Annotated in this window: 45 protein-coding genes and 1 tRNA gene (2 of these 46 running past the window's edge); 20 read left to right on the top strand and 26 right to left on the bottom strand. The window is 61.7% G+C overall.

The window, feature by feature from the left end; translation table 11 throughout:
* The 4 genes from GA0061105_RS17110 to GA0061105_RS17095 all read left to right on the top strand — a co-directional run.
* Positions 1-77 carry the end of a DODA-type extradiol aromatic ring-opening family dioxygenase gene (locus GA0061105_RS17110; protein ID WP_092751697.1) on the top strand. 775 nt of this gene lie to the left of the window's left edge, so only the last 77 of its 852 coding nucleotides appear in the window; its start codon lies off the left edge, out of view; it ends in the stop codon at positions 75-77.
* On the top strand, positions 70-1,194 hold the full coding sequence (locus tag GA0061105_RS17105; RefSeq protein ID WP_092751695.1) for an FAD-dependent monooxygenase: 1,125 nt from the start codon (positions 70-72) through the stop codon (positions 1,192-1,194). The genes GA0061105_RS17110 and GA0061105_RS17105 overlap by 8 nt, the downstream gene beginning before the upstream one ends.
* A 3-nt stretch (positions 1,195-1,197) precedes the next feature.
* Entirely contained in the window at positions 1,198-1,974 is a 777-nt protein-coding gene (locus GA0061105_RS17100; RefSeq protein WP_092751693.1) for an alpha/beta fold hydrolase, read from the top strand.
* Between the two features lie 80 nt (positions 1,975-2,054).
* Positions 2,055-3,305 (top strand): MFS transporter, encoded by a 1,251-nt coding sequence (locus GA0061105_RS17095; protein ID WP_167358561.1) that lies wholly within the window; start codon positions 2,055-2,057, stop codon positions 3,303-3,305.
* Between the two features lie 133 nt (positions 3,306-3,438).
* On the opposite strand, the gene GA0061105_RS17090 is transcribed toward GA0061105_RS17095, so the two are convergent.
* The 14 genes from GA0061105_RS17090 to GA0061105_RS17025 all read right to left on the bottom strand — a co-directional run bounded on the left by GA0061105_RS17090 (position 3,439) and on the right by GA0061105_RS17025 (position 27,466).
* Positions 3,439-3,924 (bottom strand): MaoC family dehydratase, encoded by a 486-nt coding sequence (locus GA0061105_RS17090; protein WP_092751849.1) that lies wholly within the window; start codon positions 3,922-3,924, stop codon positions 3,439-3,441.
* Between the two features lie 89 nt (positions 3,925-4,013).
* The gene (glgX, locus tag GA0061105_RS17085) at positions 4,014-5,993 is read right to left on the bottom strand and encodes a glycogen debranching protein GlgX (protein WP_092751689.1); all 1,980 of its coding nucleotides are present in this window, start codon (positions 5,991-5,993) and stop codon (positions 4,014-4,016) included.
* A 13-nt stretch (positions 5,994-6,006) separates the two neighbouring features.
* Positions 6,007-7,638: an alpha-D-glucose phosphate-specific phosphoglucomutase gene (locus GA0061105_RS17080; protein ID WP_092751687.1), complete on the bottom strand. Its 1,632-nt coding sequence runs from the start codon at positions 7,636-7,638 to the stop codon at positions 6,007-6,009.
* A 5-nt stretch (positions 7,639-7,643) separates the two neighbouring features.
* The gene (gene glgA / locus GA0061105_RS17075) at positions 7,644-9,086 is read right to left on the bottom strand and encodes a glycogen synthase GlgA (protein ID WP_092751686.1); all 1,443 of its coding nucleotides are present in this window, start codon (positions 9,084-9,086) and stop codon (positions 7,644-7,646) included.
* A gap of 3 nt (positions 9,087-9,089) precedes the next feature.
* Complete coding sequence (glgC, locus tag GA0061105_RS17070; protein WP_064694307.1) at positions 9,090-10,352, bottom strand: glucose-1-phosphate adenylyltransferase; 1,263 nt, start codon at positions 10,350-10,352, stop codon at positions 9,090-9,092.
* 18 nt (positions 10,353-10,370) lie between these two features.
* The gene (gene glgB, locus GA0061105_RS17065) at positions 10,371-12,578 is read right to left on the bottom strand and encodes a 1,4-alpha-glucan branching protein GlgB (protein ID WP_092751684.1); all 2,208 of its coding nucleotides are present in this window, start codon (positions 12,576-12,578) and stop codon (positions 10,371-10,373) included.
* Positions 12,575-15,037, bottom strand: a complete 2,463-nt coding sequence (locus tag GA0061105_RS17060) for a glycogen/starch/alpha-glucan phosphorylase (RefSeq protein ID WP_092751682.1) — start codon at positions 15,035-15,037, stop codon at positions 12,575-12,577. The genes glgB and GA0061105_RS17060 overlap by 4 nt, the downstream gene beginning before the upstream one ends.
* Before the next feature lie 274 nt (positions 15,038-15,311).
* Complete coding sequence (locus GA0061105_RS17055) at positions 15,312-16,562, bottom strand: pilus assembly protein (RefSeq protein WP_092751680.1); 1,251 nt, start codon at positions 16,560-16,562, stop codon at positions 15,312-15,314.
* A 114-nt stretch (positions 16,563-16,676) separates the two neighbouring features.
* Complete coding sequence (locus GA0061105_RS17050; protein WP_092751678.1) at positions 16,677-17,555, bottom strand: transglutaminase family protein; 879 nt, start codon at positions 17,553-17,555, stop codon at positions 16,677-16,679.
* 4 nt (positions 17,556-17,559) lie between these two features.
* Positions 17,560-19,977 carry a circularly permuted type 2 ATP-grasp protein gene (locus GA0061105_RS17045; protein ID WP_092751676.1) on the bottom strand — a complete coding sequence of 806 codons (2,418 nt, stop codon included), beginning with the start codon at positions 19,975-19,977 and terminating at the stop codon, positions 17,560-17,562.
* Between the two features lie 37 nt (positions 19,978-20,014).
* Positions 20,015-23,338 carry a transglutaminase family protein gene (locus GA0061105_RS17040; RefSeq protein WP_092751674.1) on the bottom strand — a complete coding sequence of 1,108 codons (3,324 nt, stop codon included), beginning with the start codon at positions 23,336-23,338 and terminating at the stop codon, positions 20,015-20,017.
* 110 nt (positions 23,339-23,448) lie between these two features.
* Positions 23,449-24,831: a sensor histidine kinase gene (locus GA0061105_RS17035; RefSeq protein WP_064694314.1), complete on the bottom strand. Its 1,383-nt coding sequence runs from the start codon at positions 24,829-24,831 to the stop codon at positions 23,449-23,451.
* Positions 24,828-25,505, bottom strand: a complete 678-nt coding sequence (locus GA0061105_RS17030) for a response regulator (RefSeq protein ID WP_064694315.1) — start codon at positions 25,503-25,505, stop codon at positions 24,828-24,830. Before GA0061105_RS17030 ends, GA0061105_RS17035 begins: the two co-directional genes overlap by 4 nt.
* A gap of 92 nt (positions 25,506-25,597) precedes the next feature.
* Positions 25,598-27,466, bottom strand: coding sequence for a TPR end-of-group domain-containing protein (locus tag GA0061105_RS17025; protein WP_092751672.1), 1,869 nt, complete (start codon positions 27,464-27,466; stop codon positions 25,598-25,600).
* 333 nt (positions 27,467-27,799) lie between these two features.
* Between GA0061105_RS17025 and GA0061105_RS17020 the strand changes: the two genes are divergently transcribed.
* From GA0061105_RS17020 to GA0061105_RS32865, 5 genes are all read left to right on the top strand, one after another.
* Positions 27,800-28,846 carry an ABC transporter substrate-binding protein gene (locus GA0061105_RS17020; RefSeq protein ID WP_064694317.1) on the top strand — a complete coding sequence of 349 codons (1,047 nt, stop codon included), beginning with the start codon at positions 27,800-27,802 and terminating at the stop codon, positions 28,844-28,846.
* A gap of 329 nt (positions 28,847-29,175) precedes the next feature.
* The gene (locus GA0061105_RS17015) at positions 29,176-30,120 is read left to right on the top strand and encodes a Bug family tripartite tricarboxylate transporter substrate binding protein (protein WP_092751670.1); all 945 of its coding nucleotides are present in this window, start codon (positions 29,176-29,178) and stop codon (positions 30,118-30,120) included.
* Entirely contained in the window at positions 30,117-30,608 is a 492-nt protein-coding gene (locus GA0061105_RS17010; RefSeq protein WP_064694319.1) for a tripartite tricarboxylate transporter TctB family protein, read from the top strand. The genes GA0061105_RS17015 and GA0061105_RS17010 overlap by 4 nt, the downstream gene beginning before the upstream one ends.
* 83 nt (positions 30,609-30,691) lie before the next feature.
* The gene (locus tag GA0061105_RS17005) at positions 30,692-32,209 is read left to right on the top strand and encodes a tripartite tricarboxylate transporter permease (RefSeq protein ID WP_064694320.1); all 1,518 of its coding nucleotides are present in this window, start codon (positions 30,692-30,694) and stop codon (positions 32,207-32,209) included.
* 157 nt (positions 32,210-32,366) lie between these two features.
* Entirely contained in the window at positions 32,367-32,537 is a 171-nt protein-coding gene (locus tag GA0061105_RS32865) for a hypothetical protein (RefSeq protein ID WP_092751668.1), read from the top strand.
* A gap of 118 nt (positions 32,538-32,655) precedes the next feature.
* Here GA0061105_RS32865 and GA0061105_RS16995 read toward each other — a convergent pair whose 3' ends face one another.
* Complete coding sequence (locus GA0061105_RS16995; protein ID WP_064694321.1) at positions 32,656-33,747, bottom strand: DUF475 domain-containing protein; 1,092 nt, start codon at positions 33,745-33,747, stop codon at positions 32,656-32,658.
* A 349-nt stretch (positions 33,748-34,096) separates the two neighbouring features.
* On the opposite strand from GA0061105_RS16995, the gene GA0061105_RS16990 reads away from it, so the two are divergent.
* Together GA0061105_RS16990 and GA0061105_RS16985 are read left to right on the top strand one after the other, a co-directional pair.
* On the top strand, positions 34,097-34,315 hold the full coding sequence (locus GA0061105_RS16990; protein WP_208601661.1) for a hypothetical protein: 219 nt from the start codon (positions 34,097-34,099) through the stop codon (positions 34,313-34,315).
* Between the two features lie 50 nt (positions 34,316-34,365).
* Positions 34,366-34,545, top strand: a complete 180-nt coding sequence (locus GA0061105_RS16985; protein ID WP_092751666.1) for a hypothetical protein — start codon at positions 34,366-34,368, stop codon at positions 34,543-34,545.
* 63 nt (positions 34,546-34,608) lie between these two features.
* Here GA0061105_RS16985 and GA0061105_RS16980 read toward each other — a convergent pair whose 3' ends face one another.
* A complete protein-coding gene (locus GA0061105_RS16980; protein WP_064694480.1) occupies positions 34,609-35,121 on the bottom strand; it encodes an MgtC/SapB family protein in 513 nt (170 codons plus the stop codon).
* A 223-nt stretch (positions 35,122-35,344) separates the two neighbouring features.
* On the opposite strand from GA0061105_RS16980, the gene GA0061105_RS16975 reads away from it, so the two are divergent.
* Entirely contained in the window at positions 35,345-36,061 is a 717-nt protein-coding gene (locus GA0061105_RS16975; RefSeq protein ID WP_092751848.1) for a hypothetical protein, read from the top strand.
* A 6-nt stretch (positions 36,062-36,067) separates the two neighbouring features.
* On the opposite strand, the gene GA0061105_RS16970 is transcribed toward GA0061105_RS16975, so the two are convergent.
* From GA0061105_RS16970 to cpdR1, 5 genes are all read right to left on the bottom strand, one after another.
* Positions 36,068-36,562, bottom strand: coding sequence for a hypothetical protein (locus tag GA0061105_RS16970; protein ID WP_092751846.1), 495 nt, complete (start codon positions 36,560-36,562; stop codon positions 36,068-36,070).
* Between the two features lie 497 nt (positions 36,563-37,059).
* Entirely contained in the window at positions 37,060-38,103 is a 1,044-nt protein-coding gene (locus GA0061105_RS16965) for a porin (protein WP_092751664.1), read from the bottom strand.
* A 486-nt stretch (positions 38,104-38,589) separates the two neighbouring features.
* Entirely contained in the window at positions 38,590-38,784 is a 195-nt protein-coding gene (locus tag GA0061105_RS33920; protein ID WP_092751661.1) for a hypothetical protein, read from the bottom strand.
* 172 nt (positions 38,785-38,956) lie between these two features.
* Positions 38,957-39,031: transfer RNA gene (locus tag GA0061105_RS16955), tRNA-Val, on the bottom strand.
* 84 nt (positions 39,032-39,115) lie between these two features.
* A complete protein-coding gene (gene cpdR1, locus GA0061105_RS16950) occupies positions 39,116-39,478 on the bottom strand; it encodes a response regulator CpdR1 (protein WP_003542883.1) in 363 nt (120 codons plus the stop codon).
* Positions 39,479-39,666: 188 nt separating this feature from the next.
* Between cpdR1 and GA0061105_RS16945 the strand changes: the two genes are divergently transcribed.
* Together GA0061105_RS16945 and hisN are read left to right on the top strand one after the other, a co-directional pair.
* A complete protein-coding gene (locus GA0061105_RS16945) occupies positions 39,667-40,548 on the top strand; it encodes an N-formylglutamate amidohydrolase (RefSeq protein WP_092751659.1) in 882 nt (293 codons plus the stop codon).
* 278 nt (positions 40,549-40,826) lie between these two features.
* A complete protein-coding gene (hisN, locus tag GA0061105_RS16940) occupies positions 40,827-41,600 on the top strand; it encodes a histidinol-phosphatase (protein WP_092751844.1) in 774 nt (257 codons plus the stop codon).
* 26 nt (positions 41,601-41,626) lie between these two features.
* Here hisN and GA0061105_RS16935 read toward each other — a convergent pair whose 3' ends face one another.
* Complete coding sequence (locus GA0061105_RS16935) at positions 41,627-42,601, bottom strand: alpha/beta fold hydrolase (protein ID WP_092751658.1); 975 nt, start codon at positions 42,599-42,601, stop codon at positions 41,627-41,629.
* Between the two features lie 532 nt (positions 42,602-43,133).
* Between GA0061105_RS16935 and GA0061105_RS16930 the strand changes: the two genes are divergently transcribed.
* Complete coding sequence (locus GA0061105_RS16930) at positions 43,134-43,604, top strand: Hsp20 family protein (protein WP_092751656.1); 471 nt, start codon at positions 43,134-43,136, stop codon at positions 43,602-43,604.
* A 184-nt stretch (positions 43,605-43,788) separates the two neighbouring features.
* Here the strand turns inward: GA0061105_RS16930 and GA0061105_RS16925 are convergent, their stop codons facing one another.
* Positions 43,789-44,793, bottom strand: coding sequence for a bile acid:sodium symporter family protein (locus GA0061105_RS16925; RefSeq protein ID WP_092751654.1), 1,005 nt, complete (start codon positions 44,791-44,793; stop codon positions 43,789-43,791).
* An 88-nt stretch (positions 44,794-44,881) separates the two neighbouring features.
* Here GA0061105_RS16925 and GA0061105_RS16920 point away from each other — a divergent pair, with 88 nt between their 5' ends.
* Positions 44,882-45,736 (top strand): LysR family transcriptional regulator, encoded by an 855-nt coding sequence (locus GA0061105_RS16920; RefSeq protein WP_092751653.1) that lies wholly within the window; start codon positions 44,882-44,884, stop codon positions 45,734-45,736.
* Between the two features lie 63 nt (positions 45,737-45,799).
* On the opposite strand, the gene GA0061105_RS16915 is transcribed toward GA0061105_RS16920, so the two are convergent.
* Positions 45,800-46,852: a threonine aldolase family protein gene (locus tag GA0061105_RS16915; RefSeq protein ID WP_092751651.1), complete on the bottom strand. Its 1,053-nt coding sequence runs from the start codon at positions 46,850-46,852 to the stop codon at positions 45,800-45,802.
* Between the two features lie 537 nt (positions 46,853-47,389).
* Between GA0061105_RS16915 and gltB the strand changes: the two genes are divergently transcribed.
* From gltB to GA0061105_RS16900, 3 genes are all read left to right on the top strand, one after another.
* On the top strand, positions 47,390-52,111 hold the full coding sequence (gene gltB, locus GA0061105_RS16910; protein WP_092751649.1) for a glutamate synthase large subunit: 4,722 nt from the start codon (positions 47,390-47,392) through the stop codon (positions 52,109-52,111).
* Positions 52,112-52,335: 224 nt separating this feature from the next.
* The gene (locus GA0061105_RS16905; RefSeq protein WP_064694334.1) at positions 52,336-53,790 is read left to right on the top strand and encodes a glutamate synthase subunit beta; all 1,455 of its coding nucleotides are present in this window, start codon (positions 52,336-52,338) and stop codon (positions 53,788-53,790) included.
* A 284-nt stretch (positions 53,791-54,074) separates the two neighbouring features.
* The gene (locus GA0061105_RS16900) at positions 54,075-54,698 is read left to right on the top strand and encodes a hypothetical protein (RefSeq protein WP_092751647.1); all 624 of its coding nucleotides are present in this window, start codon (positions 54,075-54,077) and stop codon (positions 54,696-54,698) included.
* Positions 54,699-54,713: 15 nt separating this feature from the next.
* On the opposite strand, the gene GA0061105_RS16895 is transcribed toward GA0061105_RS16900, so the two are convergent.
* A complete protein-coding gene (locus GA0061105_RS16895) occupies positions 54,714-55,952 on the bottom strand; it encodes an SGNH/GDSL hydrolase family protein (RefSeq protein ID WP_208601660.1) in 1,239 nt (412 codons plus the stop codon).
* Between the two features lie 61 nt (positions 55,953-56,013).
* Positions 56,014-57,237 (bottom strand): lytic murein transglycosylase, encoded by a 1,224-nt coding sequence (locus tag GA0061105_RS16890; protein ID WP_064694337.1) that lies wholly within the window; start codon positions 57,235-57,237, stop codon positions 56,014-56,016.
* Positions 57,238-57,441: 204 nt separating this feature from the next.
* Between GA0061105_RS16890 and galU the strand changes: the two genes are divergently transcribed.
* A protein-coding gene (gene galU / locus GA0061105_RS16885; RefSeq protein ID WP_064694338.1) for a UTP--glucose-1-phosphate uridylyltransferase GalU crosses the window boundary here: on the top strand, positions 57,442-57,671 show its beginning. It continues 658 nt past the right edge of the window; 230 of the gene's 888 nt are visible here — the first part of the coding sequence; its start codon is at positions 57,442-57,444; its stop codon lies off the right edge, out of view.

Below are 57,671 nucleotides of genomic sequence, written 5' to 3'. Positions count from 1 at the left end.
TCAATGACTGGTATACTGGAATCGGCATCGGCCATTTCGGCAAGAGCGAACTGGCAGCGGCGGTCAGCCATGGGTGACAGGCGCAAGGCTCTCGTCATCGGCGGCGGCATTGCCGGCATGGCAGCCGCCATCTCCCTTCGCGAAGCCGGGCTTGACGTTCATCTCTGCGATCAGGACCCGCAATGGCGGGTCTATGGGGCTGGCATCACCATCACCGGCCCGACGCTTCGCGCCATGGGGCGGCTCGGCATTCTGGAGGCCGTGCTGGAGCGCGGTTATGCTGCCGACGGCATCGATATCTGCTCGGCGGAGGGCAAGCCACTCTTCCAACTCGATACCCGCGGCGAGGCGCTTGGTGCCATACCAAGCGCAGGCGGCATTCTGCGGCCGGTCCTGCACGGCATCATGTCCGAGCGGCTCCTCGCGCTTGCGCCGGAAATCAGGCTCGGGGTGACGGTCGAGGAAATCGACTGGCAGGGCGATCTGGCGCATGTGCACTTCAGTAAGGGTGAGAGCACCGTCTATGATCTCGTCGTCGGGGCCGATGGCATCTACTCGCGTACCCGGCAGCAGATGTTTGCCGAGGCGCCCGCTCCCCGCTACGCAGGCCAGATGTGCTGGCGGCTGATGATGGCGCGACACCCGGAAATCCGGCGCCGCACCTTCTTCCTCGGCGGACCCGCCAAAGTCGGTCTAAACCCGGTCGCGCCGGACCAGATGTACATGTTCTATCTGGAAGCGCAGCCGGAGCCGGTCTGGCGCGAGGAGGCAAACCAGCATGAGGTTCTGCGTGAGCTTCTGCACGACTATGGCGGTGTATTGAAGGAGATCGCGCAAGGGCTAACCGCCGGGTCGAACATCATCTGCCGTCCGCTGGAAACGGTTCTGGCGGGTGAAAGCTGGGTTCGTGCCAATACGGTGCTGATCGGCGATGCGGCCCATGCCACCACGCCGCAGCTCGCTTCGGGTGCCGGCATGGGCATCGAGGACGGGCTTGTGCTGGGCGAGGAAATGGCCCGGAACATGTATGTGCCGACGGCGCTGCAAAGCTTCATGCGTCGCCGGTACGATCGCTGCAAGCTGGTCGTGGATTCCTCGCTCGAAATCAGCCGGCTGGAGCGGGAACGGGCGGCACCGCAGGCGCAGACGGCGATCGTGGAAAAAGCGCTGGCCGCTCTCAGCGAGGAGTTCTGATCCATGTTCCTCAATATCGACGATCATGGTCTGCATGTGGCGCTTTACGGTTCTGAAAAGGACCCGGCGCTGGTTCTGCTGCATTCGCTCGGAACCTCGCACGCAGTGTGGGAGCGCCAGGTCAGGGCCTTCAGCCAGACGCATTTCGTCATCTGTCCCGATTTCCGAGGTCATGGCCTCAGCGAAGTTTCGCGGACGCCGGTGACGGTGGAGGTCCTGGCGGAGGATGTCGTCGCCATGTTGGCGGCGCTTGGTGTGACGACATTCCACCTGGCGGGCATATCGATTGGCGGCCTGGTGGCACAATGCGCGGCGGCGACCTTGCCGGAGCAGGTGCGGTCCCTGACATTGCTGGATTCGAACATTGTCAGCCTCGCTCCACAGATGTGGAAGGATCGTGCCGCTAAAGTGCGCGCCGTGGGCATTGCCGCCATCGAGGAGGCGGTCCTGTCGCGATGGACAACGCCACAAGGCAGGCAAAGCGACGAGGGACGGGGCCTCGCAACCATGCTCGCCCGCACACCATCGGAAGGCTATGCCGCCGGTTGCGATGCACTGGCGGTGGCTGATTGTCGCCACTCCGCGGCAAGCCTCACCATGCCGGTGACGGTTGCAGTGGGAGAGCATGACGAGGCAACGCCGCCGCAGGCCGGCCGGGCCTTGGCCGAGGCAATTGCCGGGGCGCGCTTTGAGATCATCGAGGGCGCCGCCCACATCCCGCTTTTCGAGCGGTCGCAGGCGGTGAACGCACTTCTGCAGCGCTCGGTGACGGGAGGCTGAGCCGCGGATTTCCAATATAGGCCGGCCTGCTGGTCCGGCTTGGTTCATGCATGTATCCATGGTCATCCGGAGGAAATGATATGACCGACAATGCTGTCGCAGCCGCGGCTGATCAAAGGCCGTCCACCATGCTCAACGCATCCAACCGACCCGCGATCGGCGCAACCTTCGCGGCCACGGTAGGGCTGGTTTTCGGGCCAAGCACATTCCTGCTCTTCGTCTTCGGGGTTTTCGTCGAACCCTTGTCTAAGACGTTCGGATGGTCGAAACCTTCCATCCTTTTCGCCGCAACTATCGTCTCGCTGATGATCATGGTCGTTTCGCCCATACAGGGCTATCTGATCGACCGCTTCGGCGCGCGGCCCATAGTTTTGTCGTCCTGCCTCGCCTTTGCGCTTGGTCTCGGCGGCATGTATTTCCTCAGCAGCAATATCAGCAGCTTCTACATCATGTATGGCTTGTTGCCGCTGCTTGCCATAGGTCTTTGGCCGGTTTCCTATCTCCGCGTTGTCTCGACCTGGTTCGAACGGCGGCTGGGGCTTGCGATCGGCGTTGCCAATGGCGGCATTGGGCTTGGCGCCGCCATGTTGCCCCCCATTCTCACCTACATCATCCTGAACGGCTCCGTTCAGTGGGCCTATGTCAGCCTGGGTATCATCGTTCTGCTGATCGTGCTGCCGATCAATGCCCTGTTTCTGTTTGAATCGCCGGACGTCCGTCCTACCCGCGCCGGCGCTGCGTTTGCTCGGCAGAAGAACGAAGAATTCAAGAGCCTGATCAGGACGCAGAGCTTCGTCACCTTGACGGTTGCCTTCTTCCTGCTGGGGTTCGTCAACACCGGTCTTGTCACCAACCAGATCTCGCTTCTGATCGATGGCGGGGCGACACCGCAGCAGGCCGCATTCGTGCAGGCCGTCTTTGGTCTTGCGGTGCTGGTCGGCCGGTTTCTGACGGGCGTTCTCCTGGATTATGTCTCCGCCAAGCGCCTGATGAGTGCCGTCTGCATCGGCGGTGCGGCGGCCTGTCTGCTCTATGCCTTGGGTCCGGCCGGAGCACTCGTCTATCTTTGCGCCATCCTAATTGGTATGGTCTACGGCGCGGAATTCGATGTGCTGAGTTACATCATCAAAAGGAGCTTCGGGCTCACTGCCTTCGGGCGGGTTTATGGCACCATATTCGCGGTATTCCAGTTTGGTGCCGCTCTTGGCGCAACACTGCTTCCCCTCAGCCGTGCCCATTATGAAAGCTACGCGCCGGGTCTGGTTGTCTATGCGGGCGCACTGATCGTAAGTGGTCTACTGTTGCTGATGCCTGGGAAATCAGACCGCTAGACCAGACTAGAACCAGATGAGATTTTCAGGGCCGCAAATGACAGTTGCGGCCCATTTCGTATGGATCTGTGGCATCCATGCTGGATGGGGCGAAGCGTTCATCAGTCGGGGTGGCCAAGGAAGCGGCGCTGGCCTAAGCGTCTTCCGGGCGGTCCTTCGGGTCGAACTGGATGATGGTGATCCATCGTGCCGTCAACGCCGGCTTCTTCTCGTTTTCGATTTCGATCGTCACGTCGTAGGTGGTCATCAGCATGCCGCCGCCACGAAAGCGGGCGTCGGAAAGCAGGAAGCGGCCGCGCACACGGGCTCCGCTCTTGACCGGCGTCATAAAGCGAACGCGATCAAAGCCGTAGTTGATGCCCATTGTCTGCTCGCGCACTTTCGGCAGGCAGTTGTAGTTCATCGCCGACAGCAGAGACAGCGTAAGGAATCCGTGGGCGATGGTGCCGCCGAAGGGGCTTTCCGCCGCGCGCTTGGGATCGACATGAATGAACTGATGGTCGTCGGTCGCCCCCGCAAAGGAGTCGATCATCGTCTGATCGACAGTGATCCAATCCGACAGGCCCGTTTCCATGCCGATCAATCCCCGCACGTCGGCGAGTGAAATTTCCGTGACCATGAATTCCTCGTGAGAAAAGCCGCCGGGCCAAGCCTTATCGTGCATTTATGACGATTGCGACAAGGATTTGCGTGAGTGGAGGGAGGCAGTCATTTTTCTATGAAAAAGGCGACGGAGCGTGGCTCGACGGTCACGCGGGCGCCGGCCTTCTTCGCTCCGTCCGGCGTTAGTTGTCGCCAGGCCGGTTCGCCCTCCGACGGGAGCGTAAAGAGCTGGCGGCTCTCCGAACGATTGAAGAGCACGGCAAGCCGGGTCTTTCTGCCGCGCGAGGCTCGATCTCCTGTGGCGAGCAGCATGCCGAGGGTCGAGAGCGACGGCGTCTCCCATTCCGCAACGGTCATCGGTTCGCCGGAAAGCGAAATCCATTCGACGTCGCCGTTTCCTGACAGAAAGCCCGTTTCGGAAAAGATGGTGAAGCGGCGGCGGAGCCCCGCGACAAAGGCAGTATGGGCGACGAGGTCGTCGTTCAGCGCCTTCCAGTCCAGCCAGGTGATCTCATTGTCTTGGCAATAGGCGTTGTTGTTGCCACGTTGGCTGCGGCCGCCTTCGTCACCCGCTGTCAGCATGATGCTGCCGCGGGTGGCAAAGAGCGTCGATATCAGCGCCATCACGTCGTTTATCCGGCGCTTGCGGATACTGGGATAGAGGGTCTCCCCTTCGACGCCGTTGTTCCAGGAGTGGTTTTCGTTGTGGCCATCCCGATTGTGCTCGCCGTTGGCGTCATTGTGCTTGCCGGCATAGGAGACGAGGTCGATCAGCGTGAAGCCGTCATGGGCGGCGAGGAAATTGACGCTGCGCGTCTCTTTGCCGTCGTTGCGGGAGAAAATATCGGAGGAGCCGGCGAGTGCGGTTGCGAGCGAACCGGTTTTCCGCTGGTCGCCGCGCCAGTAGCAGCGCAGATCGTCGCGCACCCTGTCGTTCCATTCGAGGAAGGGCGGCGGGAAATTGCCGAGCTGGTAGCCACCCGGGCCGATGTCCCAGGGCTCGGCGATCATGATCCGATCGGCAAGCACGTTGTCGGCCAAGATCGCCGCAAGCGTTCCCCCATCGCGCGCGAAGCCGGTCGCGGTGCGGCCGAGCACCGGGGCGAGATCGAAGCGAAAGCCGTCGACTCCGGCGTTGAGCACGAAATGGCGCAGACTGTCGACGATGAGGCGCCTTACCTCCGGGTGGTCACAGGCAAGCGTGTTGCCGGTGCCCGTGTCGTTTATCAGTTCGCCAGGGCTGTTTTGAGCGTGGCGGTAATAATGCAGGTTGTCGAGGCCGCGCAGCGACAGTGTCGCACCATAGCGGTCGCTCTCACCGGTATGGTTGAAGACGAGATCAAGGATGACGGCGATGCCTTCAGCATGGAGAGCGGCGACCGTCCTGCGCAGTTCCGCCATGCCGCCGGGGACAATCCTGGGATCAAGCGCCATCAAGCCGACGGGATTGTACCCCCAGCCGTTGGTGAGGCCGAGTTGCGGCAGGTGGCGCTCATCGATCCAGGCGGTGATCGGCATCAGTTCGACGGCATCGACACCGATCCGCTTCAGATGCGCGATGACGGAGGGATGGGCAAGGGCGGCGACCGTGCCGCGCTCGACCGCCGGCACATCGGGGTGAAGAATGGTGAAGGGCCGCACCGCGACCTCGTAAATGAAGCCGCCCGGTGTGAAGAGCGGCTTGGCGACGGCGGCGCGGGTATCGGCGGTGACGATCGCCTTCGGCATCAGATCCTGGTTGTCTTCGCCGTAGATGCCGAGGCGGGGATCATAGCGGAACGGCCGGTCGATCTCCTTGGCGTAGGGGTCGAGTAGCAGCTTGGAACGATCGAACCAGAGGCCGTTGTCGGGCGCGTAGATACCGTCGGCGCGATAGCCGTAGCGCGCGCCTTGTTTCAGCCGGTCGACGAAGAGGCGATGAATGTGGTTGCCATCACGCGCCATCGGCAGGCGCGCGAATTCCCGATTGCCGTCATCTTCGAAGAGGCAGAGTTCGAGCTGTGCGGCATTTTGCGACCACACGGCAAATTCGACGCCGGTTTCGAAGACGGTCGCGCCGCCTCGAGCCGAACTTTCTCCCCGCATGGTCCCCTCCGGATCAGGTGATCACGGTTGGCTCGTCGCGTCCCGTGCGCTCACGAATGCTGGCAATGCTCTCGGCGGCGGCGATCAGATCGGCGAGCGCTTCCTGCGTTTCGATGTTATGACGAGTCGAATCCGGCTCGTAGCGCTCGATGTAGACGCGCAAGGTTGCACCAGAGGTGCCGGTGCCGGAGAGACGGAAGACGACGCGGGAGCCGCCCTCGAAGAGCACGCGGATGCCCTGATGCTCGCTGACCGATTTGTCGATCGGGTCGTGATAGGCGAAATCGTCGGCCTTCTCGACCGTCAGGCTGCCGAAACTCTTGCCCGGCAGGGTGGAAAGCTGGCTGCGGAGATTGTCCATCAGGCCATTCGCCGCGTCGGTATCGAGGCCTTCATAATCGTGACGCGAGTAGTAGTTGCGGCCGTAGGTCTGCCAGTGCTGGGTGACGACGTCGGCGACGCTCTCGCCGCGCACGGCAAGGATGTTCAGCCACAGCAGCACGGCCCAGAGGCCATCCTTCTCACGCACGTGACTGGAGCCCGTACCGGAGCTTTCCTCACCGCAGATCGTCGCCATGCCGGCGTCGAGCAAGTTGCCGAAGAACTTCCAGCCGGTCGGAGTCTCATACATGCCGATGCCGCGTTTTTCAGCAACGCGGTCGGCAGCACCCGATGTCGGCATGGAACGGGCGATGCCGGCGAGGCCGCCGGAATAGCCGGGGGCGAGATTGGCATTAGCGGCGAGGATTGCCAGGCTGTCGGAGGGGGTAACGAAGATACCGCGGCCGATAATCAGATTGCGGTCACCGTCACCGTCGGAGGCGGCGCCGAAATCGGGCGCGTCATCCCCCATCATCTCATCGAAGAGTTCTTTGCAGTGTACCGGGTTCGGGTCCGGATGATGACCGCCGAAATCCGGCAGCGGCATGAAGTTGCGCACTGAGCCCAGGGGAGCGCCGAGGCGATTTTCGAAGATTTCCTTGGCATAGGGGCCGGTGACGGCGCTCATCCCGTCGAAGGCAATGCGGAAGCCGAGGCTGATCAGGTTGCGGATGGCGCCGAAATCGAACAGTTCTTCCATCAGCGCGGCATAGTCCTCGACCGGGTCGATGACCGAGAGGATCATGCCGCCCGGCAGCTCGTCCTTGCCGATGCGGTCGAGATTGACGTCGGCGAAATCGGCGATCTTGTAGCTGTCGATCGTCTTCGAGCGCGCGTACATCGCGTCGGTGATCTTTTCCGGCGCCGGGCCGCCATTGTTGATGTTGTATTTGATGCCGAAGTCTTCAGTGGGGCCGCCGGGATTGTGGCTGGCCGACAGAATGATGCCGCCGAAAGCCTTGTATTTGCGGATGATGTGGGAGGCGGCCGGCGTCGACAGGATGCCGCCCTTGCCGACCATGACCTTGCCAAAGCCGTTGGCAGCGGCCATCTTGATCGCCTTCTGAATGACTTCCCGATTGTAGTAGCGTCCGTCACCGCCGATGACCAGGCACTTGCCCTGATAACCTTCCAGCGAATCGAAGATCGACTGGATGAAGTTCTCCGCATAATTCGGCTGCTGGAATACCGGGACCTTCTTGCGCAGGCCGGACGTGCCGGGCTTCTGGTCCAGGTAGGGCGTGGTGGGTACGGACTTGATCATTTAGGTCACATGCCTTTCGAGACGAGGCTTGAATAGAGGGCAGCGTAGCGTTCGGCGCTCTTCTCCCAGGAGACATCCGATTTCATGCCCTGCTTTTGCAATTGGGTCCAGAGTTTTCGGTCCGCGTAAAAATGCATTGCACGGCGGATTGCCTGTAGCATGCCGGTTTCCGTCACGGGTGAGAATTGTATGCCCGTTGCCACTTTGGCCGCAAGTGCGGCATGATTGGCGTCGATCACCGTGTCGTTTAGGCCGCCGGTGCGGGCGACGATCGGCACGCAGCCGTAGCGCAGCCCGTAAAGCTGGGTCAGCCCGCAGGGTTCGAAGCGCGACGGGATGATGATGGCGTCGCAGCCGGCCTGCATCAGATGCGACATCGGCTCGTTATAGCCGATCGAGACGCCGATCCGGCCCGGGTGGCGGCTGGCGGAGGCGAGCAGCGCGCCTTCAAGCGCGGCTTCGCCGGAGCCGAGCACGACGAGCTTGCCGCCCATGGCGACGATCTGGTCGGCGACATTGGCGACAATATCCATGCCCTTCTGCCAGGTGAGGCGGCTGATTACGCAGAAGATCGGGGCATCGTCATCGTCGAGATGAAAGAACTCGGCAATCGAGCGGCGGTTTTCCTCGCGGTTCTTCAGCGTTGTCGGGCCATAATGGGTGTGGACGACGGGATCGGTCGCCGGGTTCCAGATATCGGTGTCGATGCCGTTGACGATGCCATGCAAATGGTCGATGCGCGTGGCGATGACGCCTTCGAGCCCCATGCCGAATTCCGGTGTCAGGATCTCATCGGCATAGGTGGGGCTGACTGTTGTGACCGCATGGGCGGTCTGCAGGCCGCCCTTGAGGAAACCGACGGTGCCGTAATATTCGATGCCGTTGACGGCGAAGGCATGGTCGGGCAGGCGCAGGCCGGCAAAAATGTCGGAGCCGAATTGGCCCTGGAAGGCGATGTTGTGGATCGTCAGGACGCTCGGCAGTTCCGGCGTCGGATAATAGCGCATGTAGACCGACGTCAGCGCTGCCTGCCAATCGTGCGTGTGGACCAGATCCGGCCGCCAGCCGGGCAGCAGGCCGGCGGCGATCTCGGAGGCGGCGAGCGACAGAGCGGCGAAACGGCGCCAATTGTCGGGGTGATCCTTGCCGAGCGGATCGAGATAGGGGCCACCCGGCCTGTCGTAGTAGGCAGGTGCATCGAGAACCAGCAGATCCAGGCCCTCGTGCTGAACCTCCAGCACTGTCGCCCGCTCGCCGAGCAGGTCGGGCAATTCAAGCCTGGCGACGGGGTTGCGAATGACCTTCATGACGGCGGGATAGCCGGGCAGAAGGGTCTTGGTCTCTATCCCGAAGGCGTTGAGGGCAATTGGCAGGGCGCCTGATACATCGGCCAGGCCCCCTGTCTTGATCAGAGGGAAGACTTCGGACGAAACCGAAAGAACTTTCATAAGTCAGATATCCAGCTTGTCGATCATCGGTTGCGTGATCAGGCAGATGCCGCTTTCTGTGCGTCTGAAGCGCTTGGCGTCGAGCTCGGCATCCTCGCCGACGACGAGGCCCTCCGGAATGACGACGCCGTGGTCGATCACCACGTCCTTAAGCTGCGCCCGCCGTCCGATCTTCACGTTCGGCAGGATGACCGCCCCTTCCAGCTTGGAAAAGGAGTTGGCTCTGACGCCGGTGAAGAGCAGGCTCTTGTTGAGGCTGGCGCCGGAGATGATGCAGTCGCCTGAGACGACGGAAGAGGTGGCCGAGCCGCGGCGGTCCTCGTCGTCATGGACGAATTTCGCCGGCGGAGTGATCTCGGCATAGGTCCAGATCGGCCAGGACTTGTCGTAGATATCGAGCTCCGGCACGATCGCCGTCAGGTCGATATTGGCCTGCCAGTAGGCGTCGATCGTGCCGACGTCGCGCCAGTAGGGCTCGTGCTCAAAATCGGAACGGACGCAGGATTTGGCGAAGCGGTGGGCGACCGCCTTACCGTTTTTGACGATATGGGGAATGATGTCCTTGCCGAAATCCCGGCTCGACGTCGGGTCGGCGGCGTCCCGGCGCAAGGCATCGAGCAGGAATTTGGTGTGGAAGACATAGATGCCCATCGAGGCGAGCGCGAAATCCGGCTTGTCGGGAATTCCGGGCGGATCGGCCGGCTTTTCGATGAAGGCGAAGATCTCATCCTTGTCGTTGACATGCATGACGCCGAAGCCGGTCGCTTCCATGCGCGGCACTTCCAGGCAGCCGATCGTCACGTCCGCGCCGGAATCGACATGCTGCTGGAGCATGTATTCATAGTCCATCTTGTAAACATGGTCGCCGGCGAGGATGACCATGTATTCGACGCCGTAATCCTCGATAATATCGATGTTCTGATAAACGGCGTCGGCGGTGCCTTCATACCACTGCGTCTCGGAAACGCGTTGCGAGGCGGGCAGGATGTCGAAGCTTTCGTTTCGCTCCGGGCGGAAGAAGTTCCAGCCGCGCTGCATGTGGCGGATCAGCGAATGCGCCTTGTATTGCGTCGCGACGCCGATGCGGCGAATGCCCGAATTCAGCGCGTTCGACAGCGCAAAATCGATGATGCGGGCCTTGCCGCCGAAATAGACGGCGGGCTTGGCACGCCGGTCGGTGAGTTCCTTGAGACGGCTCCCCCTGCCGCCCGCCAGAACATAGGCCATTGCATCGCGGGCAAGTGGCTGAATACGCTTTTCTACCATTTTCTCCTCCCACCAGTCTTAATTTTCAGGTTCAAGCATGATTGTCGCCAAGGGCGGCAGCGTGATCGAGCAGGTGATATTGCCGCCGGCATCGACGGCCTGCACGCGCCCGCCATTGCCCTTGCCGCTGCCGCCATAGATGTCGGCATCGGTATTCAGAATCTCCCGCCAGCGGCCCGCCAGGGGCAGGCGTATCAGATAGTTCTCGCGGAAGACGGGAGTAAAGTTGGTGATGACGACGATGGGCTTCTGGTCCGGCGCCTTGCGCTGCCAGGCGAAGACGGAATTCTCGCCATCATCGGCAACCAGCCATTCGAAGCCTTCGCCCTCGCAGTCACGTTCATGCAGGGCCGGCTTGCTGCGATAGGTGAAGTTGAGGTCGCGGATCAGGCGCCGCATGCCCTCGTGCATGCGGTATTGCAGCAGGTTCCAGTCGAGCGACCGATCCTCGCTCCACTCGCTCCACTGGGCGAATTCCTGGCCCATGAACAAGAGCTTCTTGCCGGGATAGCCCCACATGAAAGCGTAATAAGCGCGCAGATTGGCGAATTTCTGCCAATCGTCGCCCGGCATCTTGGCGATCAGCGAGCCCTTTCCGTGAACGACCTCGTCATGCGACAGCGGCAGAACGAAATTTTCCGAATAGGCGTAGAGGAGGCCGAAGGTGAGCTCATTATGGTGGTGCTTGCGGTACACCGGGTCCCGCTTCATGTAGCTCAGCGTGTCATGCATGAAACCCATGTTCCATTTGAAGCCGAAGCCGAGGCCGCCTTCATGCACGGGTTGCGAGACTTTCGGCCAGGAGGTCGATTCCTCGGCGATGGTCATGACATTGGAATGCTGGCCGTAGATGCGGATGTTGAGGTCCTGCAGAAAGCGGACAGCTTCGAGGTTCTCGTTGCCGCCATATTCGTTCGGGATCCATTCGCCGTGCTTGCGGGAATAATCGAGATAGAGCATCGAGGCGACGGCATCGACGCGCAGGCCGTCGAGATGGAACTTCTCAGCCCAATAAAGGGCGTTGTTGACCAGATAGGAAACCACTTCGGTGCGGCCGAAATTATAGATCGCCGTGTTCCAGTCCGGATGGAAACCCTTGCGCGGGTCTTCGTGCTCATAGAGCGCTGTGCCGTCGAACCAGCCGAGGCCATGCTCGTCGGTCGGAAAATGCGCCGGCACCCAGTCGAGGATGACGCCGATGCCGACCTTGTGGCAGCCGTTGACGAAACGGGCGAAGCCCTCCGGCTCACCGAAGCGGGCGGTCGGCGCGTAAAGGCCGGTCGTCTGGTAGCCCCAGGAGGGGTCGTAGGGATGCTCGGTGATCGGCAGGAATTCGATATGGGTGAAACCCATATCGACGCAATAGGGGATGAGGCTGGAGGCGAGCTCGTCCCAGGAAAGCATGGTGCCATCCTGCCGGCGCTGCCAGGAGCCGGCATGCACCTCATAGATCGAGATCGGCTGGCGGCGCTTGTCGGTCTCGCGCCAGTGCTTCAGGTGGGCTTCGTCCTCCCAAACCTGCTCCAGCTCGGCAGCGGCGATCGAGGCGGTCTTCGGCCTGAGTTCGCTGCGGCGGGCGAAGGGATCGGCCTTCAGCGGCAGCAATACGCCGTCGTGGCCGCGGATCTCGAATTTGTAGGCGACGCCGAGCGGTACATCAGGGGCGAAAATCTCCCAGATGCCGCTGTCGGCGCGGAAGCGCATGATGTGGCGACGGCCGTCCCAATTGTTGAAATCGCCGACCACCGAAACGCGCTGTGCATTCGGCGCCCAGACCGCGAAGTGGATGCCCTGGGCGCCGTCATGCCTGATGAGATGGGCCCCCATCTTGTCGAACAGGCGCAGATGCGAGCCTTCACGGGCAAAATAATCGTCCATCGGCCCGAGCACCGGACCAAAGCTATAGGGGTCGGTGACCGCCCATTCGGCGTCGCCGCGCCGGGCGCGGTAGCGCACCGGCTGCAGTTTGGCGAGCGAAACCGGACCGGCAAAGACACCGTCGGCGTGGAGCTGCTTCAGTTCGCCGACGACGCTGCCATCAAGCGTCATGGCGGTCACTTCCTCGGCGCCCGGGATGAAGCACCGGGCGACGAAAGCGTCGCCCGCCTGGTGCACACCTAGGACGGCAAAGGGATTGGAATGCGAGCCGGCAAGGATCGCCGTGATTTCATCTGCCGAAATTTCCCAGGAAAGCTTTACTTCAGGGACGGTTTTCGGCGTTTTCATCCGGCTCTCCAGATTTCGTCTGCATATTGCCTGATCGTGCGATCGGAGGAGAACCAGCCCATCCGTGCCGTATTGTTGATCGTCTTCGTGTACCAGGCGGACTGGTTGGTCCAGATCTGATCGACGTCGCGCTGGGCCTGCGCGTAAGCGTCGAAATCCGCGGCGACCATGAACCAGTCATGCGAATAGATGCCGTCGATCAGCGCCGCGTAACGATTGCGGTCGTCGGGCGAGAAGACGCCGGAACCGATGGCTGAAAGCGCCTGGGAGAGTTCGCGGGACCCTTCGATAATGGCGCGGGGATTGTGGCCATCGCTGCGGACCTTGGCGACCTCATCGGCCCTAAGGCCGAAGATGACAATGTTGTCTTCGCCGACATTGTCGCGCATTTCGACATTGGCGCCGTCGAGCGTGCCGATCGTCAGCGCGCCATTGAGGCCGAACTTCATGTTGCCGGTGCCGGAGGCTTCCATGCCGGCGGTCGAAATCTGCTCGGAAAGGTCGGCGGCGGGAACCATGACCTCGGCAAGCGAGACATTGTAATTGGGCACGAAGACGACCTTCAGCAGGCCGCGCACCGCCGGATCGTTGTTGATCGTGCGGGCGACGTCATTGATCAGTTTGATGATCAGCTTGGCGTTGTAGTAGCTTGGCGCCGCCTTGCCGGCGAAGAGTTTCACGCGCGGCACCCAGTCGAGCTCGGGATGGGAGCGGATCTGGTCGTAAAGGGCGACCGCTTCGATGATGTTCAGAAGCTGGCGCTTGTATTCGTGGATACGCTTGATCTGGATGTCGAACATCGCCGACGGATCGAGTTTGACGCCCATGCGGCTGGCGACGAGGTTGGAGAGCGCCACCTTGTTGGCCCGCTTCACAGCGGCGAACTTCTGCTGGAAGCCCGGATCGGAAGCATGCGCCTCGAGCGGGCGCAGCTTCTCGGCGTCATCGAGGAATTCGTCGCCGATCGCCTCGCGGATCAGACCGGTGAGGCTGGGATTGCACTGCTGCAGCCAGCGGCGCGGCGTGATGCCATTGGTCTTGTTGTTGATGCGATCCGGATAGAGCTTGTGCAGGTCGGCAAAAACCGTGACCTTCATCAGGTCGGTGTGCAGTGCCGAGACGCCGTTGATCGAGTGAGAGCCGATGAAGGCGAGATTGCCCATGCGCACCCGGCGGTCGCCGCTTTCCTCGATCAGCGAGATCGAGCGGATTTCGCTGTCGGAGAAGTTTTTACCCTTGCGGGCGTCGAGCAGGATCTTGGCATTGATCGCATAGACGATCTGCATGTGGCGCGGCAGCAGGCGCTCGAAGAGCGGGACCGGCCAGCTTTCCAGCGCTTCGGGCAGAAGCGTGTGGTTGGTGTAGGAAAAGGTGCGGCGGGTGATGTCCCAGGCCTGGTCGAAATCCATGCCGTGTACGTCGCAGAGCAAACGCACCAGCTCGGCGACCGAGACGGCCGGGTGGGTGTCGTTCAACTGGATCGCCACCTTGTCCGGAAGCGAGGTGAAGTCGTCATATTGCTGCAGGTGGCGGCGCAGGATGTCCTGCAACGAGGCGGACGAGAAGAAAAATTCCTGCCGCAGCCGCAACTCCTGACCGGCAGGCGTGGCATCGGCGGGATAGAGGACCCGGGTCAGGCTTTCGGCCTTGTTGCTTTCGCGCAGCGCGCCGATGTGATCGCCGGCATTGAAGGCATCGAGCAGGATCGGGTCGATCGGCTGCGCCGACCACAGGCGCAGCGTGTTGACGCGTTTTCCCCGCCAGCCGACGACGGGCGTGTCGAAGGCGGCGGCGATGACACGTTCGGCCGGTTTCCAGACGTAGCGCGGCTGGTCGTCATGGGTGGTAATTGATTCGACGGCGCCGCCGAAGCCGATTTCGTAAGCGCTTTCGCGGCGCTCGAACTCCCAGGGATTGCCGTGGGCGAGCCAGTTTTCGGGCAGCTCCACCTGCCAGCCATCGGCCATCTGCTGGCGGAAGAGGCCGTGGACATAACGGATGCCATAGCCATAGGCCGGAACGTCGACCGTCGCCATGCTTTCCATGAAACAGGCGGCCAGACGGCCGAGGCCGCCATTGCCGAGCGCGGCGTCCGGCTCCAGGCCGGCGATGACGTTGACGTCGACGCCGAGGGAGCTAAGCGCATCGCGCACCTCTTCCATCAGGCCGAGGTTGGAGACGGCGTCGCGCATCAGGCGGCCGATCAGGAACTCGAGAGAAAGATAATAGACGCGCTTGGCGCCGGTCGCATAGACCTCACGGGTGGAGGCCATCCACTTGTCGATGATGCGGTCGCGCACCACCAGGATCGTCGCCGTCAGCCAGTCATGCGGCTTTGCCACTTTGGCATCCTTGCCGATGCGGTAGGTCAGGCGTTCGATGATTTCCTCAGCGAGAATTTCCGGCCTTGAACTGCGGGGAGCGGGAGAGGGGATAACCGGCTTGGAAACGGTATTCATGGTCAGATCTCGCCAATTTTAATTTGGTTTCAGGGTGTTATGCCTGATTTAATCGATTTGTCGCCTGAGCTTGCGACAGTTTATGCATCGTTAGGAAGCACTTGCAACAAGGGATTTGGGCAAACGAAAAATTTGCGAAACCTCCGTATTCACGCGAATTAAGAGGGTTGATTTAAATCGCTTTTCCCGATCTGATGTGGGGATAGAGATAATAAAAAGCCGCGCCGGTTTGCTCCGGCGCGGCTTTTTGTTCGGCTTTTCGCCTGATGTATCGTCAGTTTGTCAGGCGGGTCATCTGGGCGGAAGCCTTCGCTCCGATCGCCTTGAACGCGGCCAGGAGGTCTGCCATTTGTTCCGCTTGGAAATAATGGGCAGCATCGGAGGCGCAATACTGCAGCAGCGCCTGTCCGCCCGGCGGCGCCATGAAGGCGATCGTATAGATTTCGATGCCCTTGGACTTGGCGGTGTCACATGTCGCCTTGGTCAGGGTGTCATAGGAACGGCCGCCGCTGCTATCGTTGTTATTGTCGCCGTCGGTCATGAAGACGATATACTTTTTGGGCACTTGCCCGGTCTTCGCCCTGTGGGCCGCGTCCTCGGCGTCATTCCCGGCAGCGTTTTTGGCAGTCAGAGACAAGTAGGCCGTGCTCATTGCGCCGCTCGAATTCGTGCCGCCATTGGCCTGTAGCGCGTTGACATAGCTCGAGACTCCGGCGGTCCCCCAGTTAAGGCTGCTGGGTGAGTATTGAACGATATCGTAGGATACCGCGCCGGTGCGCACATATTCCGCGTTGGGGTCGGCGCTGTTGAGCTGGCCGAAGAGATTGCCGGCGGCCATCTTCAGCGCTTCTATCTTGGTGTAATGGTTCGCGCGGGTGCCGGTGCAGGTGTCGTAAACCAACTTGCCTTTCTTGTTGACGTAGGGGTTGCAGGCATAGGTAAAGGTTTCCGTCGGATCATCCTCGTTGACAGTGGTGGTATCCTCTCCCATCGACCCTGATTTATCGAGCGCGAGAAACATGGAGACGGAGCCCTGGCTATTGGAGCCCGGGGTCTGCGAAGGACCATTGACCGTCGTGCTTGACGCAGAAAGATGCTGCGTGCTGAAGCCGACCGCCTGCATGAGCGGATTCACCGTGAGGTCGTAGCTCGGTGTAACGGTCACCTGGTAGGATGCCGAGTTGCCTGATGTGCTCGTCTGGACATTGACGGCGGTCGCGTTCTTGATATCAACGCCGTCCTGCAGGTAATTCGCCATTTGTCCGGCTACGAAATTCCGTGCGAAGGCTTCGGCCTGAGAGGTTTGGATCGTGCCGTTGCCCAGGGCAGTCGCTGTTGCCAGCGCGGCTGAATCGGCCGCCTCCTGCAACTGCTGTTTCGAGAGCAATAGATCGCCCATCTGGATCGCCATGCCAGCCGCGCCGAGAAGAACGGGCAGCATGATCGCCGTCATCATACCGAAATTGCCGCTGCGGTCGCCGCACATTCGACGCACGCAGGGATTTTGCAAAAAAGAGGTGCTCATCATGTTCACCCAACTGGAAACCCTGTGAGGTGATTTACGCACGCGGCTTCTTTACGCCGTCCTTACGGCGTCAATAGAATTTTAACGAATCGCCGGATTTTTCCAGTTTTGGGATTATTTCAGCGGGATGACGTCGACCGCTTGCGCGGCGCGCTGGCCGCCGTAACTTTTGAGCACGCCGATCACGGGAACGACGTCGGAATAGTCGCGGCCGTAGGCGACGACGATGTGATCCGTGCCGGCAGGAATGTTGTTGGTTGGGTCGAGCTCGATCCAGCCGATCGTCTCGCCGCACCAGATTCGTACCCAGGCATGCATCGCGTCGGCCCCTTCCAGCCGTTCCTTGCCCGCGGGCGGAATAGTGCGCAGGAAACCGGAGACGTAGCCGGCCGGAATGCCGAGGCTTCTGAGCGCCAGGATCATGATGTGGGTGAAATCCTGGCAGACGCCGCGCTTCAGCCTGAACGCTTCGAGCGGGGTCGTGTCGACCGTCGTCGCGTCGGGATCGTAGGTGAAATCCTTGCTGATGCGGGCACAGATCGCGTGGGCGATCTGCATCGCCGTCAGATCCGCTGCGGCACAGCTTCGCGCATAGTCGGCGATCTCGCGCGCCTGCGTCAGACGCGGACTGTCGCCGAGGAAATGGTGCGGCGAGTCCGGCGCCAGCGACCAGACACCTGCTATTTCCTCCGGCAGGTCGGCCAGGAGCGGCGAGAAATCGGCGCCGACCGGCTGGCTTTCCACCTGCACGCGGGCCTGCATGCGAATGTCGAGCGCCTCGTGCGGCGCGCGCAGCATGAAAGAGGTGGCGGAATGCTGGAAGAAATCGACGAAATGCGACTGCTCGTCAGGCGCCGGCGAAACGGTGATCGAGCCGGCGACCAGGCGTTGCCGGTTGGTCAGCGACAGCGGCATCAGCCGCATGATATGGCGAGCGCCGGAGGCCGGCACATCGTAGCTGTAGCCCATGCGGAGGGAGAGGTCGTAAAGCACCGCGTCACCCGAGATAAGTCTGGGCGAGCAGATCGGAAAGCTGCTCCAATTCGCGTTCGAGCCGCTGGTAGACCTCGACCCCCATGCCCTCCGGCGTCATCACTGCCAGGCCGGAATGGAGCCGCATCGCCTCGCGGTAGAAGGGCGACATCTGGCCGTTGATCAGCGCGTTTGGCAATTGCTCGACCTCGTGATGGATCTCGTTGACCTGGAAGAGGACCGAGCGCGGGTTGAGGGGATCGAGTGCGAGCAAGTCGGTGACCGTCAGCCGTGCGGTGTTGACGTTATAGCGGCGGCGATGGGTCATGACGCTGTCGCCGATCTCCAGCAGCATGTCGAGGGCGCCGTCAGGCGCTTCCGAACCGGACATGTGGCCGAGCAGGCGCGTCATGTGCAGGCCACGCTCGATATAGCGGCCGAGAGAGAGGAAGCGCCAGCCCATGAAGCGGTACATGTTTTCGTGCACGAGGCCGGCGAAACCAGCGAGCTTGCGCAGGAGGATCGTCATCGCATGGCTGGCGTCGTCGCCGGCAGAGACGGTGACATGGAAGCGGCGGGCGGTCTTGGCGAGATCGTTGAGGGCAAGCCAACCATCGGGCGAGAAGCGGTCGCGGATGTTGCTGGCGGAATAAACGGCGCTGTCGATGTTGCGCAACAGCGTTTCCGGCACGGGCTCGGCGGTATCGATATCGACGGCTGCGAGATAGGCGGAGACATCTGCGAGCAGCGGCTGGCTCGGATCGGCGGCTTCGGCAAAACGCGCATGCCAGGCGCGCAGGATGCGCAGCGCCCCTTCGGCGCGTTCGATGTAGCGGCCGAGCCAGAACAGGTTGTCGGCCGCGCGGCTCGGCAGGCTGCCCGGCATGTTGCGGGTGAAGCTGCCTTCCGCCGGCAGCAGCGTGTGGCGTTCGACAGGCTTGTCGCTGACGATCCAGACGTCGGCGGCCGCTCCGCCAGACTGCATGGCGATTGCCGCGACATCGGCGCCGGAGCCGATGCGGGCAAAGCCGCCGGGCATGATCTGCCAGCCGTTTGCCGTGCGGGCCGCGAAGACGCGCAGCGACATCGGCCGCGGCACGAGCTTGCCGTCTATCCAGGCAGGCGTCGTCGAGAGCGTGACGACCTCCTGGCCGACCAGCTTCGGGCCGTCCGTATTCAGCCAGTCGGCAATGGAATCTTTGGCGGTCGCGCGCAGCGACGAGCCGAGCACGGATTCGCCGTTATCGTCGAAGAAGGGGGCGCGGGAATAGGCCGGGCCGATCACCATCTTCTCGATATTTTTGGCGACCTGCTCGCGCTCTTCCTTCTGGCCGCACCACCAGGTCGCGATCGAAGGCAGTTTCAGATCCTGCCCAAGCAGATGCCGGCAGATGGTCGGCATGAAGGCAAGGAGCGCCCGGGTTTCGAGAATGCCGGTGCCGAGCGCGTTGACGATGGTGACGCTCTCGGCGCGCAGCGCTTCCACCAGACCGGGCGTGCCGATATGCGAATTCTGGTTGAGCTCCAGCGGGTCGGCAAAGGCCGAATCGAGACGGCGCCAGAGCACGCCGATCGGCTTCAGTCCCGCGACCGTGCGCACCATGACGCGGCCCTTGACGACGGTGAGATCCTCGCCTTCGAGCAGCATGAAGCCGAGATAGCGGGCGATATAGGCGTGTTCGTAATAGGTCTCGTTGGCCGGGCCCGGCGTCAGCACGGCGATGCGGTCGTCGCCCGAATGTTTCATGTCCTGCAGCGCATCGCGGAAGCCGCCGAAGAAGGAGGCGAGGCGGTGAACCGGCGTTTCGGCGTAGATATCCGAGAAGGCTCGGGTCGTCGCGACGCGGTTTTCAAGCGCAAAGCCGGCGCCGGAGGGAGCCTGGGTGCGGTCTGCCAGCACCCACCAATTGCCGTCTGGCCCGCGGCCGATCTCGAAGGCGCAGAAATGCAGATAATGGCCGGTGGCCGGCCGGATGCCGGCGAGCGGGCGCTGGAATTCAGGATTGGCGGCGATCAGCGCCGGCGGCAGAAAACCTTCCGCTACCAATCGGTTCTCGCCGTAGATATCGGCGATGATCGCCTCCAGCAGATCGGCGCGCTGAACGAGCCCTGCCGACAGCGTCTGCCATTCGCGCTCGTCGATCAGCACCGGGATATGCGAGATCGGCCAGGCGCGTTCGCCGGTGCCCTTGCTGCCATAGGCGCGGTAGAAAACGCCGGCGTCTCTGAGGTAACGGTCTGCGCGGGCGAAACGCTCCGCGAGATCCTTTTCCGGCATTGCGCCGAGATGCGAGAGGAAACGCTGCCAGACGGGGCGGACCGCGCCCTTATTGTCCACCATCTCGTCGGCTGTGCCAGGAAGCGGTGCATAATCGAAGGCCGCATCCTTGCCGATGCGATCGCCAGCCTCTTCCCTGCGCTCCACTGCCGGTCTCTTACCCATCAAACCCCAACTTCAACCTTCGGCCGCTACCCGGGCCTCAAATGCCGGCGGGCCGCCTCAGATCCAGCGTCAGCGGGAATTCCGGCGAACCCGTCTCGGCGCGCGGAATATACCCGCCCGCCGTATGTCCCCATGGCTCGAAACGGGCGAGCCGCCTTGCTTCCGCCTCGTTGCCGTTGACCGGGAAGGTGTCATAGGTCCGGCCGCCCGGATGGGCAACATGATAGATGCAGCCGCCGATCGAACGCTTCGACCATGTATCATAAATGTCAAAAGTCAAAGGTGTGTTGATCGGCAGCACCGGATGCAGGCCGGAGGCCGGCTGCCATGCCTTGTAGCGGACGCCGGCGACCGATACGCCCGAAGCGCCGGCCGGCGTCAGCGGCAGGATGCGGCCGTTGCAGGTGACGGTGTAGCGTGCGGTGTTGCTGGTTTCGAACCGCACCTGGAGGCGCTCGACGGACGAATCGACGTAACGCACCGTGCCGCCGATCGCCCCTTGCTCACCCATGACATGCCATGGTTCCAGCGCTTGGCGCAGTTCCAGCTTCGATCCCTCATATTCGACCTCGCCGCAGAAGGGGAAGCGGAATTCGAGCTGGGCCTTGAACCATTCGGGGCTGAGATCGAAGCCGTTTTGACGAAGGTCCGCCAATACGTCGAGGAAATCGGCCCAGACATAATGCGGCAGCATGAAGCGGTCGTGCAGCGAGGTTCCCCAGCGCACGAACTTGCCGTCGGCCGGGTTTATCCAGAAACGGGCGATCAGCGCACGCACCAGCAGTTGCTGGGCAAGCGACATGCGGGCATTCGGCGGCATCTCGAAACCGCGGAATTCCACGAGACCGAGGCGACCCGTCGGACCATCCGGCGAGAAGAGCTTGTCGATGCAGATTTCGGCGCGATGTGTATTGCCGGTCACGTCGATCAAGAGGTTACGGAACAGGCGATCGACGAGCCACGGAAGGGGCTGCAGGCTGCGGCCCGGCGCCGGGATCTGCGCCAGCGCGATTTCCAGTTCGTAGAGGCTGTCGTGACGGGCTTCGTCGATGCGCGGCGCCTGGCTGGTCGGGCCGATGAAGAGGCCCGAGAAGAGATAGGAAAGCGACGGATGGCGTTGCCAGTGCAGCACGAGGCTCTTCAGCAGATCCGGACGGCGCAGGAAAGGGCTGTTGTTTGGATTGCTGCCGCCGACGACGACATGGTTGCCGCCGCCGGTGCCGGTGTGGCGGCCATCGATCATAAATTTGTCGGCGCCGAGACGGCTTTGGCGGGCTTCCTCATAGATAGCGGTGGTGATATCGACCGTCTCGCTCCATGTCGAGGACGGATGGATGTTCACCTCGATGACGCCGGGATCTGGGGCGACGCGGATGACGTTGATGCGCTCGTCCTGCGGCGGCGGATAGCCTTCGATGTGAACGGCGAGCCCTAATGCGGCGGCGGCGCGTTCGGTCGAGGCGATGAGATCGAGATAATCTTCGAGCGTTTCCGTCGGCGGCATGAAGACGCAGAGCCGACCGTCACGCGGCTCGATGGAAAGAGCGGTGCGAACATGGCCGCCGATGTCGTTGACCGACTGCGGCGTGCCCGGTTGCTGACCGGCGAAGGGCTGGAAGTGCGCTGCCTGAAGCGGACGCCCATCATCCTGGCCGAAATCCGGCAGTTCGGGCCGCTCCACGAAAGGATCGAGCGGATTGATGTAGGGATATTGTGAGGGCGGGATATAGGCGAGCGAGCCGAGCGGCAGCCGGTATCCGACCGGGCTGTCGCCCGGCACGAGAAAGATGCGGCCGCGCCGCGTCGACCATTTCTCGCTCGTCCAGGCGCGACCGCTGGCACGTGCGTTCCACGCCTGGACAGGCAGCACATAGCCGGTCGGGCGCGTCAATCCACGATCGAAGACGCGGGCAATGCGGTTGCGCTCCTCGGGATCTTCAAGCTTGGAATTCGATGGATCGACATTATCCGGCAGGTTCGCTTCCTTGACGAGCCATTCGGCGGGATCCTCGAAGGCCGGCACGACGTAATCGGGGGGTAGATCGAGCTCGCCGGCGATTGCCGTCAACAGGCGGCCGGCATCATCCTCCGTCACCTGATAATTGCGCCCCTCGGTGGCAACCAAAACATCATTGGACCAGATCGGCAAGCCGTCCTTGCGCCAATAGAGCGAGAAGGTCCAGCGCGGCAGGCTCTCGCCCGGATACCATTTGCCCTGACCGTAATGCAGAAAGCCGTTCGGAGCAAAACGGGTGCGAAGCCGGCGGATGAGCGTGTCGGCTTTTTCGCGCTTGGTCGGGCCTACGGCCTCGGTGTTCCATTCGGGCGATTGGAAATCATCGATCGAGACGAAGGTCGGCTCGCCGCCCATGGTGAGGCGCACATCCTCGGCTTCGAGGATGCGGTCGACCTTTTCTCCGAGGTCGTTGAGCTCGTTCCAGCTGTCGTCGGAGAAGGGCTTGGTGATGCGCGGATGTTCGGCGACGCGCGAAACCTTCATATCGAAGGCGAATTCGGTTTCTGCCTCGCCGAAATAGCCGCCGGAAATCGGAGCGGCGTTGCGGTAATGCGGCGTGGCGGCAAGCGGGATATGGCTTTCGCCGGTCAGAAGGCCGGAGGTCGGATCGAGGCCAACCCAGCCGGCGCCGGGCATGTAGACCTCGGCCCAGGCATGCAGGTCGGTGAAATCGATTTCCGTGCCTGAGGGGCCGTCGAGCGCCTTCAGATCAGGCGTCAGCTGGATGAGGTAGCCGGAGACGAAACGGGCGGCAAGACCGAGATGGCGCAGGATCTGGACGAGCAGCCAGCTGGTGTCGCGGCAGGAGCCCTTGGCGCTTTCCAGCGTCTCTTCCGGCGTCTGCACGCCGGCTTCCATGCGGATGACATAGCCGATCTGCCGCTGCAGGCGAGCATTCAAACCGACGACCATATCGATCGTCGGCTGGCCGGGCGACCAGTCGAGCGTCGGCAGCAGCGCCTTGAGGCGCGGGCCGGCCGGTTCCGGGGTCATATAGATCGACAGGTCCTCGCGCATCGTTTCGGGGTAATCGAACGGCCACTTCGTCGCTTCCTCTTCGACGAAGAAATCGAAAGGATTGTAGACCGTCATGTCGGCGACAAGGTCGACTTCGATCTTGAACTCGGTGACGGGATCCGGAAAGACGTAGCGGGCGAGGTAGTTGCCGTAAGGATCCTGCTGCAGATTGACGAAGTGGTTGGAGGGCGTGACCTTCAGCGAGTGGCTGAGCACGCGTGTCTTCGAATGCGAGGCCGGTTTCAACCGGATAATCTGTGGGCCGAGGCGGACCGGTTTGTCGTAGATATAATGAGTCAGGTGATAGATGCTGGCTTTGATCGACATATTGCTCTTTTTATCCGGCGCGCATCGTCGTGCGGCTTGCTGTTCCCGAAGCCAGTGTGTGCAATGCAGCGAAAGAAAGCAAGGTGGAAAGGTCGACGCGGCGGCGGCTTTCAGGCCGCCCTGGCGAAAGTGACGGCAGCCCTCAGGCCCCTGCCGTCCTTGCCCGGTTCCAGCGTCAAGGCCGCGTTAAAAAGATTGGCGATTTCCTCGACGATGGGCAGGCCGAGCCCGGCCCCGGGCGCGCCGGAATCATTGCCGCGCGAAAAGCGCATGCGAACTGCCTCCAGCTTCTCCCGCGGAATGCCCGGACCGTTGTCCTCGACTTCGAGACGAACGGTATCGGCGGCCGCGATGATGCGGACGGTGACCTCAGCCCCCTTGCCGGCATAGGCGATGGCGTTGCCGGCGAGGTTGCGCAGCATCTCGCCGATCAGCAGCGGCTCGGCGCGGATCATAGCCGGGCTTTCGCCCTCGAAGCCGAGATCGATGCCGGCGACGGCGGCCGCCGGGATCTGCTCGCCGGTGATTTCCTGAGCGATGGCGGCAACATCTATGGCGGAGGCGGTCAGTGCCTCCTTGGCGGTAGCGGCGTCGATCTTTGCCATCAGGAGAAGCTGGGCAAGGATACGCTCGGCATGCGCCACGGCCTGGTCACCCTTCAGCGCTGCCGCCTGGGCTTCATCAAGCGTGCCGGCGCGGGCCGAAAGAGCGAGCTGGGTGCGGATGATCGCTAGGGGCGTGCGCAATTGATGGCTGGCATTGCCGGTGAAATTGCGCAGCGCATCGAGGGCCGACTGCAGGCGGACCATGAAGGAGTTCACCGTATCGACCAGCGGCTCGACCTCGCTCGGCACGGTCTGTTCGATCGGATGCAGATCGTCAGGACTGCGTTCGCCGATGGCGTCGCCGAGCTTGTAGAGCGGGCGGAGCGCCACCGTGACGGATATCCAGACGATGACCGCCGCGCCCAAGATCATGAAGGCGAGACGCAGCGCCGAACGCACGAGGATCGCCTGGGTCAATTGCCGGCGGGCGATGGTGGTTTCGGCGACCGTCACGACGAAGGGCACGGAGCGGATGCCCGTCGAGGCCGAACGCTCGAGGGTGGCGATGCGGATCGGCTCGCCGCGGAAGCTGTCGTCGGCAAAGGCTGCGGCATTGCCCGGCGTTTTCTTCAGGACCGGCAGCGACTGATAGCCGGTGATGAATTGGCCCGGAGGGCCGTCAACGCGGTAGAAGACGCGGTCCTGCGCCGCCGAGGTCAGCATTTCCAGTGCGACATAGGGGATGTCGACCTGCAACGTGCCGTCTTCGGCAACGACGACGCGTTCGGCAATTGCCAGAGCAGAGCCGGCGAGCACACGGTCGGAAACGATATTCGAGGTCTGGACCGCCTCGCGATAGGTATCGGCGAGCGCCAGCGTCCCGATGACGGCGGTCGAAATGAGCAGCCAGAAGAGCAGCCGGCGTCTGAGGGAGTAGGCGACTTTCATGAGGCCTCGGGCAGCTTGTCGAGATAATAGCCGATGCCGCGGGCGGTCTTGACCGTCAGGCCGTACGGCGAGAGGCGCTTCCTCAGCCGGCTGACATATTGCTCGATCGCGTTTGCGGAAATGTCATCGTCGAAGGCGGTCAGTGATTGGATGATCGCCTCCTTGGCCACCACCTTGCCGGCCCGCATGAACAGGATTTCGAGCAAGCCAAGTTCGCGGGCGGGAATATCAAGCGGGGTGTCGCCTGATGAAAAAGTGCGGGAATTGAGGTCGAAAGAAATGCCGCCGAAGCCGACGGTCGCCGAACGCAGCCCGGCCTGGCGGCGCAGCAACACGCGCACGCGGGCCTCGAACTCGGCAATATCGAAGGGTTTGATCAGATAATCGTCGGCACCGAGATCGAGACCCTTCACCCGTTCTTCCGGCGTGCCGCGCGCCGTCAGGATCAGCACGGCTGCCTGGTTCTGCCGGGCGCGCATGGCGCGCAGCACGTCGAGCCCGTCCATCTCGGGCAGGTTGAGGTCGAGGATCACCAGATCGAAATTTTCCGCCGCGATGACCGCATTGGCGGATGCGCCGTCATGGACGACGTCGACGGCATGGCCCGTGCCGCGCAGGATCGCGGACAGACCGTCGGCCAGCGCGATATTGTCTTCTGTGAGCAGAATGCGCACGGATGTTCCCTCTGTTTTCAAAGGAGATTACAGAGGTGGCGGCGCGATGTCATAGCGATTTTCAAAATTCGGTGAATAGCCGGAAGGAGAATTCAGCTCCCGGTCCTCTCGATGCTTTCGCGTTCCGTCATCGCGACGGCCAACAGTTTCCGGAAGCGGGGATCGTCGCGGATGTTGTCGAGGTCGGAATCATTGTTGAACCATTTGATGTGATAGATGGAGCTGTGCGGCAGCAGCTTCTCAAGGAGCTCGATCGCATGGTCGGCGTCGCCGAGGACGGAATAAACGCAGGCAAGATTATACTGAGCGACAATGTCGTCTGGATCGATGGCGATCGCGCGGGCGGCCCAGTCGCGTGCGCGCGTCGCATCGCCCATATGGGCAAGCGCCAGCGCGCCGCGATGGGCCGGGCCGGAGTTTTCCGGATTGAGATTGAGCGCACGTTCAGCGCGCAGCAGGCCGAGCCGTGCCCAGTTTTCCGTGTCCACCGGACGGCCGAGCGAACGGTAGGCCGACATTAGATGGATCGGCGAGACGTAGTCGTCATGGCGAATTTCGGCGGCGCGGGTGAAATATTGGACGGATTCGGCAAAGTTGCCGTGCATGAAGAAGAACCGGGCATAGTGGAAATTCGCCTCGAAGAGGTTGGGGTCGAGGGTGAGGGCGCGTTCGAAGGCCGCCGCCGCCCGATCGTCGTACCCGCACTGATGCAAGGCCAGGCCGTGCGAGGCATGGGCCTCGGGAAGATTGGGATCAAGCTGAAGGGCGCGGGCGCTCATCTCGAGGATGCGCCTCAGCGGCACATCGTCAGGCGCCCAGTCGCGGATCGCTGCGTCGCAATCGGCGATGCCGGCATAGGCGCGGGCATATTCAGGGTCGAGCTCGACCGCCTTGCAGAACATGCGTCTGGCCAGCTGCAGGTAGGATTTCGTCCAGGTGTGGGAGAGCTGGCGGCCCCTGAGATAATAGGTATAGGCCTCGACATTGGCGGTCGGCTCGTTGGCAATTGCCTTCTTCTCCTCCGGCAGCAGGCGCACCTTCAGCTGGCTGACGATCGCATGAGTGATCTCGTCCTGGATGGCGAAGATGTCGGTGAGGTCGCGGTCGTAACGCTCGGCCCAAAGATGGTCGCCATTGGCGGTGTCGATCAGCTGGCCCGAGATGCGCACGCGCTTGTCGAAGATGCGCACACTTCCTTCGAGCACATATCGCACGCCGAGTTCCTGGGCGAGCCGCTTCAACTTCACAGATACGCCCTTGTAGGTAAAGATCGTGTTGCGCGGCACGACGTGCAGGCTAGAGATCTTCGAGAGATCGGTGATGATGTCTTCGGTGATGCCGTCGGAGAAATAATCCTGGTCGGCATCACCGCTCATGTTTGTGAAGGGCAGCACGGCGATGAAGCAGGTATTGCGGTTTTCAGCGACCAGCTTGGCGGAGGATGGCGGCGCCAAGGTGACGGTGTAGACCTGAACGGGCTGCCTGATATTCTTCAGCGTGTGCTCGCCGATGAATTCGAAGCCGAGATTGAGACGCGAGCCGACCTGGTCGCGCACCGAGGCCGACACGGCGATACCGCCCGGTGCTGCGATAGCCTCGAGCCTCGCGGCAAGATTGACGCCGTCGCCGAAGATGTCACCGTTCTCAACGACGACATCGCCGAGATTGATGCCGATGCGGAATTCGACGCGCTCGTCCTTCGGCACGTTCTCGTTGCGGGCCGACATGCTGCGCTGTATTTCGGCGGCGCAGGCGACGGCATTCACCACGCTCTGGAATTCGGCAAGGATGCCATCGCCGGTGAGTTTGACGATCCGGCCCTTGTAGTCCGAAATACGAACATCGACGAGCTCGCAGCGATGGCGGTTCAGCGCCTGCAAGGTGCCTGACTCATCGACGCCCATCAGTCGGCTGTAGCCGACGACATCCGCAGCGAGAATAGCGCTCAGTCGTCGTTCCATGACCCCTCCCATGGATCTTCCAGAGTAACCCAGCTTTTTATAGAGTTTTTGTCGCGCACTGTCGTCCCCGAATAGAAATTCGGGCGTCTTCGACCTTTCGCCGCGGCAGTGCACCCTATATCGTCGCCAATCTTCATCAATACTCTAAACGAGCGAAGGATGATGTGGAACCATAATCATTTATGATTAAAATCGTCGTCGGGCCAGCAAGTACGCTATTTCTGCTCCATACCAATACTTACTACCCGGCGGCCAATTCCGCTCTGTCCATAACCGGCCCTTGCTCCTCCCGCCGTGCTCGGGCATTGTTGTGGTATGAAGAGAATTTTCATCTTGCTGCTGGTGTTCTGGCCGGGTTGCGTCATGGCCGAGCAAGCCTTTTATCCGGCAAAATCGGGCAATACGGCCGCGCCGGTGCTGACGGTTTATTCTTCGCTCGATGAGCCCTTGGCACAGCCGATGATCCGCGGTTTCCAGGAAGCCAATCCTGATGTGGCGGTCAGATATGAGGACATGCTGACCGGGGAAATTTACGACCGGATCGTCAGGGAAACGGATGCTGGCGGCAAAACGGCGGATTTTGCCTTTTCGTCGGCGATGGACCTGCAGGTGAAGCTTTCCAACGACGGCTATGCGCAGGTCAGCAACCTGCCCATGAGCGCCGCCTGGCCGAAATGGGCGAATTGGCGCAATACCGCCTATGCGCTGACATTCGAGCCGGCGGTGTTCGTCTATCACAAGCCGAGCTTCGCGCACGAGCCGGTGCCGAGCTCGCGGGCGGAATTGGTGGACTATCTGAAGCGCAAGGGCAATGCGGTCTATGGCCGGATCAGCACCTACGATATCGAGCGCTCCGGTGTCGGCTTTCTCTTCATGGCGCGCGACCAGGAGCAATTCGGCGACATTTGGTCGGTGATTGGCGCGATGGGCGCAGCCGGCGTCAAGCTTTACTCGACGAGCTCGGCGATTCTCGAACGCGTCGCCGACGGACGCTTCGTGCTCGGCTACAATATTCTCGGCTCCTACGCCGCTGACTGGGCTTCGCGGCACCCCGATGTCGGCATCGTACTGCCGAGGGACTATACGGTGGTGATGTCGCGCATCGGGCTGGTGCCGCAGGCTGCGGCCGAGCCGGAGCTCGGGCGCCGTTACCTGGCTTTTTTCATGTCGAAGGAGGGCCAGACGATCATGGCGCGCGAGCTGCAGATCCCCGCCGTCAGCCCGGAGGTGGCGGGGGAGAATACGGCCAATACGCTGCAGGAACTGCTCGGCGCCCAACTTCGGCCGGTGCCGGTCAGTCCCGGGCTGATGGTATATCTCGACCAGGTGAAGCGTGCGCGGCTGATCGCGCACTGGAACGAGGTTTTGCGGGCACAGTGATGCGCGTCAGCGTTCGGCTGGCTAGCTCGTCTTTGGTCTCAGCCGGGATAGGTGCACTTCAAACGGCAACGAAGAACCGGATTGAGCGCGGAGATCTTCCGAATTACGGCAAAAAAGTGTCCTGCCCTTCTGGATATCTTGCCGATGTCAGCTAGATGACAGCTTGTTGTGGTGGCTTTGGCTACTTCTTCTCCGTGGAGGCGGAGAATTGAAGCCTTGGGAGGCATTCCGCTCGTCATCCAGGACAACTGCGTCCGCTGGCCGGCCACCCCTCCCGATTCACTGGAAAATAGCAGGCGGTTCGCTCAGCCGCCCACGGAGGACACATCGTGAAGCATACGTTCATCGCAACCCTTCTTGCAGCCGCCATCGCGCTGCCGGCCTATGCGGCCGACTACACCATCATCGCGCCGGCGGCTCCCGGCGGCGGCTGGGACCAGACGGCCCGTTCGCTGCAGACTGCGCTGCAGCAGGAGAAGATCTCCGGCAACGTGCAGGTCCAGAACGTCCCAGGCGCCGGCGGCACCATCGGCCTTGCTCAGTTCAGCAGCCAGGCGGCCGGCAATCCGAACTCGCTGATCGTCGGCGGCTATGTCATGGTCGGCGCCATCCTCACCAACAAGTCGCCGGTGACGCTCAAGAACGTCACGCCGATCGCCCGGCTGACCGGCGAATATGAGGCCGTCGTCGTCCCCGCTTCGTCCGATATCAAGACGATGGCCGATCTGGTCGCGGCGCTGAAGAAGGATCCGGGAGCGGTTTCCTGGGGCGGCGGTTCGGCCGGCGGCACCGACCACATCACCGTCGGCCTGATCGCCAAGGCGTCCGGCGTCGACCCGACCAAGATCAACTATGTCGCCTTCTCCGGCGGCGGTGAAGCGCTGGCAGCTATTCTCGGCAACCAGGTCACGGCCGGCGTCTCGAGCTACAGCGAGTTCGAATCGCAGGTGAAAGCGGGCACGCTGCGTCTTCTTGCCGTCTCTAGCGACAAGCGCATCGACGGCGTTGATGCCCCGACGCTCAAGGAAGCCGGCACGGATGTCAGCATCCAGAACTGGCGCATGGTTGCCGCTGCTCCCGGCCTGTCGGCAGAACAGGTCGCGGCCATCACCTCCGATTTCGAGAAACTGCACAGCTCCGCCACCTGGCAGGAAATCCTGAAGACCAAGGGCTGGGCCGACACCTACCTGTCCGGCGACGCCTTCAAGGCGCAGCTCGAAAAGGATGTCGCCGCCACCGAAGGCATTCTCAAAGAGATCGGACTTGTTCAATGAGCGGGGATAACACCTCCTCGGCAACCACACGCCGCCCTGATTGGGCGGCGTTCATCATTGCCGTTTTCCTGTTCGTCGTCGCCGGCGTGATGGCGTGGGATGCACTGCATCTGAAAACAATCGCGCAGTATGACCGGATCGGCCCGGCAACCATGCCCCAAGTGGTGGCCTTCGGCCTCTTCTGTCTTGGGATATGGACCGCCGCGGAAGCCTGGCGCGGCGAGTTTCCGGAACGCGATCGACAGGAAGTGGCGCCCGTCATCTGGATCGTCGCCGGTCTTGTCGGACAGATGTTGCTTTTGCGCATTGCCGGCTTCTCGATCGCAACCGGCTTGCTGTTTGCGCTGACGGCACGCGGCTTCGGCAAACGCAAGCTCTGGATCTCGCTGCCGTTCGGCATCGTCTTCAGCTTCGTCGTCTGGGCGATCTTCTCGCAGCTGCTGCAGCTGACGCTGCCGGCCGGCCCGCTCGAACGCCTGTTCTTCTGACGGCGCGCGCTGTCAGCACTTTTGATTTTTGCGCAGCGCCGGATAGCGGAACGCACGGCCGGGAACGCGCTTGGGATATCAAGATGAGCACATTCGAATTCCTATGGCAGGGGATCCTGGTTGCGATGCAGCCGATGAACCTGGTTTATGCGCTGGTCGGCGTGACCCTCGGCACCGCCGTCGGCGTGCTGCCCGGCATCGGACCTGCACTCACCGTGGCACTGCTGTTGCCCGCCACCTACAAGCTCGACCCCGGCGGTTCGCTGATCATGTTCGCGGGCATTTATTACGGCGGTATGTATGGCGGTTCGACGACGTCGATCCTGCTCAATACCCCGGGTGAAAGCGCCTCGATCGTCACGGCGCTCGAGGGTAACAAGATGGCGCGCGCCGGGCGCGGCGGGCCGGCGCTGGCGACGGCGGCGATCGGTTCCTTCGTCGCCGGCTTGCTCGCCACGCTCGGGCTCGCCTTCATCGCGCCCTATATCGTCAAGCTGGCGCTGGTCTTCGGGCCACGTGAATATTTCGCGCTGATGGTGCTCGCCTTCGTCACCGTCTCCTCGGCCTTCGGCGATTCAGCGCTGCGCGGTCTGACCTCGCTGTTCATCGGCTTTGCGCTCGCCATGGTCGGCATCGATCAGCAGACAGGGCAGGCGCGGCTTTCCTTCGGCATACCCGACCTGCTTGACGGCATCGAGGTGACGACACTCGCGGTAGCGATGTTTGCGATCGGCGAGACGCTTTATATTGCCGCACAGGGCAACCGGCTCGAGGACAAGGTCGAAGCCGTCAAGGGCTCGCTCTGGATGAACGCGCAGGATTGGGCGCGCTCGTGGAAAGCCTGGCTGCGCGGCACGGCGATCGGCTTTCCGATCGGTGCCATGCCGGCGGGCGGCGCCGAAATCGGCACCTTCCTGTCCTATGCGACCGAAAAACGACTGGCGAAAAACCCCGAGGAGTTCGGCCACGGCGCCATCGAAGGCGTGGCTGGCCCCGAGGCGGCGAACAACGCATCTGCGGCCGGCACGCTGGTGCCGCTGCTGACGCTCGGCCTGCCGACGACGGCAACGGCGGCGATCATGCTTGCCGGGTTCCAGCAATACGGGCTGCAACCCGGGCCGCTGCTGTTTGCCACCAACCCGCAGCTCGTCTGGGGCCTGATCGCCAGCCTGCTCATCGCCAACGCGATGCTCCTGGTCTTGAACCTGCCGATGATCGGCCTCTGGGTGCGGCTGCTGACCATTCCGAAGCCGTGGCTCTATGCCGGCATCCTGCTGTTTGCGACGCTCGGGACGATCGGCGCCAATCCATCGGTCTTCGAGCTCGGCATGCTGCTGGCCTTCGGCCTGCTCGGCTACGTGATGCGGCTCTTCGGTTATCCGATTGCGCCTGTTGTCGTCGGCCTGATCCTTGGGCCCCTTGCCGAGCAGCAGTTGCGACGTGCGCTGGCGATTAGTCAGGGCGACGTCACGGCGCTGGTGATGTCGCCGATCGCGGCTGGACTGCTCATCGTTGCGGCGGCGGCCTTCTTCATTCCGCTGATCCTGCGCATTCGCGGCAGGGGCCAGGTGCTGTCGCAGTTGGCGGCAAACGAAGACTAGAAGAAAAAGACAACCTTACCCCTGCCTCGAAGCCGGCCATGGAGACATGCGCCGGCCTCTTCTTTTTGCATGGCTGAGGTGATTTTACGTGCATTGTGGATCAGTCCGCGCACTGCCACATATGGGTGGTCGATCATAGAGAAAAAGGAAAAGGACAATGTCCGCCATTCGTAATTCAGTCCGCGCCGGCTTCCTGGGCCGTGCATTTGCTACGCTGAGCGCCGCAAATGCCGTCAGCGCCGCTGTCGAAGCTGGTCGCCGTCCGCGCGCCCGCGACCTCAAGGAACTCGGCATCGACCCGGCCTCCTTCGGTCAGGTTATCCGCTGAGCCCTCCAAGGCATGCATGAATGAAACAGCCCGCAACCGGATGGTCGCGGGCTTTATTTTTGTCCGAGTGACAGCCGAAACGCTGAAGCGCATTGCGGCCCTCAAATCTTCTGCCATGTCAGGCGTGCAGTTCTTCCTGCCGGCCGGCGTGATCTTCCACCTGATGGCGCTTGTTGTGGCGAATGGACGACCAGAGCGACAGGCCGATCAGAGCCGCGCCGCCGAGACCGGTGATCACCTCGGGGATGTGAAGCAAGGTCTGCGCATACATGATCACCGAGAGGATCAGGATGGCGTAGAAGGCGCCATGTTCGAGATAGCGGTATTCGGCAAGCGTTCCCTTCTCCACCAGCATGATCGTCATCGAGCGCACATACATGGCGCCGATGCCGAGACCGATCGCGATGACGAAGAGGTTCTGGGTGAGCGCAAAGGCGCCGATGACGCCGTCGAAGGAGAAGCTGGCGTCCAGCACCTCCAGATAGATGAAGGCGCCGAGGCCACCCTTGGCGGCAGCACTCATCGTCTGTTGCGAGGCATCGAGCAGCTCGCCGACGACCTCGACCGCGAGGAAGGTGAGCAGGCCGTAGATGGCGCAATGGACGAAGATGCTGGCTTCCTCGCCGCCGATCAGCCAGGAGAATACAAGCATCAGCGCCAGCACGAAGGCGATCTCGATGCCCCTGATGGTCGCCGAGCGCGCCATCACCTTTTCCAGGCCGCGAAGCCAATGGATCTTCTTCTCATGATCAAAGAAATAGCTGAGGCCGACCATCATCAGGAAAGTGCCGCCGAAAGCTGCGATCGGTAAATGCGCATCGTTCATGATGCGGGCATACTCCTCGGGCTCGCGGGCGGCCAGCACCAGGGCGTCCCAGGGGCCGATCCGTGCCGCGATGGCGACGATCGCCAGCGGAAAGACGATGCGCATGCCGAAAACGGCAATGATGATGCCCCAGGTGAGGAAGCGTTTCTGCCAGAGCGGCGTCATCTCCTTCAGCTTGTTGGCATTGACGATGGCATTGTCGAAGGAGAGCGAGATCTCCAGCACCGCAAGCACGGTGCAGATGAAGAAGACGGTCGCCATGCCGCCGATCGTGCCTGTCGTCTGCCATCCGAGCACGGCGCCGAGAATGAGTCCGAGGGCAGTGACAATGAAAGCCCAGCGGAAGTAGCCGAGCGAGGATTTATCGGTCGCGGGCTGGTTCATGGCCGCACCTCGCGGCCGCAAAGCTTGTTGGAGAGGGTGGAGATATTACAAAAACGCGGCATGCCACAACGGGCATGCTGACGAGGCATGGTGAGCTTTTTCATCGATGAAAAATCCGCCGGCTGAGCTGCAGGCGGTACCGACATCACGAGAGCGCCGTAAAAACTCTCGCCAGAGGGGCCCGGCACCAATGTTCCCCCGTAGCCGATGTCTGGAAGGCTGCGGGATAGGCCCTAGGTAATGAACTTCCCAAACCAGTCAAGCCCAATCGCGACACAGAAATCGGCAATTATTCGGGAACCATCCGACGCCCCGTCCGTTAAACCCTGGTTGAGCTTAAAGGAGGCGCATGATGCACACTTCGACCCATATCCCCGACAAACGCACGGAAGCGTCCGACCGCATGAAGCGGGCAAGACCGAACCGTATGCAGAAGGCGCAGGTGCTGCCGCCGCATCATGTCGACCTGACCCTGACGCCCGGCGTCATCCACGACATTCATGTGCCGGCCCATGTCAGCGGCGCCGACCTCTCCAAAGGCGGTCCCGACATCAAAAGCAAGAAATAAAAGCACCCCTTCGGCACTTCGACGGCAATTCGAAACAGGATGAGAACCATATGACTGCGAACTTTGTGCCCCGCGACATCTTTATTCGGCACGAAAATGAATGGAAGGCCGTTCGTGAGGCGGCCGACGAACGCATCGATCTCGGCAAGCACCAAAAACAGCTCGCCTCATCCATCATTCACCCGGCGTCGATCCGAAAAGGCGATGCTTCGGCCGCCCCGTCAGAATAGGCAGCGGCGTTCAATCATCTTGGCATGAGCGCGCGCCCGGCATGATGCCGGGCGATTGTTTGTCTATCGACGCTCATCCCGATCAACACGCTGCCCGGAATTATAGCCGAGCCACTGCTCGAGCTTGCCGAAGGCGAAGAGGACGCAAATTGCGGCAAGGGTCGTGAAGAAGGCCACTGGCCAATAGCCGAAGCCCATGGCAAGGCCGATCGCGCCGGAGAGCCACATGCCTGCGCCCGTTGTCAGCCCGTGAATGCGACCTCTGGCGAATACGATCATGCCCGCTGCCAGGAAGGCGACGCCTGCGGTCACGGCTTCGATGACGCGCAGCGGATCGATGCGGACCTGCTGGACATCGACGAAACCCGGCATATGCACGGCCTCGATCGAAATGATCGCGAAGAGGGCCGCCGCAAGGCTGATCAGAATATGAGTGCGAAAGCCGGCGGGCCGATCGCGCGCCTCACGTTCGAAGCCGATGAGGCCACCGAAGACAACGGCGCCGAGCAGGCGGGCAAAGATGACGGGGTAGTGGATGCGCGATGCCGGTATCATATCGGCGATAATGAGATCCATCGTGATTTCCTTCGGGCATTCGGTCATTTTTCGCTGGCTAACGTTCGAACATGGGATTTGTTCGGCTTTTGCCCGCCATCCGTTTCGAGTTCCGCGCTGGCCTCGGCGGTCCAGCCTGGCCGTTCGACGGTAGAAATCGGCGTGGGACGCTCATCCTTTCGCCGCGCCAACCTTTCGGAAAGGATTGGGCGGCGATAATCCCGGCCTCACGGGATTCGGACAGATGGCCAAGACAGCGACACGCGGCCGCCGCAAGGCGCCGGCGAGAGGAAAAAGCAGGGCGCGGAGCGGCGGTGGCGGACTGCTGCCCTGGATGGTAATCGGTATTGCCGCATTCGCGGGCATCGCCGCCCATGACAATTGGAAGCATATCAAGCCGATGCTCACCAAAGAACCGGCCGCGACGATACGAGAGATCGCGGAAACGAAGCCTGCGGTCAGGAAGGATACGCCGCCGAAACAGGTGGCACTTGCCGCACCGGCGCCGAAAATGACGGCGCCTGCGCAGCTGTTGCCGCCAGCGGCCATTCCCACGCCGACCGCTCAGCCGGTGAAGTCGACGCCGTCTGCTTCCTATCCTGGGACCCCGGCAACCGCGACGGCCGCCTTCGGCTATTGCGGGCAGGGCGCCCACATCAATTGCGTCGGCGACGGCGGCGTCTTCTGGTACAAGGGCGAAAAGATCGTGATCGCCGACATGGCGAGCCCGATCGTCGACCGGGCGCGCTGCGACGACGAGCGCCGGGTGGCCTTTGCCGCCAAGGCGCGTCTGCTGGCGCTTCTCAACGCCGGACCCTTCACCATGAATGCGGCCGGTAAAACCGATCCTTCGGGCGCGCCGCGCGTCATCTCCCGCGACGGGCGCTCCTTCGGTGCGCAATTGATCAACGAAGGGCTGGCGCGCAAGCCCGGGGCTGCCGGTGGCGCATGGTGCGCGTGATGGCGATTACTTGCCCTTCTTCACCAGCTTGCCGCCGGTGCGAAAGCTGCCGGTAAAGGAGGAATCCTTGCTTTCGGCGGTGCATTCGATGGCGATCGGCTTGCCGCCATAGGGATTGCCGAAGGTGCAGAAGCCGGCGACTTTGACCTGTCCTGTCATCTTGTTGCCGACACCCGTCGTCACGAGGCTGAGCGGCAGGCGGGCATTGCCGTTGGACGCGGGCTTGATGCCGCTACCGTCGCCCTGGAAGCCCAGCGCCTTGCCGTCCGAAGTAAAGATGAAGGTCACCGAGCCATTGGCCAGCGTGACGCTGGCAAGCTCGTTCTTGCAGCCCTTGGTGGCATCGAACTTGGCGACGACGAGCTTGGCGCATTTGCCGGAAAGCGTAATGACGCCGGGGGCTCCCGGAAAGGTCTCGGAAGGTGAAGCTGGTGCTGCGGAAGCCGGCAAGGCGAGGGCGGCGGAAAAAAATGCGGCGGCGGCAAACGCGGATAATTTCATTTCGATCTCAAACCCCATGTCCTAGGCCGAAAACCCGGCCCCTTATTCCCGGCAAGGCGAATCACTGCCTCGTCCTCGGTTCGCCATGGCATGGTTCTGTGTCCGAATTTGGCTCCATTACTCCTGCGGCACAAAGATTCCGTCGTCCCCCGGATGGTTTCGGCGATCGGCGCAGATGAACGAAAAGATGGTTGGGTTTACCAGTTGCGAGATACAGCAATGGCATAGGCTGCCTGGTATCGACAACGATCGATGTGACGCGACGGTGGCAAGGCGCTCATCGAACGCCTGCCGTCTTGGATGCGTGTCTGCTTAAGGGGAATGGGCCCAGGCAGGGAAGTCCAGGCCCATTCTTTCCCGATCGGAGGTCAATCAGATCAGGAATTTGCAGCTGCCGATCTACGGCGCCTTGCGTCTTTTTAGACGCACGGCGCCGTAGCACTCTGAATTGCTGCATTTTCCGATTTCAGGAATCATGCAGCGGCCGGCCGCCTTTATTAGAACGCGCGCTGCAGGCGGAAGTAGCCCGAGGTTACGTCGTTGGCATTGTCCGGGTCGAGGTACTGAACCGAAACCTTAGCCGAGAAGTTGTCGACGATCTGGTAGTCGATCGTGACGCCGGCCTTCCAGGCGTTGACGTCGTCGTTGAACTCGCCGGCAGTGACGCCGTAATTGTCGTAGTACTGAACAGCCGGGGTGATCTTCAGCTTGTCGGTCGCCTTGATGGCGTATTCAGCAGCGATCGCCCATTCAGCCTTGTTGTAGTAGGCGTTCGGGTTGGATGCGTAGACGACTGCGAGGCCGAGCGTGCCCGGGCCGACGGCAACCGTACCCATAGCGCGGACGGCGCCTTCTTCGTTGTCGGTGTCGTAACCGGCAGTGATCTGGTAGCTGAAGATGCCAGCCTTGCCGCCGAGGCCGACGGCAACGCCGACGTTGTTAGCGGTTTCGCCGTTGTAGAACGGGCTGTCTTCCAGCTCGTCAACGCTGATGCCAGCGTAGAAGGCGTCGGTTTCGTACTGATAACGGATGGAGTTATGCAGCGTTACCGGAGAACCGATATCGTCGGTTTCGCCGGAGAGGCCGTCGTCCCACCAGCTGTAGAACAGACCAGCGCGGAAGCCGGCGATGTCGATGTAAGCGGAGTCGAGCTGGGCCTTCTGGGCCGAAGCGTTGTCAGCATTGAACTGCATGACGATGACGCCGGTCAGCGGACCATATTCGGTGTCGCTCTTGGCGGTGAACTGAACCTGACCGCGAGTACGAGCATCCCAGTCCGAGTCGTTGGCGACAGAACCGCCGCCGCCGGCGCCGATCGAGCTGGCGTTCGGAGCAACGTCAACCTGGAAACGGATGTAACCGTTGATCTTCAGGCAGGTTTCGGTGCCGGGGATGTAGAAGTAGCCGGTGCCGTAAGCGTCGCAGACGCGGACATATTCAACCGGTTCCGGCTCGGCAGCGACGATAGCGTCAGCAGCCTGAGCGCCGGAAACTGCTACGAGAGCAGCAGCGGAGCCGAGAAGAAGGCTCTTGATGTTCATGGAATAACCTCCAGTTCAAATGCAGAAGGATGAAGACCGTTGCCATCGGCAGTCCCTACGTGTCTTCACCCCGGGTGATCGAAGCGGCACCTTTTTGGCTCGGTGTCTGCTTCGCCGCGGAAGTTACATAAGGGATGTTGCACCGCAACGTGATTGTCGATCATGACAACACACTGGATCGCTATGTTGCTGAAATCACACGCGTTTTGACACAAACTCGTCATCTGTTTGTCACAAAAATCATACTTTTGAATTCCGAGCACTCAGCAATGGTATGCAATTGATGCTCGAATGAGCGCGTCCTCATATGAGCGCGCGCCATAACCGCAATCTGCGCGCGTCGGCGCAGGGCCAGGCGACCGGATTGCCTGGACATGCCAATCAATCGGAGCAAGGGACGGAATGATTGCGACGCCCTCAAACGGTGACAGAAATCGCCTCACTTGCTAAAGCACATCATAGGGATGGGGTTTTATGCGACGTGCTTTACGGACTTTTGAAATCGTCCCAGAGGATCGCTACCCCAGCCGCGAATACCGTGATTGGAATCAGCCATAACTTGATGCTGATCGGTTCAACGACATGAAATTGCATGTAACCGAAACCGAAGAGGCCAACCCCAGCCAGAGCGAGGCCCAGAATTATGGATATCGCTTTACGTGTCCGGGTCCTTTGCGTCATACGCCCCCTGCTTCCTGCGTGGATGATCTCCACAGCCGATGATATCCGCCCGATCTGGTCGGAGCTAATCACGCAAACCCCCTCGCGCTGAAGTCCGAATTCGGGCGTACGCCGGTCTTGGTAAATGCAATCCCCGAGCCGGAGATCTGTCAATGATGTCAGGGAGATCGGATGGTGGGCGTGACAGGGATTGAACCTGTGACCCCTACGATGTCAACGTAGTGCTCTCCCGCTGAGCTACACGCCCATCCGATGGCGGCGCATAGATCACAAAACCTTCGGAGCCGTCAATAGGCTTTTTTCAGTTTTGTGACGCGCCGCCCGGCAAGCCTTACGCAGCAAGCATTTTGTTGACCTCGTCGACGAGGTCGCGCAGGTGGAAAGGCTTGGAAAGGACCTTCGCATCCTTCGGAGCCTTCGAATCGGGGTTCAGCGCCACGGCGGCAAAACCGGTGATGAACATCACCTTCAAGTCGGGATCGAGTTCGGTGGCGCGGCGCGCCAGCTCGATGCCGTCCATTTCGGGCATGACGATATCGGTCAAGAGCAGGGAAAACGGCTCCTCGCGCAACCGGTCATAGGCGCTGGCGCCATTGTCATAGGAAAGGACCTTATAACCGGCCTTTTCCAGCGCTTTCACCAGGAAGCGGCGCATGTCGTTGTCGTCTTCGGCGAGAAGTATCTTCTGAGTCATCAATCCAGACCGCTGATCAATAGGTTTTGGGTGGGCTGCCCGCCGTTTACACTAGTCTTCGGCCGGTAAACAACCGGTGAACTGCCTGTCTGCGACCGCCACCCCTCCTACATAGTATGGACTTGAGGGCGGGCAACTGGCAACATGGCCGAAGCAGCCAGTTCATGACATGGTAAAGAGGGCCGAAAGTGCCGGAAATCCGCGAATACGAGCTTTTTGAGGTCCATGAGCCCGCGTCGCAGACCATTCCCTTCGTCTACAACTCCCCCCATAGCGGCCGCATTTATCCACCGGAATTCATCGCCCAGTCGAGGCTGGAAGGCATTGCCATCCGCCGTTCCGAGGATCACTACGTCGACGAGCTGTTCGGCTCGGCCGTCGAACTCGGCGCGCCACTGCTCGCCGCCAATTTTCCGCGGGCCTTTCTCGACGTCAACCGTGAGCCGTACGAACTCGATCCCAGAATGTTCGACGGGCTGCTGCCGCCCTATGCCAATGTCAATTCGCTCAGAGTCGCCGGCGGACTCGGAACCATTCCGCGCATCGTTGCCGAGAACATGGAGATCTATGCGCGGCGGCTGCCGGTGCAGGAGGGGCTCGATCGGGTCGAATCCGTCTATAAGCCCTACCATGCGACGCTGCGCCGGCTGATCGCCCGCACCCATGTGCAGTTCGGCTTCGGCGTGCTGATCGATTGCCACTCGATGCCGGGCAATGTGCGGGTGGCCGGTTGCACCGGGCGGCCTGATTTCATCATCGGCGATCGCTACGGCACCAGCGCTTCGGCCGAACTCTCACGCGCCGCCATCGCCATCCTCGAGGAAATGGGCTTTGCGGCGATCCGCAACAAGCCTTATGCCGGCGGCTTCATCACCGAACACTACGGCCGTCCCTCGCGCGGACTGCATGCGCTGCAGATCGAGGTGAACCGGGCGATTTATGTCGACGAAGTGACGCTGGAGAAGCGCGAGGACTTTGCGGCGGTGGCCGACGCCGTGGCGGGCTTCGTGCGGCAGATGGCGGAATACGTCGAGAAATTCGCCGGTGACCGGGCGCTGGCCGCCGAATAATTCTTGTCGATTTCAGCGGTTTTGGAACATGCCCTCTTGGCAGACCAAAAAAGAACCGCGCTTGTGAGCGCGGCTAAGTCTAGGGAGGAAACACCCAAGGAGGGTATTTACAGTCAAAAGACTGTACTGAAGACGCTACTATTGCATTGCACAAATGTCAAGCAATATATTGCGATGCGATATCTTTGAGCAATTCGACCGAAAGTGCCTGCTGCGTTTGCATTCCCGTTGCTTTTCGCTATGAAAAGCGCCACTCCCGCCAGCCAAACGGTGCCATCATGCTTCCTGACCGCTCGTTCTTCAATCGCCTGGCAGAGGCCGCCAAGGCCGAGACGCTGCCGCGTTTCCGCTCCGGCCTCGATGTCACGAACAAGCTTTCCTCCGGTTTCGATCCGGTGACGGAGGGCGATCGGGCGGCCGAACTCGCCGTCCGGGCGCTGATCGAGGAGAGTTTTCCCGATCATGGCATTCTCGGCGAAGAACACGGCGATGTCGGGCTTGACCGCGACTATGTCTGGGTGATCGATCCGATCGACGGCACGCGCGCTTTTATTTCGGGCCTGCCGGTATGGGGCACGTTGATCGGCCTGCAGAAAAAGGGCCGGGCGATCATGGGCATGATCGAACAGCCGTTTACCGGCGAACGTTATTTCGCCGACCAGAACGGTTCGATCTATACCGGCCCGGAAGGCGAGCGGCGGCTGGTGACGCGCCAGTGCGAGGCACTTTCGAACGCCATCCTGTTCACAACCTCGCCGCATCTCTTCGCCGGCGAGGAGATGGAGAAGTACCGGGAGATCGAGCGCCAAGTGCGGCTCTTCCGCTATGGATGCGACTGCTATGCCTATGCGCTGCTTGCGGCCGGCCATATCGATCTGGTCGTCGAAAACGGTCTGAAGCCTTATGATGTCGGCGGCATCATTCCCGTCATCGAGGCGGCGGGCGGCGTCATCAGCACTTGGGATGGCGGACGGCCGGAAAATGGCGGTTCGATCATCGCCGCTGGCAGCCGCGCGGTCTACGAGCAGGCGATCGCCATCCTGCAGCGCTGAAACCCAAACATCTGCAACGCAAATCTTCACGTGCCGAGAGCGGCGACGTCCTGGTTCTCCTCGGCATCGCTGCCGGGGATGAAGGCGTGGAAGGCGGCGAGTGCTGCGGCGCGGTAGATATCCCGTTCCTGGAAGATTTCGTGGCGGGCGCCGTTGATCGGCACCAGCTGGCCGGCGCGGAAATAACGCGAGAGCCGCTCCTGTGCCGTATAGGGCACGACGCCGTCGCGCGTCGGGGCGATGATGATGGTCGGGATGGTGATCGAAAAGAGATGGTTGGGTGAGGTGACCCGATCGATGGTTCGGAAGGCTTCGCTCAGCCAGCGAGCCGTCGGCGGCCCGAGCGTCAGTTCCGGGTGGGCACTCATCGTCGCAACATTGCGCTCGAAGCGGGTTTCGTCCGAGGTCAGCGGGTTGTCGCGGAAGTCCGGCTCCTTCAGTTTCGAGGTCAGCGGCATGAAGCCGAGGCCGGTGGCCGTCAGCGTCCCGGCAATGGTGCGGATGACGCGCGGCGAGGCCGACTGGCCGGTCAGGCCGATAAAGGGGGCCGACAGCACCATTCGATCGATACGGGTGGTGAGATAGGGGGCGGCTGCCAGCGCAATCAGCCCGCCTGTGGAATGGCCGAGCAGGTAGAAGGGCAGTCGGGTATCCGGCAATACTATCTTCTCGAGGAAGGTGTCGAGATCGCGTTCGTAATCGGAAAAGCGGCGGATATGGCCGTGGTTGCGACGCTTCAGGAGGCGCGACGAGCCGCCCTGGCCGCGCAGATCGAAGGTCGCGACCCACAGACCCCTGGCCGTCAGGTCGCGAATCGTCTCGAAGTATTTTTCGATATATTCGTTGCGACCATGGATGATGACGACCGTGCCCTTGGCGACCTGGCCACCGGAGCGAAAAACGGCGTAACGCAGCTGCTGGCCGTCATGGGTCTCGAAAAAACCCTCCGTGCGGTTCTCCGGAGCGGGGTTGTCGGGCGTCGAATAGAGAACCTGATCCATGACCTTGCCAATGCGCCGCTGCTGACTGCTTCGCCTATGAGAGCGCCGCGCGGCCTTTCGGACGCACGAAGGACGCTCTAACTCCCCCTGAATCTACGCATCGTGCTTCCGAAAATCGATTCCGATTATCGGAAGCACGATGGGTTAGGGATAGCGCATGGCATGCGGCTTGGAAAGCAGCGGCGCATCCAAGACTGGTTGCGGGAAAAGGGCCGGCAGGAGCATGAGGGTGCTCGCAGCCGGCCGAAGTTGAGGCCGAAGAAGAAGGGACGATGCACTTCAGCCATCGGGACCAGATTTACCCGACGCTGCGATTCCTACGCGAGTGCGCCTGAACGCGTTCCGAACCGGCCGTTCATGCCAGGTTCACGGCCGATCGAGGCGATTCCGGAAAGGTCTTGAACTCAGTAAATCCCATCACCATCTCCATCCTGCGGGTGCCGGACAGGGCCCGCGCAACCGTCCCGAGGCTGCCACAGATGGGGTTTCAGGGACATTTTATCGCAACACGTCGCTTCCACAGGAGGACATCATGCGTCACGTAGACTTCTCCCCCCTTTATCGCTCGACCGTCGGTTTCGACCGGCTCTTCACCATGCTCGATAGCCTTGCCCAGCCGGAGCAGGCGCAGACCTATCCGCCCTATAATATCGAGCGCACCGGTGAAAACACCTACCGCATCACCATGGCCGTCGCCGGTTTCGACGAAACCGAACTCTCGATCGAGGCGCATGCCCATGTGCTGTCCGTGAAGGGTGAAAAGAACGAGGAAACCGCTGAAGGCGGCGAATTCCTCTATCGCGGCATTGCCAAGCGCGCCTTCGAGCGCCGCTTCCAGCTTGCCGACCATGTCGAGGTGTCAGCCGCTTCGCTGAAGAACGGCCTGCTGCACATCGATCTTCTGCGCAACATTCCCGAGGCCATGAAGCCCCGCAAGATCGCGATTGCCGCAGAGCCGGTCGAGGCTCCGAAGGCCATCGAGGCGCAGGTCATCAGCGGCTGATTATTCTTCTTTACGAGGAAACGGGCGGCGCTCCCATCGGGGCGCCGTTTTTATTTGCCGCTTAGAGCGGTTCAGCTTTTCACGTAAGCGCAGAACCGCTCTAACCTTTTGGATTTACGCAATTCCAGGCAAAGCGCTTCGCGCTTTGCCTGGGGAAACCGCTTCGCATTTTTCTGGAATTGCTCTAGGCAGGGCTGGCGGCATCTTTAATCTGCTGTTCCGTTGCGCGGCGGGCCGCAGCGGCGGCGTATTTCTGGGCGATGACGGCGCAGGCCATGAGCTGGATCTGGTGGAAGAGCATCAGCGGAAGCACGATCGCGCCGATCGACTGGCCGGCAAAGATGACATTCGCCATCGGCACGCCGCTCGCCAGGCTCTTCTTCGAGCCGCAGAAGGTGATGGTGATCTCATCGGCCTTGTTGAAGCCCAGCCAGCGGCTGCCGAACATCGTCAAAACAAGCACGAGCACCAGAAGCATGATGTCGGCAACGATGACGACGGCGATGTCGGCGATCGAGAAGGTGTGCCACAGCCCCTCGACGACCGCCGTCGAGAAGGCGAGGTAGACGACCATCAGGATCGAGCCGCGGTCGACCGGCATCAGGATCTTTTTCTTGGCGCGAATCCAATCGCCGATCCAGGGCTGCAGGATCTGGCCGACAATAAAAGGAGCAAGCAGCTGCAGCAGGATCTGCTGAAGCGCGTCGAAGGAGAAACCGCCATGGCCGCCGACAGAAAAGAGCAGGCCGACGAGCAGCGGCGTCAGGAACATGCCGAAAATGTTCGAGGCGGAGGCCGAGCAGATGGCGGCAGGCACGTTGCCGCCCGCTATCGAGGTGAAGGCGATCGACGACTGCACCGTCGACGGCAGCACGCACAGGAAGAGGATGCCGAGATAGAGCGGCCGCGGCAGGATCGTATCGGGAATGAAGCCGAGCCCGACACCGAGCAGCGGGAAGATGCCGAATGTCGTCAGCAGAATGACCAGATGTAGGCGCCAGTGCAGGAGACCTGATACGACGACATCACGGGAAAGGCGCGCGCCGTGCAGGAAGAACAGCGCCGCGATGGCAAGATCGGTGGCGATGCCGAAGTAATCCGCAAAACGGCCGCTCGCCGGAAACAGGGAGGCGAGGATGACGGTGCAGACGAGCAGGATCGTGAACGTGTCGGGCAGAAAACGGCGCATGTCGGTCTCGCAGCAATAAGAATAGTCATTGTTTTGTCGTCCATTATGATCCAGGATGCAACGAATAACAGTTATCGAGGATCAGGATTTGCTCGACCTCTCGCAACTGCGCAGTTTCGTTGCCGTCGAGCAGATGGGCAGCTTCACGCTTGCGGCGGAAAGGCTGGGCCTTGGCCAATCGACGGTCAGCCAGCATATCCAGCGGCTGGAGGCGACACTCGGGCGCAAGCTGCTGGCGCGCGACACGCATAAGGTGATGCTTACCGGCGACGGCGAGGCACTGCTTTCGCATGCACGCGCCATGCTCTCGATCGACGGGCAGGTGCAGTCGCTGTTCAAGAGCAACAGCCTGCGCGGCAGCCTGCGGCTCGGCGTGTCGGAGGATTTCGTCACCAGCCAGCTGCCGGCTGTGCTGGAGGATTTCGTTCGTTCACACCCATTCGTCGACCTGGAGCTGACGGTGGCACTATCAGGCGTCCTTTACGAGATGCAGGACAATGGCGAGATCGACCTGGTGCTTGCCAAGCGCCGGCTCGGCGATGCGCGAGGAAAACTTGTCTATCGCGAGCCGCTCGTCTGGCTGGCGCGCGATCCCGAGCATATGCTCGCCTCCGGTCTCCTGCCGCTGATCGCCTTTCCGCCGCCGAGCGTCACGCGGGCGATTGCGCTGGAGGCGCTTGGGCGAAACGGCGTGGCGTGGCGGATCGTCTGCACCTGCGGCAGCCTCAGCGGCCTGACGGCGGCGGCGAGGGCCGGAATGGGCGTGCTGGTGCAGCCGCGCAGCATGGCGCCATCAGGGCTGAAGGAAATCGCTGCAGGAAAGCTGCCGGTGCTGGAGGACGTGGAATTCGTGCTGGTGCCGCGCAAGGGAGCGGATCAGGCGCTGGTCGCCGCACTCTCCGAGGATATTCTGCAGAAGGTCAGGCGGCTAAAGTCAGCGTGAGGCGCTGCGTCATCGAAGGCCCCTGGGAAAGGCCCTGGAATGGGCGGGGCTTTCCAGCGGCGATCACACGGAAAGGCACTTCAGGAAACCATCGACATCAGCTTCCGTCGTCGCAAAACTGGTGACGAGACGGATCAGGGCTTCGTTTTCGGAAACGAGTTCCGGCGTTGTTGCCGGGGTCGGCCATTCGTAGAATTTGGCGCCCTTTTGCTCGGCGATTTTCGCAGCGCTTTTGCTGACGACGGCAAAGACTTCGTTGGACGCGGTCGGCCAGGCGAGGCGGGCGGCGTTGCTGGCGCCGATGCCAGCGCGCAAGCGGTCGGCCATGGCGTTCGAATGGCGGGCGAGATCGAGCCAGAGACCGTTTTCGAAATAGGCATCGAACTGGGCAGCGATGAAGCGCGACTTGGAGAAATGCTGGGCGGCGCGTTTGCGGATGAAGGGCATTTCCCTTGCCTGATCCGGATTGAAGAAGACGATGGCTTCGGCGCACCAGCAGCCGTTCTTGGTGCCACCGAAGGACAGCATGTCGATGCCGCGCTTCCAGGTCATCTCCGCCGGGGTCGCATCAAGTGCGATCAGCGCATTGGCGAAGCGGGCGCCATCCATGTGGAGCGGCAGGTTGCGCTTCCTCGATATGGCGGCAATCTCGCCGATCTCCGGCAGCGAATAGACGGTGCCGATCTCGGTCGCCTGAGTGATGGTCACCGCGCTGGCGCGGCCATGACGGAGAGCGTCCTCCGGGAAGTTGGCGATCTTTGCCGAAAACCTGGCCGGATCGATCTTGCCGGCTTCGCCGTCGACGGCCATGAGGCGGGCGGAGCCCGAGAAGAATTCCGGTGCGCCGCATTCATCTTCGATCACATGGGCTTCCGAATGACAGAAGGTAATGCCGCCGGGGCGCTGGACGCTCGCCAGCGCCAGGGAGTTAGCCGCCGTGCCGGTGGCGACGAAGAAAACGGAAACTTCACGTTCGAAGATCTCGCAGAAGCGGGCTTCGACCTTTTTGTCAAGATCGCCGGCGCCATAGGCAGGAGCAAATCCGGCCGATTCCGTCAGCAGGCGTTCGGCAATGGATCTGTGGGCGCCGGCCCAATTATCGGAAGCAAAGAACATGAAGGAGACCGTGGGGAGTGTAAGAGCGGGAGGTTCGCAGCGGACCTTACGCCAAAGCTTCACGGGATCAAGGTTGTCGCCCCTGACACATCACGAAAATTGAATTACGCAATCAATAAAAAGAATGAGGCCATGATACGTAATTTTATTTCGGTATTGTGGTTTATCTGGCAATCTTCCGTCGCAAAATGACGATTTTTGGCGGCACGCTCTTGCGGACCGGGATCGTTTCTGGCATAGAACTGATGAATTAGGACAGTGTTGCTGTCCTATTTTGGCCCTTGCGGCCGAAGAAGCGCCGAAAACCCTGGCAGCGACGGGCTTTCACGTTATAGTTCTTCCGAGCGTCAAGCCTAGCCGGCGCGCGGAGGCGAATGGCAGGCGCGGAACGCGACGGTTTGCTTTCTTCAAGAAGCAGGTGTCTGCGGCCGATCTTCACAATGCAACAGCGCTGTCATGCGACGGACCTATTTTCGGGTCGCGGCGCAAGACTAAAAGCCGCCCGCGGCCCCGCGGGCTTCGACAGGAGGAAAGACGATGACGAAGACGCCATCCATGGAGTTTGACCGGTTTGCTGCTGCAGAGGTGCGCGCAACGGCCAATTTGTCCAAATCCGCCTCCGGCCTGCCGAAGAAACAGGGCCTCTACGATCCCCGCAACGAGCACGATGCCTGCGGTGTTGGCTTCGTCGCGCACATGAAGGGCGAAAAGTCGCACCAGATCGTCAAGGACGGCTTGTTCATCCTCGAGAATCTGACGCATCGTGGCGCCGTCGGCGCCGACCCGCTCATGGGCGACGGCGCCGGCATTCTGGTGCAGATTCCCGACCGCTTCTTCCGCGAAGAAATGGCTGCGCAGGGCATAACCTTGCCGCCGGCCGGTGAATATGGCGTCGGCCATATCTTCATGCCGCGCGATGCAAAGCAGATCGAGCACTTCAAGAAGGTGATCAAGGATGTCATCGAAGAGGAAGGCCAGGTCCTCATCGGCTTTCGCGACGTGCCGGTCGACAATTCCTCCCTTTCCAAGGCGCCTGATATCGCCGCGACCGAGCCGCATCATGTGCAGGTCTTCATCGGCGCCGGCGAAGATGCCGAAAACAACGATGAGTTCGAGCGCCGGCTGTTCACGCTGCGCAAGGTGATCTCCAACCGCATCTATGACGAGTTCGACGGCGAGGAGAGCAATTTCTACCCTGTGTCGCTGTCGTCGGCGACGGTGGTCTACAAGGGCATGTTCCTGGCCTATCAGGTCGGCGCCTATTATAAGGACTTGTCCGACCCGCGTTTCGAAAGCGCGGTCGCTCTCGTGCACCAGCGTTTCTCGACCAATACCTTTCCGTCGTGGAAGCTCGCGCATCCCTATCGCATGGTCGCCCATAACGGCGAGATCAACACGTTGCGCGGCAACGTCAACTGGATGGCGGCGCGCCAGGCCTCGGTCTCTTCGCCGCTGTTCGGGGAGGACATCTCCAAGCTCTGGCCGATCTCCTACGAGGGGCAGTCGGACACGGCCTGTTTCGATAACGCGCTGGAATTCCTGGTGCGCGGCGGTTATTCGCTGGCGCATGCCGTCATGATGCTGATCCCGGAAGCCTGGGCCGGCAACCAGTCGATGGCGGCCGAACGCAAGGCCTTCTACGAATATCATGCGGCGCTGATGGAGCCGTGGGACGGGCCGGCTGCCGTCGCCTTCACCGACGGCAAGCAGATCGGCGCGACGCTTGACCGCAACGGCCTCAGGCCCGCGCGTTACCTCGTGACCGATGACGACCGCGTCATCATGGCGTCCGAGGCCGGCGTTCTGCCGGTTCCTGAGGAAAAGATCATTCAGAAGTGGCGCTTACAGCCCGGCAAGATGCTGCTGATCGACATGGAAGAAGGCCGCATCATCTCCGACGACGAGGTGAAGTCGCAGCTTGCGACGGCACATCCTTATCGCAGCTGGCTCGACCGCACCCAGCTCATCCTCGAAGAGCTGAAGCCGGTGGAGCCGCGGGCGCTGCGCCGCGACGTGTCGCTGCTCGACCGTCAGCAGGCCTTCGGCTACACGACCGAGGATACCAAGATCCTGATGTCGCCGATGGCGACGACGGGTCAGGAAGCGATCGGCTCGATGGGCACGGACACGCCTATCTCGGCGATGTCGGAAAAGCCGAAGCTGCTCTATACCTATTTCAAGCAGAACTTCGCGCAGGTGACGAACCCGCCGATCGATCCGATTCGCGAAGAGCTCGTCATGAGCCTCGTCTCCTTCATCGGCCCGCGGCCGAATATTCTCGACCACGAAGGCATGGCGAACGCCAAGCGTCTCGAAGTGCGCCAGCCGATCCTGACCAACGGCGATCTCGAAAAGATCCGCTCGATCGGCCATACCGAAGACCGTTTCGACACCAAGACGCTCGATTTCACCTATGATATCGAGCGCGGTGCGGCCGGCATGCCGGAGATGCTCGACCGGCTCTGCGAGCGTGCCGAAGCGGCGGTCAAGGGCGGCTACAACATCATCGTTCTTTCCGACCGCCAGATCGGGCCAGACCGGATCGCGATTCCGGCGTTGCTCGCAACGGCTGCCGTCCATCATCACCTGATCCGCAAGGGGCTTCGCACCTCGGTCGGCCTCGTCGTCGAGACCGGCGAGCCGCGCGAAGTGCATCATTTCTGCCTGCTCGCCGGCTACGGCGCCGAGGCGATCAACCCCTATCTCGCCTTCGACACGCTGCTCGACATGCATGCCAAGGGCGAGTTCCCGAAGGAAGTCGATGCCTCCGAAATCGTCTACCGCTACATCAAGGCGGTCGGCAAAGGCATCCTCAAGGTCATGTCGAAGATGGGCATCTCGACCTACCAGTCCTATTGCGGCGCGCAGATCTTCGATGCGATCGGCCTGTCTTCGGAACTGGTCGACAAGTATTTCTTCGGCACAGCGACGATGATCGAAGGCATCGGCCTCGAAGCGATCGCCGAAGAGACCGTCGCCCGCCATACGGCAGCCTTCGGCAAGGATCCGCTGCTGGCGACGACGCTCGATATCGGGGGCGAATACGCCTACCGCATGCGCGGCGAGAGCCATGCCTGGACGCCGGACGCGGTTGCCGCCCTTCAGCATGCCGTGCGCGGCAATGCCGAGGACCGCTACCGCGAATTCGCCGAGATGGTGAACAATTCGGCGCTGCGCATGAACACGATCCGCGGGCTTTTCAACATCAAGAGCGCCGAGGCGCTCGGCCGCACGCCGGTATCGGTTGACGAGGTCGAGCCGGCGGCCGATATCGTCAAGCGGTTCTCGACGGGGGCAATGTCCTTCGGCTCGATTTCCCGCGAGGCGCATACGACGCTGGCCATCGCCATGAACCGGATCGGCGGCAAGTCGAACACCGGCGAGGGCGGCGAGGAATCCGACCGCTACATGCCGCTGTCTGATGGTTCGATGAACCCGGAACGTTCGGCGATCAAGCAGATTGCTTCGGGCCGCTTCGGCGTCACCACCGAATATCTGGTCAATGCCGATGTGCTGCAGATCAAGGTTGCACAGGGTGCCAAGCCCGGCGAAGGCGGCCAGCTGCCTGGTCACAAGGTCGACGCGACGGTTGCCAAGACCCGCCACTCGACTCCGGGTGTGGGTCTGATCTCGCCGCCGCCGCACCACGACATCTATTCGATCGAGGATCTGGCGCAGCTGATCTACGATCTGAAGAACGTTAACCCGACCTCCGATGTCTCGGTGAAGCTCGTCTCCGAAGTCGGCGTCGGCACGGTTGCGGCGGGTGTCGCCAAGGCGCGCGCCGACCATATCACCGTCGCCGGCTTCGACGGCGGCACGGGTGCGTCGCCGCTGACCTCGCTCAAGCATGCCGGCAGCCCCTGGGAGATCGGCCTTGCCGAAACCCAGCAGACCCTGGTGCTGAACGGTCTGCGGTCGCGCGTCGCGCTGCAGGTGGACGGTGGCCTCAAGACCGGCCGAGACGTCATCATCGGGGCGCTGCTTGGCGCCGACGAGTTCGGCTTCGCCACCGCGCCGCTGATAGCGGCCGGTTGCATCATGATGCGCAAGTGCCATCTCAACACCTGTCCGGTGGGCGTGGCGACGCAGGATCCGGTGCTGCGCAAGCGCTTCAAGGGCACTCCGGAGCACGTCATCAACTACTTCTTCTTCGTCGCCAACGAAGTGCGTGAAATTCTCGCCTCGCTCGGCTTCACCCGGCTCGACGATATCATCGGCGCCTCGGAGCTGCTGGAGAAGGACGAGATGCTGGCGCATTGGAAGGCCAGGGGCCTCGATTTCAGCCGCATCTTCCACAAGGTCGACGCCGCCAAGGAAGAGACCTTCTGGACGAGCCGGCAGCAGCACCCGATCGATGACATTCTCGACCGCGTTCTGATCGAGCAGGCGCAGCCGGCGCTGACCGACAAGACGCCCGTCGCATTCGAGGTCGGCATCAGGAATGTCGACCGTTCGGCGGGCGCGATGCTCTCTGGCGAGGTCGCCAAACGCTTCCGCCATCGCGGGCTGAAGGAGGACACGATCAACGTGACGCTTCGCGGCACGGCAGGGCAGAGCTTCGGCGCCTTCCTGGCGCGCGGCGTGACCTTCAACCTGATCGGTGATGGCAACGACTATGTCGGCAAGGGTCTTTCAGGCGGCAAGATCATCATCCGGCCGCCGGAGGATTCGCGGATCGTCGCCGAGAATTCGATCATCGTCGGCAACACCGTGCTTTACGGCGCCACAGAGGGCGAATGTTACTTCCGCGGCGTGGCCGGCGAACGTTTTGCCGTGCGCAACTCGGGTGCGATCGCCATCGTCGAAGGTGTCGGCGACCACGGCTGCGAATATATGACCGGCGGCGTCGTCGTCGTGCTCGGCGGCACGGGCCGCAATTTCGCGGCCGGCATGTCCGGCGGTGTCGCCTATGTGCTCGATGAAACCGGCGACTTCGCCAGCCGCTGCAACATGGCGATGGTCGAGCTCGAGCCGGTGCCCGAGGAGGACGACATGCTGGAGAAGCTGCATCATCACGGCGGCGATCTCATGCACAAGGGACGAGTCGACGTCTCGGGCGACATGACGCGCCACGACGAGGAGCGCCTCTACCAGCTGATCTCCAATCATCTGCATTATACGGGCTCGGCCCGCGCCAAGCAGATCCTCGACAACTGGGCCGACTACCGCCCGAAATTCCGCAAGGTCATGCCGGTCGAATACCGTCGTGCGCTCGAGGAAATGGAGCGCAGCCGGATGGGCATCGCCGCGGAATGATTGCACCGGGGCATTCGCCACCTGCTGATCGCAGGTGGCGGATGCCGGAAACATCTCGATGACCCGTGACGATCATGACGACGGCGGAGGCTGTCCGGATCACGCGGCTCCTTCAGGAGATTTGTTCCAATGACGGTCAAGAGAAGCAACCCGCCCGGAATACCGGGACTGATGACAGACAACTGGCCGCGGGTGAGGCGGTCATGAGGGTAAGGGACGAAGACATGGGCAAGGTAACAGGGTTTCTGGAAATCGACCGGCAGGTGGCGAAATATCAGCCGGCGTCGGATCGTATCCGTCATTTCCGCGAGTTCACAATCCCGATGTCGGATCCGGAAGTGCAGAAACAGGCCGCGCGCTGCATGGACTGTGGCATCCCCTATTGTCACGGTCCCACCGGTTGCCCGGTTCACAACCAGATTCCGGACTGGAACGACCTCGTCTACAACAACAACTGGGAAGCGGCGATCCAGAACCTGCATTCGACCAACAACTTCCCGGAGTTCACCGGCCGCGTCTGCCCCGCTCCCTGCGAGGAAGCGTGCACCTTGAATCTCGAGGATGCGCCCGTCGCCATCAAGACGGTCGAGCAGGCAATCGCCGACAAGGCCTATGAGCTCGGCTTTATCAGGCCGCAGCCGGCCACGGTCCATACCGGCAAGAAGGTCGCCGTCATCGGCTCCGGTCCCGCGGGCATGGCTGCCGCCCAGCAGCTCGGCCGCGCCGGCCACGAGGTGCATGTCTACGAGCGCGAGACCAAGCCCGGCGGGCTGCTGCGCTACGGCATCCCGGATTTCAAGATGGAGAAAAACTTCATCGACCGTCGCGTCGAGCAGATGAAGGGCGAGGGCGTCACCTTCCATTGCGGCGTCAATGTAGGCGTGGACATAAAGGTCGAGCAGCTGCTCTCCGATCATGACGCCGTCCTTTATTGCGGCGGCTCTGAGACGCCGCGCGAGGCGGGCATTCCGGGCACCGACCTTGCCGGCGTGCATGATGCGATGCCTTATCTCGTCCAGCAGAACCGCCGCGTCGGACGCGAGAACATCGACAGCGTCGGCTGGCCGTCGGACCCGATCCTTGCCGGCGCCAAACATGTCGTCGTCGTCGGCGGTGGCGATACGGCTTCGGACTGCGTCGGCACGGCGTTTCGCCAGGGCGCCGTCAAGGTCACCCAGCTCGACATCCGGCCGCAGCCGCCGGAAAAGGAAGACAAGCTCGCCGTCTGGCCCTTCTGGGCGACGAAGATGCGCACCTCCTCTTCGCAGGCCGAGGGCGCCGTGCGCGAGTTCCAGGTTGCGACGCTCGAATTCGTCGGTGAAGACGGCGTGCTGACGGGCGTCAAGTGCTGCGAGGTCGACGAGCGCCGGCGGCCGGTTGCCGGTACGGAATTCGTCATCCGCGCCGATCTCGCCTTCATCGCCATCGGGTTCCGCGGGCCGTTCACAACAAGCCTGCTGAAGGAACTCGAGGGCAAGCTGACGCTCAACACCGACAAGCGCGGCTCGACCAACGTCGTCGCCAACGACCGCGACTACAAAACGTCGGTCGACAAGCTGTGGACGGCGGGAGACGTGCGCCGCGGCCAGTCACTGGTGGTCTGGGCGATCCGCGAAGGCCGCCAGGCGGCACGCGCGATCGACGAGGCCTTGATGGGCTCGACCGTCCTGCCAAATTGATCGCGCCTCATATAAACTGACAAAGACACGAACTCCGCCCTCCCGGCGGAGTTTTTTATTGCGCGCGGCGCGTCCGGCATGACCTCTTCTGCCGGTGCGACCTCTTGACGCGCCTGGTTGAGCCGTAAGCCTCAGGCAATGGCCGGGCGTGAAGCTTGTGCCAGGCGCGGACTCAGAAGTCGGCGGCAACCGGCGCGGACATGCCCGTTCCGGCCAAGGCATTCCACCATCAGCCGCGGCGCCAGGACCATGACCGCCGCGAATGATCGACAAGGATTATTCAAATGATTTCTGCACTCGACAATACAAGGATGGTTTCGGCCCAATATGCCCTGAAGAATCTTCGTAGCGCTGATGAAGGCTCGGAGGATGCGCAGAGTTCGTCGGCCGCAAGCATTCTAAGCGGCTACGGACTCGATTCCAGCTCCGCGTCGCTTCTTTCCAATCGGGCCCTGTCAGGGCTGCTCGACACGCTTTCGTCCAAGGACGACACGTCAGACGAGACCGACACGACTGGCGATAGCGCGGATGTGACCAGCGCCTCTTTCATGTCGATGCTGAAGAAACAGCTGCAGGAAGCGGCTGCGGCCGAAGGCGAAAGCGGCAAGGCTCATGACATGCTGGCTGCGTTCGAAGCAGGCACGCTCACCATCTCCGATCCGACGCAGGGCGTGTCGGTCGCCGCCTGGGATGTTGACGATCCTGATGAGGCAGATACCGAAAAGACGGGTAAGGCGATCGATGTCAGCGGCTGGAGTGACTTCCTCGATGCGCATCTGGAACGCGGCTCGGACGGAGCCTTTGTCAAGGAGAACGGCAGCTATGTCGACCAGACGAACGACAGCCATGCCTTCTTCGGTCTGATCGGCTCAAACTACTATTATCTGAGCTGGCCGCAGGCGGCGTAAGCTCGCGCGACTTTCTTATTTCACCGACACTTCGGCCGGCGCCTTGGCCGCCGGCATGCGATAGTCGTCGACGCGCCCGACGGGTGCCGGCGTCGTCTCGCCCTGTTCGACCAGGAGATCCCGCGGCGATTTCGTCAGCGTCACCGGCGGCGGTCTTGCGCCAAGGAGTTCGGCGCCGCCGTCGAGATTGGGATCGGAGAGGCTGATCGGCACGGTGTGCTCGACCGGATTGGTGGGAAGGCCGAGACCAGGCAGGTTGCTTTCGTCGAGGCGGACCAGATCGGGGCTTGCCTGAGTGCCGAGAATGCGGCGGGCGGGCTTTTCCACATAGAAGGCAAGCTTGCGCCGGCCGGCCTGGGTGAGGTTGACGCCGTCGGAGGTACGCAGACGCACCTGCTGGCCGTTCACGTCGGAACCGGTGACGATGAAGGTGCCGTTTTCATCGACAAAGCCATCCCATATATCGACGAATTCGCCGCCGATGCTTTCGACCTGATTGCGGTAGAGCTGGTTCATCTGGATGGCATCGGCCGTCATCTGATCGGATTCGAAGGCCGGAAGACCGACCCAGAGCAGCGGAATCTTGCGGCTGGTGACTTCCTTGCCGAAAGAAAGGACACGCCGGCGATACTCGGCAAACCAGCCGTCGGTGCGGAATTTTTCCTTGGCGGTGTCGGTCACCATCTGCTGGCGGTCGTTGGCGCCGATCATGACGACGACCATCGCCGGCTTCAGCTCGTCGATCATCTTCGGCAATTGTTCCGGCCAGTCGTAATAATCGTCGCGGACAAGGCCTGAGGAGACGTTGCCGCGGGCTTCGACGATGACACCCGGCGAGGTCTCGAAGGCGGCGGTCAGGCCGTCGCCGAGGCCGCTGGCGAGAAAATCGCCGACAATCAGGATCTTGCGGGCATCGCCAAGCTTCTGCACGACAGGCTCTTCCTGTAAGGGAGCGCGAACCGGCGACGCGGCGCGGGTGTTGATCACGGCTTTCTGCGTCGGCGCGCGCTTGCGCTGCTGGCGTCGCGGCTGCTGGACATCAGGGGCCTGCGGTTCATCGTCGAGGTAACGCCGGCCTAGGAAGATGTCGAGGATTGACCGGCGCTGGTAGCGCTGTTCCTGGGCGTGCGCGACATCGACCGGCGCAAGAGCGCCGAGGTATAGTGAAGCCGCAGTCAAGGCGAGCGCCAGCCAACGGATTTTAGGGGTCCGATCTGTTTTCTTCGTCATGGGCAGTTCCGCATCTGCCGGCATCTTGCACGCAGGGCAGGCCAGCGTCTACCCCGGCTTTATCTAGGCCACCGTTGCACCGGTTCTAGCGGCGAAGTGCGTTTAGAAGCGGCAGCGAGGGCTCGCCGTCCGGCTGCATGCCGATGCGCTCCTGCACGGCCGATATCGCCGCTTTCGAACCCGATCCGAAATTGCCGTCGACTTCGCCATTGTAATAGCCAAGTGTCTTAAGACGGGTCTGAAGCTCGAATTTCTCGGTGATGTCGAGCGCGCCGTCCGGGCGTGGCCAACGCTGTTGCATGCCGCCATAACCGGCGATCTGGTCGGCCAGCAGGCCGACTGCGAGCGCGTAGCTGTCCGACGCATTGTAGTTCTTGATGGTGAAGAAGTTGGCCGTCATCAGGAAGCCCGGGCCGCCAGTTCCGGCCGGCATCTTCAGCACGGCCTTGGTGCCGCCTTCGCGGAAGGCCTTGCCGTTCGGACGTTTCAGGCCGAGGGCCGCCCATTGCGCGAGCGTATGGGTCTTGCCGACCTGCTTGGCCGCAGCCGCAGGAACGACGACTTCGTAGCCCCAGGTCTTGCCGGTGTCCCAACCATTCTTCATCAAGAGATTGGCCGACGTCGCCAGTGCATCCGGCACAGAATTCCAGATGTCGCGATGGCCGTTGCCGTCAGCATCGACGGCGTAAAGCAGATAGCTGGTCGGAATGAACTGGGTGTGACCCATGGCGCCGGCCCAGGAGCCGGTCATCTCACGCGCCGGCACATCGCCGCTCTGCAGGATCTTCAGCGCGGCGACCAACTGCTTTTTGGCGAATTTGGCGCGGCGCGGATCGGCATAGGCAAGCGTTGCCAGCGCGCGCGGCACGTAATGCAGCCGGTCGTCCTTCTCGAGGATCGCGCCGTAATTCGATTCCATCGACCAGATGGCGAGAAGAATGGCCTTGTCGACGCCATAGCGCTGCTCGATCGCATTGAGCGTCCTTGCGTGCTTGGCGGCCATCTCACGGCCGATCTTGACGGTGTAGGGATTGACGCGGGAATCGACGTAGTCCCAGATCTTCGAGGTGAATTCCGGCTGATAGGCCGCTTTTTCGAGCACGGTGGGGTCGGGCTCCGTCACCCCGGAAAAGGCCTTTTGATAGGTTGCCTTACTGATGCCACTCTGAGCGGCTGTTTGGTAAAAATCCGCGATCCATTTCTGGAACCGGGAATCAGCTTTCGCGTTGTCGGGGACCAGGCCTACCTGGGCGGCGACAACAAAAGCGAGAACAAGACCACGAAGGGAGTTTTTGTGATTCTGGGTCATCGACAGTCGTATCCCACATCTTCAGTTTCAGGCGTAAGCAGGGCGTCATGTCCGCCCAGACCCGAGACTACAGGAACGGAGTCAACAAAATCTTTACCATGACCGTCCGCTCAGGTCATCAGTTGCAAAACAGTTGCAATTCTATACTAGTCAGACGTGAACGGCTTTATTTAAAAGGCGATTTAGTCAAAGCAGGAGGCCTGTGTGGCGCATCACAATAAAGTTCGTAAGGCAGTTTTTCCGGTGGCAGGGTTGGGAACGCGATTCCTGCCGGCAACGAAGGCTGTTCCAAAGGAAATGTTGACCGTCGTCGACAAGCCCATCATTCAATATGTCGTCGATGAGGCGATCGAAGCAGGGATCGAGCATCTGGTCTTCGTCACCGGACGCAACAAACACGTTATCGAAGATTATTTCGATATCCATTTCGAGCT

The organism is Rhizobium aethiopicum (assembly GCF_900094625.1).
Lineage (GTDB): Bacteria > Pseudomonadota > Alphaproteobacteria > Rhizobiales > Rhizobiaceae > Rhizobium > Rhizobium aethiopicum.
Note: the sequence above shows the minus strand (reverse complement) of the source record. Positions and strands in the feature narration are given on the sequence as shown.

Bases quoted from the DNA above. Each gene is read 5' to 3' on its own strand.
- GA0061105_RS17055 (WP_092751680.1), bottom strand. From the start codon at position 16,562: ATGAGCACCTCTTTTTTGCAAAATCCCTGCGTGCGTCGAATGTGCGGC.
- GA0061105_RS17035 (WP_064694314.1), bottom strand. From the start codon at position 24,831: ATGAAAGTCGCCTACTCCCTCAGACGCCGGCTGCTCTTCTGGCTGCTC.
- GA0061105_RS17080 (WP_092751687.1), bottom strand. From the start codon at position 7,638: ATGATCAAGTCCGTACCCACCACGCCCTACCTGGACCAGAAGCCCGGC.
- GA0061105_RS17005 (WP_064694320.1), top strand. From the start codon at position 30,692: ATGAGCACATTCGAATTCCTATGGCAGGGGATCCTGGTTGCGATGCAG.
- GA0061105_RS17045 (WP_092751676.1), bottom strand. From the start codon at position 19,977: ATGGGTAAGAGACCGGCAGTGGAGCGCAGGGAAGAGGCTGGCGATCGC.
- GA0061105_RS16965 (WP_092751664.1), bottom strand. From the start codon at position 38,103: ATGAACATCAAGAGCCTTCTTCTCGGCTCCGCTGCTGCTCTCGTAGCA.
- glgX (WP_092751689.1), bottom strand. From the start codon at position 5,993: ATGCGGGGAGAAAGTTCGGCTCGAGGCGGCGCGACCGTCTTCGAAACC.
- GA0061105_RS16895 (WP_208601660.1), bottom strand. From the start codon at position 55,952: ATGCCGGCAGATGCGGAACTGCCCATGACGAAGAAAACAGATCGGACC.
- GA0061105_RS17060 (WP_092751682.1), bottom strand. From the start codon at position 15,037: ATGAATACCGTTTCCAAGCCGGTTATCCCCTCTCCCGCTCCCCGCAGT.
- GA0061105_RS16970 (WP_092751846.1), bottom strand. From the start codon at position 36,562: ATGAAATTATCCGCGTTTGCCGCCGCCGCATTTTTTTCCGCCGCCCTC.
- GA0061105_RS16925 (WP_092751654.1), bottom strand. From the start codon at position 44,793: ATGCGCCGTTTTCTGCCCGACACGTTCACGATCCTGCTCGTCTGCACC.
- glgA (WP_092751686.1), bottom strand. From the start codon at position 9,086: ATGAAAGTTCTTTCGGTTTCGTCCGAAGTCTTCCCTCTGATCAAGACA.
- GA0061105_RS33920 (WP_092751661.1), bottom strand. From the start codon at position 38,784: ATGACGCAAAGGACCCGGACACGTAAAGCGATATCCATAATTCTGGGC.
- GA0061105_RS17040 (WP_092751674.1), bottom strand. From the start codon at position 23,338: ATGTCGATCAAAGCCAGCATCTATCACCTGACTCATTATATCTACGAC.
- GA0061105_RS16930 (WP_092751656.1), top strand. From the start codon at position 43,134: ATGCGTCACGTAGACTTCTCCCCCCTTTATCGCTCGACCGTCGGTTTC.
- GA0061105_RS16995 (WP_064694321.1), bottom strand. From the start codon at position 33,747: ATGAACCAGCCCGCGACCGATAAATCCTCGCTCGGCTACTTCCGCTGG.
- gltB (WP_092751649.1), top strand. From the start codon at position 47,390: ATGACGAAGACGCCATCCATGGAGTTTGACCGGTTTGCTGCTGCAGAG.
- GA0061105_RS17025 (WP_092751672.1), bottom strand. From the start codon at position 27,466: ATGGAACGACGACTGAGCGCTATTCTCGCTGCGGATGTCGTCGGCTAC.
- GA0061105_RS16915 (WP_092751651.1), bottom strand. From the start codon at position 46,852: ATGTTCTTTGCTTCCGATAATTGGGCCGGCGCCCACAGATCCATTGCC.
- GA0061105_RS32865 (WP_092751668.1), top strand. From the start codon at position 32,367: ATGTCCGCCATTCGTAATTCAGTCCGCGCCGGCTTCCTGGGCCGTGCA.
- cpdR1 (WP_003542883.1), bottom strand. From the start codon at position 39,478: ATGACTCAGAAGATACTTCTCGCCGAAGACGACAACGACATGCGCCGC.
- GA0061105_RS17010 (WP_064694319.1), top strand. From the start codon at position 30,117: ATGAGCGGGGATAACACCTCCTCGGCAACCACACGCCGCCCTGATTGG.
- GA0061105_RS17100 (WP_092751693.1), top strand. From the start codon at position 1,198: ATGTTCCTCAATATCGACGATCATGGTCTGCATGTGGCGCTTTACGGT.
- GA0061105_RS16900 (WP_092751647.1), top strand. From the start codon at position 54,075: ATGATTTCTGCACTCGACAATACAAGGATGGTTTCGGCCCAATATGCC.
- GA0061105_RS17095 (WP_167358561.1), top strand. From the start codon at position 2,055: ATGACCGACAATGCTGTCGCAGCCGCGGCTGATCAAAGGCCGTCCACC.
- GA0061105_RS16935 (WP_092751658.1), bottom strand. From the start codon at position 42,601: ATGGATCAGGTTCTCTATTCGACGCCCGACAACCCCGCTCCGGAGAAC.
- glgB (WP_092751684.1), bottom strand. From the start codon at position 12,578: ATGAAAACGCCGAAAACCGTCCCTGAAGTAAAGCTTTCCTGGGAAATT.
- GA0061105_RS16990 (WP_208601661.1), top strand. From the start codon at position 34,097: ATGATGCACACTTCGACCCATATCCCCGACAAACGCACGGAAGCGTCC.
- GA0061105_RS17105 (WP_092751695.1), top strand. From the start codon at position 70: ATGGGTGACAGGCGCAAGGCTCTCGTCATCGGCGGCGGCATTGCCGGC.
- hisN (WP_092751844.1), top strand. From the start codon at position 40,827: ATGCTTCCTGACCGCTCGTTCTTCAATCGCCTGGCAGAGGCCGCCAAG.
- GA0061105_RS17090 (WP_092751849.1), bottom strand. From the start codon at position 3,924: ATGGTCACGGAAATTTCACTCGCCGACGTGCGGGGATTGATCGGCATG.
- GA0061105_RS16985 (WP_092751666.1), top strand. From the start codon at position 34,366: ATGACTGCGAACTTTGTGCCCCGCGACATCTTTATTCGGCACGAAAAT.
- GA0061105_RS16890 (WP_064694337.1), bottom strand. From the start codon at position 57,237: ATGACCCAGAATCACAAAAACTCCCTTCGTGGTCTTGTTCTCGCTTTT.
- GA0061105_RS16905 (WP_064694334.1), top strand. From the start codon at position 52,336: ATGGGCAAGGTAACAGGGTTTCTGGAAATCGACCGGCAGGTGGCGAAA.
- GA0061105_RS16980 (WP_064694480.1), bottom strand. From the start codon at position 35,121: ATGGATCTCATTATCGCCGATATGATACCGGCATCGCGCATCCACTAC.
- glgC (WP_064694307.1), bottom strand. From the start codon at position 10,352: ATGGTAGAAAAGCGTATTCAGCCACTTGCCCGCGATGCAATGGCCTAT.
- GA0061105_RS16975 (WP_092751848.1), top strand. From the start codon at position 35,345: ATGGCCAAGACAGCGACACGCGGCCGCCGCAAGGCGCCGGCGAGAGGA.